The organism is Mesorhizobium sp. (genome assembly GCF_017306585.1).
Classification (GTDB): Bacteria; Pseudomonadota; Alphaproteobacteria; order Rhizobiales; family Rhizobiaceae; genus Mesorhizobium.
This window is the reverse complement of record NZ_JAFKIC010000143.1, coordinates 1-41,291: the sequence shown is the minus strand read 5'-3', so window position 1 is coordinate 41,291 and position 41,291 is coordinate 1. Positions and strand designations below refer to the sequence as shown.

Genomic DNA, 41,291 nt, shown 5'->3' with positions numbered 1-41,291 from the left:
GGCAAGCTCGGCGAATTCGGACAGGACACGCCGCTCGGTCGTGCAGGCCAGCCTGCGGAACTTGGTCCCATCTATGTCGCGCTTGCGTCCAACGATCTGAGCTTTACCAATGGCAGCGTGTTCGGGGCCAATGGCGGCACCGGCGTGGTCTAGAATTTCTCTTATCAAAGGTTAATGTCGCACGCTGCACAAGTGGGTAGCTTGCCTATGGGGGGACGCTCGGAGAAAAGCGCCCATGGATTTACACACATTCGTCGCCAGCATTGCGGCAGCGTGGCGAGTCCGCCGTAAGCGGGTACTCGCAATCAAACCGCCGCCGCCGATGCGGATCTCTGCTCCCAATGTGGCCTTGGGTCGGATTCAAAAGCCAGTCCGCCGGCGGAGTCTGTATTAGACCCGCCACCAGCATGTGAGAGCAAGGATTGGCTGCGTCGCCACGATGGATCAAGAATTATCAGCGTGCCCATTTTGGGCAGGCTGAACAACTTCGAGGGCGATTCGGATTTAGGTGCAACCTTCATCATGCCAAGCACACATACAGTTTCGCTCAGCCGCAATTACCGTTCCTAATCTGGCATGATAGGCACCTATGAAAAAGACGTACGAAAGCCAAATCTTCAGAAGCGCCAACGGCTTAGCGCATAGCCGATTTCAGGCTCAATCATGAACTGAGTAGATCTGGAATCTGAAGCGGGCTCCGGTCGGGGGATGTGGAACATAATGCGGTCGGCCGAGTTTCCGTCGTGCTCGGTTTCCCCTCAACTGAGCGCTTAAACGACAGCCCGTCTCTGCATCATCAGCGGCGGGCTGTTGTCTCTAACTGCTAGTGACTAGGGGCAGACTACCGCGCGCTTGGTCGCTTCACATCTGGAGTGCGTTAGCTTTATCTTGCTGGTATAAATAAATAGTATTTTGATAAATATTATTTCAATTCAAAAAGCAATTGGGTTCTGCTTTGCAACGTCAATATCGAGTAGACATTATGGCAGGCGCAGTTGTTGTTTCGTCCGCTCTTGTCATGGCTATCTTGCCATTCAAGGCTGCCGAAGTCCAAATCCGGCGGCCAGTGACGTTGCGGCGCGATGAACATCATTGGATCCGCGTAACGGAGGCCACGCGTGGCAAGCGTGAGTTTGGCTATGTGGCCGTCGGTCACGTCGATAACACATACTGAACGTCCTCGCATCAAAAGCTGCCGGCAGCAATACGCTTAAACCGCAGTTCCACTTGTATAGGACAGCATCAATGTAGGTGACCATACGCCCTAGATCTGTCACTAAAAATGCAAGAGTGAAACTCAGCTCGCTGCCGCACCTGGCTTGTCTATCTCTACGCGAATTCGAGTTTCAGACGCCGATAGATCAGAGGCGCATATCGCCGTCGCGGACCTGTCTCGCCGCTGTGGAACCATTGAAAATACCAGCCGTTAGGGTGCTCATCGTCAAAGCGTGAGGGCAAGTTGGAACGAGATGATGCATCGCCGGTACCGACTGGAGTGGACGGGCTGGACTATGTACTGCGCGGAGGCTTCGCGAAGTATCGATCCCATCTGATCGAAGGAAGGCCAGGGTCAGGAAAGACCACGCTCGGGCTCCAGTTCCTAGTAGAGGGCGCTCGACGCCGTGAAAAATGCCTCTACATCACGCTCTCGGAAAGCAAGCGTGAACTCCAGTCGGTGGCACACCGACACGGGCTGGCGCTCGACGGCATCGACATATTGGAGCTCGTTCCTCCCGAACTCAGTCTTGATCCTTCGCAACTGCAGACCCTGGTGCACTCATCGGACCTCGAACTTGGCGAGACGGTGCAATCGGTGTTGGGTGAGATCGCTCGCCTGAAACCTGACCGCGTTGTTTTCGACTCACTGTCTGAGATCCGGTTGTTGTCGCAGGGCTCGCTGCGTTATCGGCGGCAAGTCCTGGCGCTCAAGAGCTTCTTTCTCCTCAACAACGCAACCGTCCTCCTGCTGGATGATCTCACCGCCGAACACGATGATCTGAACCTGCATTCGATCAGCCATGGCGTAATCAGGATGGAGCAACTCGCGCCGGTTTATGGCGGTGAGCGCCGGCGCTTGCGGGTGGTGAAGATGCGGGGCGTGGAGATACGAGGCGGGTTCCACGACTTTGTCATTCGCCCTGGCGGGGTAACGGTGTTCCCCCGTCTGGTGGCCGCCGATCACGAAATGGGCGAGCACGGTGACCCCGCGCTGAGTGGCAGCCCTGTCGACACACTTCTGGGCGGCGGCCTGGCCCGGGGCACCAGTACGCTCCTAATCGGACCCTCCGGCGTGGGCAAGTCAACCATCGCCTCGACATTTTGCCATACGGCATTAAAGAGCGGCGAGGGTGCGCTCGTTCTGCTTTTCGACGAAACCAAACGAATATTCCTGACCCGCGCCAAGGGCCTGGGGATCGATCTCAATCCATTTGTCGATAATGGGCTTCTTTTGCTGGAGAAGGTCGAGCCTGCGGAGCTATCGCCTGGAGAGTTGTCCTCACGCATCCAGAGTGCGGTCGAAGGGGCTGGTGCGAGGATAGTCGTGATCGATAGTCTCACCGGCTACCTCAACGCGATGTCTGAGGAACAACATCTCATTCTTCAGATGCATGAGATCCTCACCTACCTCAATCAGAAAGGCGTCGTGACAATCCTGCTTTTGGCAAATCACGGCCTGTTGGGGCAAATGGCGGCCTCGGTGGACATGACGTATCTGTGCGATTCCGTGATGCTTTTGCGTTTCTTCGAAAACGCCGGACGATTGAGGCGCGCTATATCGGTAACCAAGAAGCGAGTAGGGCCGCACGAAGACACAATTCGCGAGTTTAGGATAACCGGGACTGGGCTCGCGGTGGGTGAACCACTCGAACAGTTCAGGGGCATTCTGACCGGCGTGCCTTCGTTTGAGGGCAAGCGAAATGAGCTTCTTCCAGATGAGTCGTCATGATGCCCCCCGGGTCTCAGGTCCTAGTGTTGGCGCCGGTCGGGCGTGACGCCAGAGTTGCGGCTTCGATCCTAAGTTCCCAGGGGATTGAACCGCAAATCTGCGTCGATCTGGCCGATGCGGTGAAGGCGATGGATGATGCTGAATGCCTCGTCATCGCGGAAGAAGCGTTGTTGAGTTCGGATCGCACGGCGCTTGCCGCATGGCTTCAAAACCAGCCACCTTGGTCTGATTTTCCCATCGTTCTGCTGACCATGCGCGGCACGGAAGTCGACGAAAGACTGAGCTTTCTCGACCACTATCTGATCGTTCTGGAGCGGCCGTTTCTGGCTTCAAGCCTTGCCAAATCCGTGCGATCCGCCTTGCGGGCACGCGCTCGCCAACTCGAGGTCAAATCGTTCATCGAGCAGACCCAGGAGATCGCCGCGCGCCAGAAGCTCTTGATCCGGGAACTTCACCATCGCGTGAAAAACACCTTGGCCAACGTCAGGGCAATGATGGGAGCGACCGCCAGGTCAAGCGGCAACATAGAGGACTTTGTGCGGGAGTTCTCGGCACGGCTGGTCTCGCTGGCCGACACGCATTCCATGCTTACCGACGACTACTGGCAAACGGCGATGCTGCACAAATTGCTTGAGCGTGAACTTCAGCATTATGACACCGTGGCGCCTTCGCGCATTATGGTGGATGGACCAGATGTTTCCCTCGTCGCCGATATAGCAATACCCATCGGCATGGCCTTCCATGAGCTCGCATCGAACTCCTCGAAATATGGAGCGCTGTCGAAGTCCGAAGGCAGGCTTGACGTGCATTGGGCGATCAGCACTTCCCCCGATGGACAAACCGTGCGCCTTGAATGGAGCGAGCGCAATGGCCCAACCGTCAAGCCGCCCAAGCGTCGCGGCTTTGGGACCACTCTGCTTGAAAGGGTTGTCGCCGTGCAATGCAACGCCAAGGTCGAGCTGGATTACCGTCCGGAAGGCTTGCGGTTCTCTATGGAATTGCCGCTTCGCGACACCAGGCTGGTGCCAGCTTACTGACGTGAATCCGGTGGGCGCCTGATGGTCTCCAGTTTCTAAGGGGGGTCGTTGGCAACCTTGCCAGGACTCTAAGCCATCCCTTCAAACCTTGCGAAAGGTCCAGGCGGTCGCCATTAAGTTTCGCGAACTCGCAGGCGATCGGCAGACCGAAGCTGTGTGCTGGCGCCACTTCATCCACTCGCTGTCCGCTGAACCGAGCCTGAACGAACTGGTTCAGGCTCGGTTTCCAGTGCCTGCGATAGAACCGCGGCAGTCCAAACCATCAGAAGGTAACCATCATGACCGACACTCTGACCGCTGCCCCGGAACCGGCCAACCCGCCACCGCAGTCTCATTCCGCACGCCGGCCCTACCTGACAGGGCTGTTCGCGGCCGGACTCATCGCGGTTGGCCTTGTTGCCGGTGCTGGCGCTACCATTCTCTCCGTTCCACGCGAGCGGGTAGTGCTGATGCAGCCCACAGCCATCACCAAGCTCGCGTCCGACAGCGACGTCGCGGTCAAAGGCAAAGTGGTTGAGATCTATGGCAACAAATTTGTTGTCGACGATGGCAGCGGCAGGGCCTTGGTCGAAACCGGCAGGGCTGGTGAAGGGGGCCAACTCGTCGCGGCCGGTGAGACCCTGACGGTTCAAGGGCACTTCGATAACGGGTTCATCCACGGCGAGTTGCTGATGCACGCCGACGGTAAGGCTGAGAGCCTGCGGCCGCCGCGGCCAGGCCCGCGTGGCCTGCTGGATCGCTTGCGCCGGCCCGACGTGGCGCCCGTCCCTCCCGGAGGGGCCGGCTGAGCCAGACCAATATCACGCGGCTCCTGCAGATCGTCGGCGTCACCTCATCTCACCGGCACCAACCATATCCGCAGGAACTCCGATGGTGCGGGCACGTTGTCCGCACCGGCATCCACACTGACCTCTCTTGAAGGAATTCCCAATGCCTCAACACGAAACTGTCACCCTTACAGGGACAATCTGTGACGTCTTCGCCCACCGCTTCGTGGTCGAAACAAGCAAAGGCCGAATCCTGGCGGACGTGACGCCAAGAGGTACCGAAACCATTGCCTTGCGCGTCGGCGCGCGGGTCACTCTGACTGGGCAAATGAAGCCGTCCGAACTCAAGGTCGAACGTTACGCCGAGGACGGTGGTCGGTCGACCACTATCGACCACAAGGGTCCACCAGACCATCATGAGGCCGATGCCGATCCGGCAGCCGCCATCAGGGAAGCCAAAGCCAAAGGCTACACTTTGATAGGCGATCCGCGCCGGAAGCCCAAGCATTTCGAACTGCTCGGCCAAGCGCAGGACGGAACTCTGCACGAACTCCACATGGAGTTCGATGGCCACCTTCGCAAGGCAAAACCGGTCGAGGCGTCGGATCCCAAATGGGCGGACCTCGCGGGCTCTACGGCGCGAGAGTAGCCGAGTTAGACTTCCAGCTTGGCCCGGCGCAACACGCCTGCCTTGCGTGGGCGTGTTGCGCTGAATGAATTGTGAGCGAAAGCGACCATAATGGACAAGAAGTCCGCCAGTCCGGCAAAGGGCATCTGGCCGCTTCAGGCCTTGAATTTTTTCATGGCCGACATGCAGGCTGGCATCGGGCCTTTTCTCGGTGTCTTCCTGCTGGCGCATGGCTGGCAGAGCGGCCCGATCGGAACGGTGATGACCATCGGTGGCGTCGCCGGCATGCTGATGACGGCGCCAGCAGGCGCGATGGTCGACGCCACCTCGCACAAACGGCTTTACGTCGTCATTCCAGGTATCTTCACGGTATTGGCGTCGGCACTGATCTTGCTTTCGCAAGAGTTCTGGCTGGTCGCCGCTTCCCAGGTGGCGACGGCAGTGGCTGGCGCCGCCATTGGCCCGGCCGTTGCTGGCATCACGCTTGGCATGGTGCGCCAGGCAGGGTTCAATCGCCAGAACGGACGCAACCAGGCCTTTAATCATGCCGGAAACCTGGTTGGCGCCGGTCTTTCCGGCATCCTTGGCTGGAAGTTCGGGTTCCCGGCCGTCTTTCTGCTCGCGGCGATATTCGGTGGGCTTTCGATTGCCTCTGTGCTGATGATCCCATCCAAGTCCATCGACGACAGGGCAGCCCGCGGCATGAAAGAGGGCACATCCGAGGGCGAAAAAGCCGGCGGATTAAGGGTTTTGCTGGAATGCAAGCCGTTGCTGATCCTTGCTGCCGCTCTTGCCTTCTTCCATCTCGGAAACGGGGCCATGCTCCCTCTCTATGGTCTGGCGGTGGTGAACAAGACCAACAGTGATCCGGCTGGCTTTGTCGCCATGACCATCGTGGTCGCGCAGGCCGTTATGATCGTTGTCTCCCTGCTCGCCATGCGCTTTGCCGAGAAGGAGGGTTATTGGCTGATCATGCTGATCTCGTTCTTGGCTTTGCCAATCAGGGGCCTGATCGCCGCCATCGTGCTGCAGCACTGGGGTGTCTACCCGGTCCAGATGCTCGACGGGATCGGCGCGGGGCTGCAGAGCGTCGCGGTGCCGGGCCTTGTTGCCCGGATTCTCAATGGGACGGGACGCGTCAATGTCGGGCAAGGGGCGGTCATTACCGTGCAAGGTCTTGGCGCGTCGCTCAGTCCCGCAATCGGTGGCTGGATAGCCCAGGAAATAGGCTACAGCCCCGCGTTCGTGATCCTCGGTGGTTTCGCCTTGGGCTCACTGGCTCTTTGGCTGGCGTTTGCCAAAATTCTTCGGCCAGCCTGCAAGGATTAACAGGACGGATCGAAAACCGCGACACAGCTTGGCAAGGTCAGGAGCCGTTTCGTCGGAACTGCGAGGGGACCCTTATAAGCGATGAGGCAAGCCTTCCGGCAAGGCTGATGAGGAGAGCTACAATCGAAATAATCACAATCCGGTCATTGCGTGCTTCTACCAGATTTTCCTTGTCGCGCAGGATGGTGGTTTCACGAGCCTTCATTTCCCCGATCTCGCCACGCAGTTCGTCCATTTCCGTCTTGCCGACATTGAGAGCAACTTGATTTGCGGCCGCTTGCAGACCCTGTTGCCGCCGAACGTCGATGACGTCCTTCATTTCTGCCAGCTTACGGGCAGAGATTGCGCGCAGCCGTTCCACGCTGTCATGCTGAGCGGTATTTTTCATGATCAAGAGATCCAGGCGCTGCAAGCCAGGTTCGATCCCGTGGAGAGCGGCTCGATAGGGCGCAAGATACGCGTCATCGCCGGTAACGATATAGCCGCGCTGACCTGTTTCCGCATCTTGAAGCAATGACAGCACCTGATCCATCGCCGCAAGCGCGCTCATCGAATGCTCGACCATCGAGTGCGCCTCCCGCGCGGCGGCGTTGAACTCGAACGTGATGAAGCAACTGATGGCAAGCGCCGCCACCATTGGCAACGAACGTAAGAGAAATGCAGGGTGAAGCAGTGCTTTGAGGCGTCCCGCCACCATGCCCAATCTTCCAGATCTCCGCCCGACCTCCCTGATTTCAGAAGCCGGTGGCTATGTAGCGCTGCCTAGTGATAGTCGGGATAAGCGGGATGCGCGATAAAAATCAGCGCCGGCGTGTAACTTGGTCCGAACGCTTGGCGCTGCGATATGTTCGACACGACAAGCTTTGCTCAGCGCGGATGCCCTTGGCAAGCTGCTCCGACGCATTACCCGTCGTGGAATTATCCAGCGTCTTGGCGATGGCGGCCAAGGTTCAGGACTGTTACTGATACTGCGAATGTGGATTACGCGCCCCAAATGACATCCGATCCGGAAAAAGCCGACGCGGTCGACCAATTGCTCGATACGCCGGACCTAGCCACAGCGCTGGAAAGCGAGCAGTTCAAGAAATTTCTCGATCAGGTGCCGATCGCCATAGCTGTGTCGGACCTGAACGCAAAAGAACGGGTCGTATATGCCAATCCGGAATTCGAGAGCCTCTCTGGCCTCAGCGCGGCTACCCTTTCCCAGAAAAATTGGGCCGCACTTTCCGGCACAGGAATTGGTCAGCAACAGGCGCTGTCCGAAGCCGTTCTGACAGAGAATGATTTTGTTGGCACGTTTCGTCTCGATCGCGGCGATGAGCCCGCGCCTGTCGTCGATGCCTATTCGAATGTGATTGTCGACGACAATGGCAAAAGCTGCTTCCGGCTCGTGGCGCTTGTCGACGTATCGTCTCACGGTGGAGCAGAGACGGAGCGGTCCGCCGAGGAGAAGATCCGCGAGAAGGATACCCTTCTGCGTGAACTGCAGCACCGCGTGAAGAACAATCTTCAGATGATCACAGCCCTTATCCGCATGGAAACCCGAAACGCGACCGAGCCGGACCAAAAGCGATTCGAACGATTGGCGGGCCGTGTCGATGCATTGGCAATTCTGTATCAGGCACTGTCGGCCGACGAGCAAAAAGACGAGGTGGACCTCGGCATCTATCTCAGCCAGATCGCGTCGGCCGTCATGGCGTCACATGCGGTCGAAGGCATTCGGCTCGACATGAAAGTGGATACCTACCCAGTGTCGATAAATGTTGCGATGCCGACAGGGCTGGTGGTGAATGAGCTACTCACAAACGCGCTGAAACATGCCTTCAAGGGACGAGATGGCGGTACGATAACGCTGCACAGCGTCGTTGATGGCGATGGCTGCCAAATTACCGTGGCGGACGACGGCGTCGGGCTACCAACGGGCGAGACATGGCCCAAGCCTGGCAAGCTCGGAGCGTTGATCGCGCGCTCGTTGACTGAAAACGCCAAGGCGCAGTTCAAGGTCGATTCGACACTGGGCGAGGGCACCAGGGTCAAAATCGTATTCAGGCGTTCGGTTGCGGTAAACGCTTAGGTCCGGCCATTCATCGATGGGGCCAACCTGGCCCGCTTCATATTTCCGTGCGATGACAGAAGAGAGTGGCGCTTGCTACTTCGGTCTAGCTTCAATGGAAAGCGTGATCCGGTTCGTGTCCGATATGCACAATTTCTGGACCCTGGTGTTGTACGTGGGACGCGCGATGGCGCAAAAGCTTTCAGCAGTTTTCATCGACCCATTAAAACTTGGATCAATCGTCCTATAACGAATGCAAGGCGCCTGGATTTTGGCTGCGGATTGGGTTCGGCCAACGAGCTTGCGCTCGGAGTCCGGCGCGCCGGATCGACGCTGAAGCGGTTCTGGGCAGCGATAATCAGCAGGACTTTTTCGTCGCTAGGTCTGGCGCCCTCCGCGATCAGCTTGAGTTCCGCGTCGTTGAACATGACCATGGTAATGGCGCCCTCGAAATTTTCCGACATACAACGTGAAGGCCTTGAACCCGTTCCAATCGGAACTGGATCATCTGGCGCAGTGAGATTTGACGGGCGGGAACTTTGTCGCAACCAACGCATTTGTCTGCATCGCAACCGGAGACTCGATATGAGCAGCACGACAGACAAGATCAAAGGCACTGCAAACGAGATTGCAGGAAAGGCTCGGCAGGCCGCCGGTCGCGCCATTGGCAACCATGAAGAACAGGCGAAGGGCGCTGTGCAGGAAGCCAAGGGCAATGCGCAAGTTGCCAAGGGCGACGTCAAGGACGCAGTGAAAAAGATCGTCGACAAAACCTGACATCCGGCCTGACTGCTGTAGCTTCAAGTCATGTCCACAAAGACGAGAGCCCGACCAAAACGCGGGCTCTCTTTTTTGAGCCGATCGATCGCAATTTGTAGCAGTGCGGTGATGGCGAAGTGGCTAACTATCGCTTCAACCGTTTTCGGCCACATTATTGGCTCGCGCTCCGGTCAAATCCTTTCGGATACGGATCGTGAGCAGCGCAGCATGCTTGCGCGAAAGCTCAACGAAGTCGGTGTTGGCTGTATTGGACAGCAGAAGCGCCTCCACTTAATACCTTGGCTCGCGAGCCTAATGGAACTCGTGCGGGTCATCCGGCATTGATGATCGAATTCAAATGGAGGGAATTGTTATGTCAATCATCGATAGCATCGCGGGGCTGTTCTCCTCGAAAGATCAGCCGCAGAGGGTTGCGCCCAAAAAGGCACCGGCCAAGAAGGCGCGGCCTGCCAAGGCCGTAGCTAAAACTGCTGCTGCTGGAAAGTCGGCGACCGTGAAGACGACCGGCGCCGCGCCCGCGATGGCGGCACATTCCAAGGACGCCGCATCGAAGAGCAAATCCGGTCAGTCAAAACCTGCCACTAAAAAGAAATCGGCTCGCTGACTTGCCGACAAGGGTTAGCAGGCGTTAGGCACTCGTCGCTTTACCGCAAGGTTTGCGAAGCTCGCGCCCATGGGCAGAAGCAGAATTTGCGACCGCTATTTGTGACAGTGACGCTGCCCGTTTGCCAAGGAAGCTGACTGGATGTCATTCTTCCGTACGGCTGTGCTCTGGTATGCAGATGGGGCAGCGTTGCCGCATTCCTTGGCTCGCAAATCCTCTCCAGCATACCAATGCTCTACTCTTTTATGACAACTCGTCCAGGATCGATCTCACCTTGGCTGCAAGGTCTTCAAGGTTAAATGGTTTGGGCAGCAACTGGGTGCCTGGATCGAGAATGCCGTTGTGAACGATGGCATTACGTGTGTACCCGGTAGTATATAGAACCTTCAGCTTCGGGTTCTTCTTGCGCAGGATATCGACGAGTTGCCGCCCGGACATCTCCGGCATGACCACGTCGGTGAACAGCAAGGACAATGGCTGTCCAGCCTCTATCAGGTGGATCGCCTCACCCGGTCCGCTGGCCTCCACGACGGTGTAGCCAAGTTCGCGCAATGCTTCGGCCGAGACGGCGCGGACACGGTCCTCGTCCTCCACCACCATGATAATTTCAGTCAGGACGCCGCCCTCGATTGACTTCGGCTGCGTCTTGTCCGCAGCTTGCTCGGCGCTGCCATAGTGCCTTGGCAGGTAGATCTTGACGGTCGTGCCGACATTCTGTTCCGAATAGATTTTAACATTTCCGCCTGACTGTCGTACGAATCCATAGACTTGGCTGAGACCGAGCCCGGTCCCTTTGCCGACGCTCTTAGTGGTGTAGAAGGGATCGAATGCTCGGGCGAGAACGTCCGGAGGCATTCCCGTGCCCGTGTCCGTGACCGCGATGAGCACGAACTGCCCCGCAGGGATGGCTGACTCGCGCGCGTATCGATCGTCGACATAGGCGTTCGACGTCTCGATAGTTAGCTTGCCGCCGGCGGGCATGGCGTCGCGCGCGTTGACCGACAGGTTGAGCAGCGCGCTTTCCAACTGGCTGGCATCTGCCTCGACCTGCCAGAGGCCGGCGCCGAAAACCGTCTCGACCTTTATCGTCTCGCCCAGCGTGCGGACTAAGAGATCAGTCATTCCGCCAACCAGGCGGTTGGCGTTGATCGGCTCGGGCTTGAGCGGTTGCTGGCGTGAGAACGCCAGCAACCGCTGTGTCAGGGCCGCGGCGCGATGGGCGCCATCCATCGCGCCTTCGACAAACCGCTCAACGTCGGTCTCGCCCTTAGACAATTTGCGTTTAAGCAGGTTTAGTCCTCCAATGATGACTGCGAGCATATTGTTGAAGTCGTGGGCTATGCCGCCTGTAAGCTGGCCCACAGCCTCCATTTTCTGCGCCTGGCGCAACTGATCCTCTGCCTTCGAACGCTCCGCAACTTCCTCGATCACTCGTTGTTCCAGCGTCGAGTTTAGCGTTTGCAGCGCGGCCTCGGCACGTCGTCTTTCCGCAAGTTCGCGTTCGGCAGCCTGGAACAGTCGAGCATTGTCGATTGCGGTAGCCGCGTGTCCGGCAACCCCCAGGAGAGCGGTTTCGTGTTCTGGCAGAAACTTGCCGGTCTCGGCGTGTCCGAAGAACAGGCCGCCCAGAACCTCGCCGGAATTCGAAACAACCGGCACCGCGAGATACGAGCGCACAGGCAGATGCCCTTCCGGCATGCCGTTGCGCGGTTTGTTGTTGCCGTAGCGCGGGTCCTTCAGGATATCGTCCGATCGCACCACGGAGGTTCCCATGAAGGTCGGTTCGAACACCGCCGTGGCGCGTGGCATGGGGTAATTTTCAAAAGCCGAACGCGAGGCACCGGAGAGGGCATAAAGCATATAGCTGGCGCCCTGGTCATCGAGAACATTGTAAAAGAACGCGCCGAATTGGGCGCCAGACAGCTGCACGCCAGCATCTGTCGTCGTCTGAACGATCTTGTCGAGATCGAACTCGGCTGCGACAGCAGCACCGGTGTCGTTCATGATCTTTAGGTTGCGCTCGGCTTTCTTGCGGCCGGAAATGTCGATCACGGTACCGATGAAACGGACGGCTTGACCGCCGGCGAAAATTGCGTGCCCGCTTGCAGCCACCCATCGCTCGATGCCGTCTTCGAGGCCGACTGTCCGGTACTCGATGTTGAAAGGTTCGGGGCCTTCCGGCGACAGCGCCTTGCGAACGGCCTGATCCGCTCGCTCCCGATCTTCTGGATGAAGGCCCGCGATAAACGATCCTTCGTAGGAGACTTCTGTGTCGGAAAAGATGCCGAACAGCGCCCGACATTGCCTGTCCCACTGCAACCGGCTGGTGGCCGGATCGTAGTCCCAGGTGCCGATTGCCGCTGCCTGGGTGGCGAGGCTCAGTCTTTCCGCTGTCTCCTTCGCGCTTTGATCCGATCTTGCTCTTTCAATATGCGCCCAGGAGCGCTCGGTGACCTCGTTGAGAAGTGCAAGCTCGTTCTGCGTCCATGCACGTGGAGCGCTGTCGTGGACGGCCATCAACGCCGTCAGGCGTCCTTCCTTGACGAGAGGCATGCAGATCGTCGCGGCAACGCCTATAGCCGCAAACGCTGCGGCTTCTCCTGGCGGCAGTTCCGCACCAGTGTCACTTAGGATCAGGGGCAGCCCTTGGCGAAGCCGGAGAACGGCAAGCTTGCCGAAGTCTTGCAGGCTATAATAGCCGACGATGCTGGACGAGCCCTGTCGGTGCCAGTCTCCACGGATGGTAAAGTGGTCCTGATCGGCCTCCATGTCGGCATAGGCACAGATGGCTACGCCAAGATGCTCCCCAAGCATCCTGGTGGTGATTTCAAGGATAGTATCGGCGTTCGTGCTTTTTGCCGTTTCCTTCCCAAGAGCATCGAGGAAGCGCAGGCGGCTTTCATTCTGGAGCAACTCCGCCTGGGCGCGCCTTCGTTCGACTGCCGTGCGGGTGCGCTCGGCCATTTCGCGAACGAACCCGATCTCTTCCTCGGACCAGTGGCGGGGCCTATCATGGTTGAGATAAAGCAGCGCCACGAAGCCGCCCCGCTCTGTGACCGGCATGTTGATGAATGACTGGGCGCTGATTGCCTTCAGCGCTTGCGCGGTGTGGCTTGTGCGCTCATCCTTGTCAGCATCCTCGCAGACGACAGTTATGCCTTGTTTGAGGTCATCGATATAGGAACCATAGTCGCGAAAATGCAGCACGCCGGCGAGGCTCTTGATGCCGGGCGCGTTCCAGTCGCGCTCGATCGATATGGTTTCGCGCGCCAGATCGATGGTTCCGTAGCCGGCGCGGCTGACATCCAGTTCGCGACCAATGATCTCAGCCGCCGCATAGGCGAGGTCGTCGGGATCTTCAATTTCCCGCACGGCCTCACCGAGGTCGGCAAGCGCCGCGCTTCGCTTTCTCGCTCGGTATGTCTCCGTGACGTCGAATCCCTCGCAGAAAATTCCCGTCACAGTGCCGCCGCCATCATAGAGCGGTGCGTAGATGAAGGTTAAAAAGCGGGTCTCTTCGGGACCGCCCGGCAGGCGTCGAAACCGAACAGGAACGCCCTGCGCCTCGAAAGGCTCGCCACTTTTGAAGACCTCGTCCAGCCTTTCGAAAAAACCTTGTCCTTCGAGGCTTGGGAAAGCTTCGCGGATCGTGTTTCCCAGCCAACCGCCGCTGTTGAACACTACCCGATGGGCGTCATTCACGAATTCAACGACGTGGTCTGGCCCGCGCATGATGATGATGAAGCCGGGCGCCTGTTCAAAGAGACCGATCTGACGTTCGGCAGCCAGGCGCTCACGTCTTTCGGCAAGAAACCTGTCTGTCGTTTCAGTGCAAACGCCTAATATGCCGCCGACCGCGTCGGCCTCTGATGTTCGGACCGGGTTATAGGAGAAAGCGAAGTGCGCTTCCTCGGGCTCGCCCCGTTTGTCGATCCGGATCTCGATGTCGTGCATGTGCACGGGCTGGCCTTGGAAGACTTGATCGAACATGGGGCCGATCGTGTTCCAGGCTTCCGCCCAAACCTGGTGGCTTGGCAAGCCGAGAGCTGTCGGGTGCTTGCGGCCGAGGATTGGGATGAAGGCGTCGTTGTAGAGCCAGATGCGTTCCGCTCCCCAGGCAACAAACATGGGCTGAGCAGAATTCAGGATCAGGTCGACAAGTGTTTTCAGTTCAACCGGCCAGGATGCAGCGGATCCAATGGGGGTCTCGCTCCATTGGAGCGACGCGATACGGCCAGCCATTTCGCCGGCACTGCGACACGCAGTCCCCGTTCTGACCTCATTGGATGCTGCCAAGATATCCCCCAAATATCGAACCGGACATAACGAGTGAACTCGATTTTGGTTGCATGGCGAAATGTCAGCGCGGTCGCTTCTGCTGACTGGATCAACCTTGCTGTCCCAACTCGGGGGCGATTTCAAAACCGCCGCGTTGTTGCTCAAGAGTTGGCAGCGCCAATCCGGGACGATCGTGTAGACCGTTCGCTGCCAGGCTGCATAAAGAAGGCGGCGTTCGCCCTGCTGTCCGCATGGGGGCGCAAATGCCATCGGCATTGGCGGCGAGATGATGCTACTGCTCGCTATTCCGGAAACCAGATCCACTTTACAAGATATCCACAAGAGGTCGAAACCTAACGAGGTTCGCTGTAGTGGAATTGCACACGGCCGTTCCAAACCCTGGTTTCATTTCACGAGATCGATGCAATGACGAGAAGCCCATTCCCCTCTAGTTCCGAAGGCACACTTGGGCTGGATCCAGCGGTGGCGATGGGCCTTGCCGTGGCGATTGTGTTCTTCCTGGCCAGCGGCATTCTTGCTTTTTTCAATCTTCAGGCGGTGCGGGACGGAAACCAGAAGATTGTCCAATCCTACGATGTCATCGTCGCTTTGGACGGCTTGCTTTCCAGCACCCAGGACGCGGAGACGGGTCAACGTGGCTTCCTTCTTAGCAACAACGACAGGTATCTAGGGCCCTACAATGCCGCGCTGACGGCGATTCCGGCCAAGCTCGACGAGATCTCCCGGCTGACCCAGGATAATCCCGCCCAGGAACGAGCCGTCGCGGCGCTCAAGGTGCATGTCGCGGCCAAACTGGCCGAACTCGCCCAGACAATCGATATTCGTCGGACGCAAGGTCTGGACGCCGCGCTTGCGGTCGTCAATTCGGATCGTGGCAAGATTGAAATGGACGCGATCCGCGCCCAACTGACGGCGATGGCCCAGGAAGAATCCTCGCTTCGCTCCCGGCGCCTGGTGGACATGAGTGCCGCTCAGCAAACCGCGCTCGTCACTGGCTTGCTTTCCGGTGTGCTTGGCATCTTGCTGACTATAGCGATCGGCTTGCTCATGCGTCGGGCAACAATGGCGGGTCGGCGCGAGGAATGGCTGCAGAAAGGACAGGTCGGCCTAGCGTCCACGATTGTCGGCGATCAATCCGTCGAGCAACTCGGAAACAGCATTCTCGAATTCTTGGCGCGCTATCTTGGCGCTGTCGCAGGCGCGCTTTTTGTGGGCAATGGCAACCTCTACCGTCGCGCAGCTACTTTTGGCGTTCCCGAGAGTGCCCCCATTCCAGAGCAGTTCAAAAACAGGGAAGGTCTTCTTGGGCAGGCCGCTGCAGAAAACCGTCCCATAAAGGTAGGGGACGTACCCGACGGATATCTGACATTTGGTTCGGCGTTAGGCCAGGACAAGCCGAGGCATTTGATCGTCGTGCCCGCAAGTGTCGATGGCCGGGTCAATGCCGTCCTTGAGTTCGGCTTCCTGCAAGCGATTGACGACAAGGCTGCGGATCTCCTGGACGAGGCGTCGGCAGCGATCGCCATCGCGGTGCGGTCAGCCAACTATCGCGGCGAACTCCAGGACCTGCTTGAGGAAACCCAGCGCCAATCGGAGGAGCTACAGACGCAGAGCGAGGAGTTGCGCGTTTCCAACGAGGAACTCGAGGAGCAAGGCCGAGCCCTAAAGGAGTCTCAGGCGCGGCTCGAGCAGCAACAGGTCGAGCTTGAGCAAACGAATTCCCAGCTTGAGGAGCAGGCGCAGCAGCTTGAAGTGCAGCGCGACGATCTTGAACGGGTCAATGCTTCCGTCAATCTCAAGGCGCGAGAACTGGAACAGGCAAGCCGATACAAATCGGATTTCCTCGCCAACATGTCCCACGAATTGCGCACGCCGTTGAATTCCTCGCTGATCCTGGCGAAGCTGCTGGCCGACAATCCGGATGACAATCTGAGCGAGGAGCAGGTCAAATACGCGCAAACCATTCAGTCTTCTGGCAACGACCTGCTCAACCTGATCAACGACATTCTCGATCTTTCCAAGATTGAAGCCGGGCACGTCGAAATCAGGGCTGAGTCGAGCCCGGTGCAGCGCCTGACCAACAATCTGCGCCATCTGTTTGAGCCGGTAGCACAGGAGAAGAAGCTAGGTTTTGCCGTCGATATCGCGCAGGACGTTCCCGAAACGATCGAGACCGATCCGCAACGGCTCGAACAGGTGCTCAAGAACCTCTTGTCCAATGCCTTCAAGTTTACTGAAACTGGCCAGGTCGCCTTTTCGATCCGGAGAACGAGTGACGGACGCATCGCCTTCTCGGTTTCGGACACCGGCATCGGCATTGCGAAAGAGCAGCAGCAAAGCGTCTTCGAAGCGTTCCATCAGGCCGACGGCACGATCAGCCGCAAATATGGTGGCACAGGTCTTGGCCTTTCCATCTCGCGACAGCTCGTACGGTTGCTCGGAGGCTCGATCGATTTGAAGAGCCAGCCGGGCGAAGGCAGCACCTTCACGATTACGCTTCCCGTTTCCTATGATCCCGCAAAGGTCGAGGCGCGCGACATCCAGGCTATGCCGTCCACCCCGCTTCGCGCGGCGGGTACCGATGCACCGCGTCCATCTGCAGTCATGCAACCCCGCAAGGTCGCGGACGACCGAGATGCGGTGCCTGACGCAAAACGCGTTCTGCTGGTCATCGAAGACGATGACACATTCGCCGCAATCCTGCGTGACCTGTCGCGCGAAATGGGCTTCCGGTCCCTGGTCGCCGGGACCGCCGAGGAGGCGTTGACGCTGGCCCGGCAATTCATGCCCAGCGCTATCGTTCTGGATGTCGGGCTGCCGGACCAGTCTGGACTGGCGGTGCTCGATCGGCTCAAGCACGACGTCGCGACGCGTCATATTCCAATCCACATCGTCTCGGCGGATGATCACGCGGAAACGGCGTTGATGCTGGGTGCCGTCGGGTTCGAGCTCAAGCCCGTGAAGCGGGAGCAACTGGTCGAAGTTCTGCAGAAGCTCGAAGCAAGGCTCTCGCAGCGCGTTCATCGAGTACTCATCGTCGAGGACGATCTTGTGCAGCGCCAGGCCGTGGCAAAGCTGCTGACCTCGCACGATGTCGAAACCGTGACCGCCGGCACCGCGGCTGAGTGTCTCAAATTGCTGAAGGAACAGACTTTCGATTGCATGGTGCTCGATCTGTCATTGCCGGACGCCTCGGGCTACTCGCTGCTGGAGACGATGAGCGACGAAACGGCCTATGCCTTTCCGCCCGTCATCGTCTACACCGGCCGGGAACTGTCCGCCGATGACGAACACCGACTGCGCCGCTACTCGAAATCGATCATCATCAAAGGCGCCAAATCGCCGGAGCGGCTGCTGGACGAGGTCAGCCTTTTCCTCCACCAGGTCGTGTCCGAACTGCCGGACGAACAGCAGAAAATGATCCGCAAGGCAAGGAACAGGGACGCCTTGCTCGAGGGCAGGCGCATTCTGGTCGTTGAGGACGATATCCGCAACGTCTATGCGCTCACCAACATCCTCGAGCCGCGCGGGGCCATCATCGAGATTGCTCGCAACGGCCGGGAAGCACTGGACGCGCTGCAGCGCTTCTCCAGCAAGGAAGGCGCGGCCGTCGACCTCGTCCTGATGGATGTGATGATGCCGATCATGGACGGTCTGGAAGCTACACGCGAAATCCGCAGAAACCCCATCTGGAAAAAACTTCCCATCATCACGCTCACGGCCAAGGCGATGCCCGACGATCAGCAAAGATGCATCGATGCCGGCGCCAACGACTATATGGCCAAGCCGCTGGACGTTGAGCGGCTGCTATCCCTCGTGCGTGTCTGGATGCCAAAGTGACGGAGAGCCTCGCTTCGGAAAAAATCGAAGACATCGAGATTCGCCTCCTGCTCGAGGCGCTTTACACGCGTTATCACTATGATTTTCGCAACTACGCGATGGCGTCGATCAAACGGCGCCTTAGACAGGCGCGCGAGCAACTGGGGTTTCCCAATTTCTCCGCCATGCAGGAGAGCCTCCTCCATGAGCCGTCGATGCTGCCGCGGCTTTTGCGGTATCTGACGGTGCAAGTCAGCGAGATGTTTCGGGATCCGCCGTATTTCCAGGCGATCCGGGACAAGGTCGTGCCTCATCTGCGAACTTATCCATCGCTCAAAGTGTGGATTGCTGGCTGCAGCGCCGGCGAGGAACTCTATTCCCTGGTGATCCTGTTTCGTGAGGAAGGGCTTGAGGACCGCACCATCTTCTACGCCACCGACATCAGCCAGGACGCGCTGCATGCCGCGGAGGCAGGCATATTTACGTTGGACCGCATTCCGCTCTTCACCGAGAACCATCGCAAATCTGGCGGCAAGTCCTCTTTGTCCGAATATTATCAGGCTGCCTATGGCAGGGCATCGTTCGACAAAAGCCTGCGTCGCAACGTGGTCTTCTCCGACCACAGCCTGGTCACCGATGCCGTGTTCGGCGAGATGCATCTGATCTCGTGTAGAAACGTCATGATCTATTTCGATCGCCTCTTGCAGGATCGGGCTCTTGGCCTGTTCGAGGAGTCGCTCGCGCGCAAAGGCTTCCTCGGTCTGGGGGCGAAGGAGAGTTTACGCTTCTCGCCTCATGCCGCTGCCTTCGCGGATTTCGTGCGCGAAGAAAAAATCTATCAGAAGCGGGCCGATTGATGGCGGTCCGGGCAGAAGCCATTGTCATGGGCGCCTCCGCCGGAGCGCTGGAGGCGCTGTCGACCATTCTGCCGGCGCTGCCGGAAGGGTTCCGGCTTCCGGTCATGGTGGTCGTGCACGTGCCGCCCGACAAGCGCAGTGTGCTGGCCGAATTGTTTCAGGCGAAATGCCGGATCCCGGTTCGGGAGGTTGAGGACAAGGAGCCGATCGCCGCTGGAACAATCTATTTTGCGCCGCCTGACTATCACCTCCTGGTCGAGACAGACAAAGGACTGTCGCTTTCCAGCGATGAGCCGGTTCTGTTTTCGCGTCCGTCGATCGATGTCCTGTTCGAAAGCGCTGCCGACGCTTATGGCGCTGCCTTGGTTGCTGTCATTCTCACCGGCGCCAACCAGGATGGTGCCAAGGGCATGCTGGCCGTTGTGGACGCCGGCGGCCGAGCAATCGTTCAAGATCCGGACGGTGCCTTCGCACCAGCGATGCCGCAAGCCGCCATTGAAATGTGTCCAGCCGCGAGACGTATGTCGCTCAGCGCAATCGCAGCCTATCTGCAAGAGGTTTGAGACCAACCATGTCCCCCTGCACCTGCCTTCTGGTTGACGACCTCGAGGAAAATCTCCTCTCTCTCGAAGCTTTGCTGCGCCGGGACAACCTCGTGGTGTTGAAAGCACGATCAGGTGATCAGGCGCTTGAGCTTCTGCTTAGGCACGATGTCGCTTTGGCGCTTGTCGATGTGCAAATGCCGGGCCTCAACGGCTTCGAATTGGCTGAACTGATGCGAGGCAACGAACGGACGCGACGCATTCCAATTATTTTCGTGACAGCCGGCAGCGCCGACGGTCAACGACGCTTTCGCGGATATGAGGCCGGGGCCGTCGACTTTATTCAAAAGCCGATCGAGCCCGATATTCTGCGCAGCAAGGCGGATGTGTTCTTCGAGCTTTATCGGCAGCGCCAGCAAATTGCGGCACAGCGCGATGAGTTGGCGGCACAGGCACAGGCCCTGGAAGAGGCTGGGCGTCGCAAGGACGAATTTCTGGTCACGCTGAGGCACGATATCACCCAGCACAAGGATGCGCGGGCACAGCAGGAGGTGCTTCTGCGCGAGATAAATCATCGCATCAAAAACCTGTTCAGCGTGACTTCCGGGATCATCTCGCTCAGTGCGCAAAGTGCCACGAGCGTTCAGCAGTTCTCGGTGGATTTGAAATCCCGCCTCCATGCGCTTGCCCGCGCCCATGACCTGACGCTGCCCGATCTAGGCACTGAGAATGCCATGGGCGCCGCGACGACGGTCGTAGCCTTGATCAAGGCGATCCTGGCTCCGCATGAACACGCGCAGGGTTCGCGGATCATGGTCAGTGGTTTTGATTTGCCACTCGCTGGCAAAGCCCTGACATCGTTGGCTCTTTTGCTTCATGAACTGGCCACCAACGCTGCAAAATACGGGGCGTTGTCGTCGCCCGATGGTCGATTGACGATCGACTTGGCACTTGTGAATGATAGCCTTCATGTCAACTGGGACGAGCGCGTCGCCTCGCCTTTGCCGCAGGCGTCAGGGCGTGAAGGTTTCGGAACCACTCTTGAAAGGGTCGCGCTGCGTGGCCTTGACGGAACCATCGACCGAGAATGGAGAAACGATGGGCTCTCTTTGCGGCTCAAGGTGCCACTGGCAAGTCTGCAGGAGCAAGGCGTCTAACCGTCACCATAGCTGGTTAACCACAAGCTGAAGCCACGGGGTTGGCGCATGACGACCTGACCTCGACCTATGGGATCTCAACGTCGACAAGATTCTACGGATTGCTATCCGGCACGATGGGAGGCTGCTGATTGAGCAGCGTCGCGACAGCGGTGACGATCTGAGCCAGCACGAATGGCTTCTGGATCATGACGCTTCCCGGGACTCCTTCAGAGTGCCAATTGCTAGCGCTATCGCCGCTCATATACACGACCGGCATCGTGGGCACGGTCTGCCGCAGATGGCGAGCCACTTCCCACCCCAGTGCCCCGTCACCGAGGCGAATGTCGGTCACCAAGGCCGAGATCGCTGAGGGGTCTTCATCAAAAAGCGCGATCGCTTCCTTGGCGTTCTTGGCGCACGCAACCTTGAACCCTTGTTCCTCCAGCCCTGCTTGAACGTCGAGCAAGATAAACGCCTCGTCCTCGACCAGCAGCACTGCGTTCTGGTTCATTGAAAATTCTCGCTCGTCGGTTGGCCTCTCACGAGCGCTAAGCCAATGCTCGCCGGACTGCGGGCAGCATGCCGTGAACATCTTTTGTTGCAAGCCCCGATTTCAGTTTCGGGAACAATTTTTGGGGGTGAATTTTGCTGACCCTGATGTGGCATCAGCACCGAGCCACGCTCATGTGCTGTACGGCCAAAGATCGATCCAGGGGAGAGGGCGCCCATCAGGCGCCCTCAGGGTCGACTAGAGATCGCGTCGCGCTCTCAAGCGCTGCTGTTCGTCCGCGGTATAGACGTCGGCATTCGGGTCGAAACCGCTCCATCCGCCGGCCTCGTATTCAGTACGTCTGCCGCCGACATCGACCGAATTGTATTGCTTGAGTATCCTGTCGGCATCCGGAACGAGATCGTCCTCGATCTTTGCGGTGACCATTGTGCCACCACGCCGCACACCCTCCGCATAGACATGGGCATCGTCCTCGGGGACGCCCGCCTTTGTCATGGCGCCAACTATCCCGCCAGCGGCACCGCCTACCACCGCGCCTCCGACTGCGCCGACAGCGGTGGCAGCAAGCCAGCCAGCTGCAACGACCGGACCGACGCCGGGGATCGCCATCAGGCCCAGTCCGGTGAGCAGACCGCCTGCACCCCCGACGACGGCGCCCACGCCAACCCCGGTGGCTGCATCCTCGCCCGCCTCGGTCTCGTCGCCCTTGTGCCAACCGGTCGCGTTGTTGGCGACGATGCTGATATCATTGCGCGGCACCCCGGTGGATACGAGTTCACCTACGGCGTCGTTGGCATCGTCGTAATTATCGAACAATCCAGTTACGGTTTTCATCTGATTTCTCCTCGGTTTCGGATCACTTTGCGCCGGCAACGACGTTGCCCTGATAATCGAGCGCGATCGGCGTGGACTTGCCATCCTTGCTGGCTGTTCCGCGCCAGATGCCCTTGTCGTCCTTGGTGAGGGCAGAGACGTCGGCATACCCTGCCTTTTCGATGGCACTCTTCGCCTGAGCCTCGGTGAAACTGTTGGCGCCGGGGACGGGGGCCGCCGGGTTACTGGTGTCGCTGGAGGTGACGGCGGGCGTGGCGGATCCGGTTGCCGGCGCGGTGGTTGCAACTTTCTGGATCATCTCCTGATGCATCTTGAGTGTCGGCAGCGTCTGGGCTGCGAAGGACTTGAGTGCGGGGTTGTCTCCGTCCTTGGCGTACGCCTCGAACAGGGTCACCGCTTCATCATGGGCTGCCTTCTGCATGTCGGTATAAGGTGCGTCGACCGGGCCTGAAGCCGACTTCAGCTTGTCGAGATCGCTTTTGTGTGGGCCATCAAGATCGGCAGGCACCTGCAGCTTTTGTTCGCCCGCGATGCTTTCAAGCTTTGCATTGGCGGCCCCATGATCCGAGATCATCTTCTGGGCAAAATTCCTGAGATCTGCGGCTTGCAGTTTGTCCTGAGCAGCCTTGCTCGCCTGGACTTCGAACAGTCCGCCGATCGCGGCCTTCGTAACAAAATCCTGCGCGGTCTCCGCGGCCAGAGCCGGCAGGGCAAAGGTCATTGCTGTGGCGAGCGAAAGCGCCGCCAAACGGATGGGTGTTGTCATGTACAGATTTCCTTTTCTGGAGGAGCTATAAAGCCCAACCTCCCGAGGCCAGCTTTGTTCCGCAACCCGATGTCGAACTGATGAGGCAAGAAGCCTGATGTTGCGCCAGCACGTTCCGAGCGACCTTGGCCATGCAAAACCGACCACTTACTGCCGAGGATGGCGACCGCATGCGACACGACAAAGCCCGGCGATCACCGTCAGCACTCTCTCAAATTCTTGATGTTGCTGCGCCGCATCAACCTCGACTGGCGTGGTCTCGGAGGAATCCAGTCACGCCAGTTGGCGGACTGCGTTCTGGACGATGATCACCCAGGTCTCGCGCGCCTTGGAACTCAATCCACTTGCGGAGATTGAGCAACCAGTAATGCCCGCCCACTGACCTCAGGAGTTTTTCATCATGGCCAAAAAGGCGTCGAACCAGGCTGGAGCGGCCGCGACGATCCACGATCAGAAATTGCAGCGCGGCGAAGGCGGCGAACTGCACCAGGCCTCATCCGGTACGAGGCCGGTGCTCACAACCGCGCAGGGCGGTCTTGTGGCGGATGACCAGAATTCGCTCAAGGTCGGTGCGCGTGGACCGACTGTGCTCGAAGATTTCCATTTTCGCGAAAAGATCTTCCATTTCGATCATGAGCGCATTCCCGAACGCGTCGTGCATGCGCGCGGCTATGGCGCCCACGGCTATTTCGAAACCTATGAATCGCTGGCCAAGTACACCCGTGCCGATATCTTCCAGCGCGCCGGCGAAAAGACCCCGGCTTTCGTGCGCTTCTCGACCGTTGCCGGAAACAAGGGCTCGGCCGACCTCGCTCGAGACGTGCGCGGCTTCGCCGTCAAACTTTATACAAAGGAAGGCAACTGGGACATCGTCGGCAACAACATGCCGGTGTTCTTCATTCAGGACGCGATCAAGTTCCCCGATCTGATCCACGCCGCGAAGGCCGAGCCGAATAGCGACTTCCCGCAGGCGCAGACCGCACATGACAATTTCTGGGACTTCATTTCGCTGACGCCTGAAAGCATGCATATGATCATGTGGGCGATGTCCGACAGGGCGATCCCGCGTTCCCTGCGCTTCATGGAAGGGTTCGGCGTCCACACGTTCCGGCTGCTCAACGCCAATGATGAATCGACATTCGTAAAATTCCTCTGGAAGCCGAAGCTCGGCCTCCAGTCTGTAGCCTGGAACGAGGCGGTCAAGATCAACGGCGCGGACCCGGACTTTCACCGTCGCGACCTCTGGGACGCGATTCATGCCGGCAATTTCCCGGAATGGGAACTGCAGTTGCAGCTGTTCGACCAGGACTTCGCAGACAGTTTTGACTTCGACATTCTCGATCCGACAAAGCTCATCCCCGAGGAGGTGTTGCGGCCAATCGCAGTCGGTCGCCTCGTGCTCGATCGCATGCCCGACAATTTCTTCGCCGAGACCGAGCAGGTCGCGTTCATGACGCAGAACGTCCCACCCGGCATCGATTTCTCCAATGACCCGCTGTTGCAAGGGCGCAATTTCTCCTATCTCGACACACAGATCAAAAGGCTGGGCAGCACCAATTTTACCCACATTCCGATCAACGCGCCCAAATGCCCGGTCCACAATTTCCAGCAGGATGGGCACATGGCCATGCGCAACCCGATCGGGCGCGCTAATTACCAGCCCAACTCATGGGATGAAGGCCCGCGTGAATCCCCAGCCAAGGGCTTCCGGTCGTTTGCCGAGGTCGAATCCGGACCAAAGGCCCGGCTACGGGCGGAAACGTTCGCCGACCATTACAGCCAGGCGCGGCAGTTCTATATCAGCCAGGACCCCGTGGAGCAGGGCCATATCGCGGCGGCCCTCACCTTCGAACTGAGCAAGGTGCAGACATCGGTCATCCGCGAGCGCATCGTGTCCCATCTTCTCAACATCGATGACGAGCTGGCCCGCAAGGTGGCCGATGCACTTGGCTTGAAAGCCATGCCGAAGCCGGCCAATGCCGCCGTGCCGACCCGCCGGGATCTCGCGGTGTCGGATGCGCTGAGCATCCTGAAGAACGGCCCGGGCCGTTTCGAAGGCCGTAAGCTGGGTATCCTGGTGACGGACGGAACCGACGCTGAGTTGCTGAATGCCTTGAAGCAAGCGCTGACAAAGGCCGGCGCCAAGTCCGAAATCATCGCGCCCAAGGTCGGCGGCGCCAAGGCCAGCGACGGCAGCTGGATTGAGGCTCAGCAGATGATCGCAGGTGCGCCGTCGGTCCTTTACGACGCGGTCGCGCTGTTGCCGGCAAAGCCTGCCATGGTCGACCTGCTAAAGGAATCCACAGCCCGCGACTTCGTCGCCGACGCGTTCGCGCACTGCAAGTTCATCGGCTTCGTCGAGGCGGCAACCCCGTTGTTGGACAAAGCAGGGATTACAAGGGATGAAGCAGTGCTTGCGCTGGCCTTGCCGAAAGACGCCGCAGGCTTCGTCGCCAGTCTCGGCGATCTGCGCTTCTGGACACGTGAGCCGAGCGTGAAACTGGAGTAGCAGAAGCATGCCTATGTTCTAGAGCTGAACCGGAAGGACATGCTCCTTGCCGTAGGCTTTGGGAACGAGCAGTTTCCATCGTGCTCGTCGGCGCCATAAGTCTGGTGCGGCTCAATTGGCTATGTCGGGACCTTCGATCGAAACGGCCGTTACAGGAGTGCGATCGTACTGGAATTGCTGCGCCCACTGCAAATCCATCAGCCAGGGCTCGCGCCGACAAATCCAGAGCTCATAGGCTGGAATGATGTCGGTTGGGGCGAAATCCAGGGAACCCAACATGATCTCCACCTCATCATCCTGCAAGGAGGCGATGCGTGAGCCGCAGTCGGGGCAAAAGCTTCGACCACGGAACTCCCGAAGATTCCCCGCGGCCTTGAAATCAGCTCGCTCCCAGATACCAAAAAAGTTGAACGCGCTTCCGCTGGCGCGGCGACAATCCTGACAATGGCAGATGCCAGCGCGGAGCGGAACGCCCTTGACCGAGAAGCGAACGGCGCCGCAGAGGCACCCGCCATGGCGGATATTGTCGTCGCTCATGTCAGGGCTCGCTTTGGCGGACTACGGTTTTCGTCGGGATTGGGAACTGGCATTTCGTCCGGCAGTAGGTCGGGATCAGGCTCTCTTACGTCTGGTGTCCAGGTTGGTGCATCTGCTGGCGGTTCTTCGTTTGGCTCAGGTTTGGGCGGCATCGCTATTCTCCGGGCTACGTTTGAAAGGCGCGTTTTCGGCGGCAGGGCGGGTATGTGCCTGTTTGACCGGCACCGACAGGGAACTCCCTCCTGATCTGGTCAAGCCACCATCATATTGCTCGCCAACGAGCGGTCCTGAGGATGGTTCCATGAAACTGAAACTGGCAGCAGCTGGCCTGCCAAGCGTAGGATGCGGGAGCAGCGGCGAGAACCGAGGTGGGTTGTATCTCGTCGGCCGGAGTAGGCCTCCACCCGGCCGAACGGTTGTGACTGTGATACAACCCAACGGGTTTCCGGTGCTTCACATCCCGCTTCTTCTCGAGGCGAAGCTCTGCAAGACCACCGGCGCCTGGAAACACACCCATCGCGTCGCGCGGTTGGGGCGGCAGCCCGACTGCCGCCGCCCTTCGGATCCCGGCACTAACCTAAAGATGCGACGGTCGGCCGGCAATCGTCACCGAAGGCATCATTCCGTCTTCGACCAGAATGTCCTTCCTCTTGGCGAACTGAACGAAAATGCCTCGCGCAGTCTCGGCGTCTATCTCGCCAGCCAATGCAGCTTTACAGGCGCGGATTGCCGCCTTCTGCTCCGGGCTGTTTCCGCACCATTCCGTGACGAACTGGTAGGCATCGACGACCGAGTTCAATTGGCGAGGGAAGCCAAGTCCAACCCACACGCGGATAGGTTTTTCGAAAGGTTGAGAAAGCATCGGGTTCCTCCTCCTTTAGCGGTCAGGCCGCCACTCCACCGGTCTGGTCTGACTTGACGCCGACCATCCAGGGCAGGGTCGTGGAGACTTCCTCGAGGATTTTTGCGGAACGGGCAAACCCGGCGAATGCATCGCGCGCAACCGTCAAGGGAAGCTGGCGGTCAAAAGCCCGCCGGCATGCGCGCTTAGCAGTCTCATAAATCACACCGCGCCTGTGCCGAGGCCATTTGTCGAGAAAGTCGAAGGCGTCCTCAAGACATGCAATTTCTTCAACGAGGCCCTCTTCGGCTCTTACGAATACAGGGTTGTCGAATTTCCGATCGTTCATCTAAACCTCCATTCTTTGAACGATTCCAGGTGGTTGTGAGATGGCCGCTCCAAAGGGAGCGACCTGCGCAAATATATGTGAACACCAATTTTCGGCGTCAAGACTTCCGGAAAGTGGTGCCTATCGCCAATCGCGATGTTTAGAGTCAACCGGCTCTGGAATTTTCGGCTGATGTCGAGACATGCTGCGCGGCGAGGAACATCAACGTCGAGGCGACGGTCCGCCGGTTCCATCCGGCGGCTTCGGCGGCGTCTATTAAGCCTGTCAGCAGCGGTTTCAAAGCGTTGCGACAGTCGGTCTCGTAAGCGAGGAACTCGCTTGCCGTATGCGTCGGTGCCGGAACTGATCCGCTCATCGTGTCCATAGACTTCTGCTACCTTTCGTAGGTCGTAAAGCGCCCGCCCCCCGGGCCGGGGAGCGGGCAGTCCGTCGACGTCCTAGAAGTCCATGCCGGCGCCGGCGGGCATGGCTGGGGCGGCTTCCTTCCTCGGCTTTTCAGCCACCATCGCCTCGGTGGTGACGAGCAGACCGGCGACTGATGCGGCATCCTGCAGTGCTGTGCGCACGACCTTGGCGGGGTCGATCACACCCTGTTTGTAAAGGTCGCCATATTCGCCGGTTTGGGCGTTCCAGCCATAAGCGAAGTCGCTCTTTTCGCGCAGCTTGCCGACGATGATCGAGCCTTCCGATCCGGCGTTTTCGGCGATCTGGCGGACAGGGGCCTCGATCGCGCGCCGGACGATGTCAACGCCGTATCTCTGGTCGGCGTTGTCGCCGGCAACAGCGTCAAGAGCCTTGGCCGCCCTGAGCAGGGCAACGCCGCCGCCGGGTAGAATGCCTTCCTCAACAGCCGCGCGCGTAGCATGCAGCGCGTCGTCGACGCGGTCCTTCTTTTCCTTGACCTCGACCTCGGTCGCTCCACCGACGCGGATCACGGCGACGCCGCCAGCGAGCTTGGCCAGCCGCTCTTGCAGCTTCTCGCGATCGTAGTCGGAGGTCGTTTCCTCGATCTGCGCCTTGATCTGCGCCACGCGGCCCTGGATCTCCTGCTTCTTACCGGCGCCGTCGACGATGGTGGTGTTCTCCTTCTCGATCGCGACCTTCTTGGCACGACCGAGCATCTGCAGGGTGACATTCTCCAGCTTGATGCCGAGATCCTCGCTAATGGCAGTGCCGCCGGTCAGCATGGCGATGTCTTCCAGCATGGCCTTGCGGCGGTCGCCGAAGCCCGGCGCCTTGACAGCGGCGACCTTCAAGCCGCCGCGCAGCTTGTTGACCACCAGCGTGGCCAGAGCCTCGCCTTCGACGTCCTCGGCGATGATCAGCAGCGGCTTGCCGGACTGGACCACGGCCTCGAGCACGGGAAGCAGCGCCTGCAGATTGCCGAGCTTTTTCTCGTGGATGAGCACATAGGGCTCGTCGAGCTCAACGCGCATCTTGTCCTGGTTGGTGATGAAGTAGGGTGAGAGATAGCCGCGATCGAACTGCATGCCTTCGACGACCTCCAGCTCGGTCTCTGCGGTCTTGGCTTCCTCGACGGTGATGACGCCTTCGTTGCCGACCTTTGCCATGGCCTCGGCCAGGAAACGGCCGATCTCGGCATCGCCGTTGGCCGAGATGGTTCCGACCTGCGCGATCTCGTCGTTTCTTGTGATCTTGCGGGCACTCGTCTTGAGTTCCGCGACGATTGCATCCACCGCCTTGTCGATGCCGCGCTTCAAGTCCATAGGGTTCATGCCGGAGGCGACGGCCTTGGCTCCTTCGCGAACGATCGCCTGGGCCAGAACCGTCGCGGTCGTGGTGCCGTCGCCGGCGAGGTCATTGGTCTTCGAAGCAACTTCGCGGACCATCTGGGCGCCCATGTTCTCGAACTTGTCTTCAAGCTCGATTTCCTTGGCGACGGTGACGCCGTCCTTGGTGATGCGCGGCGCGCCGAACGACTTGTCGATGACGACGTTGCGGCCCTTGGGGCCAAGCGTGACCTTCACCGCGTCGGCGAGGATGTTGACACCGCGCAGCATGCGCTCGCGGGCATCGGAATGGAACTTGACTTCTTTTGCAGCCATTGGATCACTCCTTTTAGGCAGTTTTTCGTTGACTGGTTTGCGGTTCTAAGCCCCGGTCAGGCGGCTTTCTTCAGTGCCGCGGCATTCTCGATCACACCCATCACGTCGCTTTCCTTCATGATGAGCAGGTCCTCGCCGTTGAGCTTGATCTCGGTGCCGGACCACTTGCCGAACAGGATGCGGTCGCCGACCTTCACGTCGAGCGGCACGAGCTTGCCGCTCTCATCGCGGGCGCCGGTGCCTATGGCGATGACTTCGCCTTCCTGCGGCTTTTCCTTGGCGGTGTCGGGAATGATGATGCCGCCGGCGGTCTTCTCCTCGGCTTCGATGCGGCGGACCAGGATACGGTCATGCAATGGACGGAACGTCATATCGTTCTCCTTCAGGACAAACAGATTTTTGAGGTTCCTCCGCTCCGGACCGGATGGACCGGGGCGGGGCTCGCGCGACCCTTTCGGCGCCGCGCACATGTCGAGCTAATTTCGCGAATTTCAACTTTCAAGAGATTGCCGAAAAATTTTTAGCACTCGCCCATGGCAACTGCTAGCAACATGAAAACATACGATTAATCGGGGCGGGGAGGCGATTTCGTGACTTGATTTCGAAGCCGATAGGAACAAAATTATGCGCGCCGGCGCGCCGCCGGCGCGGACCAAACCGGATCCCGACAAACGAGCTTATGGGACCGAGGACAACCATGGACAGACAGACAGACGCTCTCGCCGATCATCCCTTTCCTCGCTCCCCATATATCCGACCCGGCACCGGATCGGCTGCTTACGCCAGGCCATTTCTTAAAACGTCCCGAGGACGTGATTGCGGATGACGCGCTCGACCTTCAGGAAAAGTGTTCAATCTTGTCGTCTTGGACTTCTGAGACCCTTACTCTCGAATCCATGCCTCCCTTGAGCCATCCGCCACGCGCTAAGACGGTATGCTTCGACCAGTTCATGGACGCTTTGTGTGAGCTTGATACCGCAGCCACGCCAAGGTCGGCTGACGGCGGCCGGTACCTGATTGACCAGCTGGACACATGATCACGCCAAGAGGAGAAAGGCATATGGTAAGCAGGGAATTTCGCCTGCAGATGGTTGGCTACGGCCTGACGACCGCTGAAATCCACTATCATCTCCCCGACCACCCGAGCCTACTGCAACTCTATGTCTGGCAGGATTACGACCTCGCGCCGGACTTTCCCGAACTGAAGGGGTTCCTGGGCTATTGGCAGCGGGAGTTGGAGGGCGCCTTGCATTCTGTCCGCGTCGCTCACCATCGGCTCATCAGGCCGTCGGAATGGCGGGCCGTCGAGGGCATTATTGCGATTCATTGAAGCTGGTGACGGGCCGGGCCTTGACGTTCTGGTCCCGAATTCCCGGACCGATTTCGCTGTGCCGGGGAGACTGGCAAAGCCAAGGAGCGCCGATGCCTTGGCCCTCTTCGTATCTACGTTGCTCAATGGAGGACGCAAGAATAAGCCGGTGCTAATCGCAGATGCCGGGACGACGTGGCGGTTTCCAAGATGTCTCGGTTTGGCTCAGAAAACAAAGGCTCGTTTGCTCCGCAATTATGCGTTTAGAGAGCAGGAACGCTAGGCGATATAGCTGCTGATTTCGACGCTTGAATGATACACGTCATCTAACGTCATTCGGGAAAGCTCTCTCGAAGTTTGATCAGGCTGCGCCGAAGCCAGGTTCGCATTGTGTTGAGCGGCACGTTGTGACGCTTTGCAAGCTCAGCGTATGACATACCCTGCTGATATGCGCCCCTTATGGCTGCGGCCTTTTCTTCGCTCAGATTGTCGATGCATCGCTCGAGAAGGGCGGTCTGGTCGCGTTCAATCAGCAATTCCTCGGCCCATGGCGTCGTGTCGGCAATATCACCCGCTGCCGAAAGGTCGAAAGCAGCAGGGCGGCGCGCTCTTATAATGTCGATCGAATGATTGCGAGCAACCGCCACAAGCCAGGAGATCGGGCTGAGTCCTGAGACCGCATATCGATCAGCCTTGGTCCATATCTTTGCGTAAACTTCCTGTAAGGCCTCCTCGGCTTCCCCTCTGTCACCTAAGATTCGCAGGCATACACCGAAGAGTTTCGCGCATGTATGCTTGTAGAGAAGGTCGAATGCGGCTCGATCGCGCACGCCTGTTTGCAATATGAGATTTGTTATGTCGTTTCGAGTCAGCATCACGTACCCCTGTTCCAGAGCGGACCCTGTCCTTCAACCAATTGGATCTATGCGCCTTCGGCGGGATGGCATGGGGCATGGCGATCAGCCAAACGCTTCGGTTGAACAATATCTCCCTTGCGCGCCCGGCTGCGCCCCCAGCAACCATCGCTCGGAGCAACCGATGCTGGGAGCTGTTTCACGGAGGAGCGCCAGCGCTGATCAATCTTCTCCAGCGCGCGCTCGTCGAAGTCCGACAGCTGTTCCCAGTACCTGCCATGGTCGACAAAATAGCCGAGCTCATCTTCGAGTGTCGCGGCCTTCTCGATCGAAATCGGATCGATTGCGCATTCAAGCATCGCCCTAAGCGCTTTGATCCGAACCGAAGTAAGACGCTCGATAAACCCCAGGGTGACCCGTGGTATGGCCAGACGACTTTCAGGAAGATTTGAAAGATTGAGGCAGACTGTTCCGCAACGCAACGCTTTGGAGAACAGCCTTCCAGACTTCGCCTCCAAGTCCCTCAATGTCACATCGTCGCGCAGCGGGTCGGCTGTTCCAACGCCATAGAAATGGGTCGGCGCGTTCTTGGGATAGACCATATCGCAACCCAGGAACGCTATCAGATCGGGCTTGAGCGCCTTTAGAGCCCAGTAGGCAGCGGCGAAGGCCATTGTGCCACCCGCATAGACGAACCCACCGAACGCGTTCTGGGCAGGGACGAAGGCATTCGACTTGATGATCGACGCTATTCGCGGACGCTGGTCGCTCGGTAGGCGGTCGTCAGGAAAATCGTCGGGGTGGATCAGATAGTCCCAGTCGGGCCGCACGCGCCAGGCGTTGTTTATGACGACAATCGACGAAAACGCCGTTCGAGACCAATCCCTGCATCTAACCGCGTCCGGGGCGCTGCCGACGATCAACACGATATTTGGCATGTACAGGTCCCTGTCCTGTTTGCGTTCCCGGATCAGCGCGCACCAGCTGGTGTCGAACTACATCTCTTGCGCATCAGATATGCCCGCCTCACGATGAACTATCGTCGGAGCACAGGATTCTGACCATTTCTGTTGCGTTACGGCTGGCGGGTCGAAATGGATCACAGCTCATCGAAAAACGGATACGCTGAATAAAGAGCGATCGGAAAGTCAGAAGCGGATGAGACCAGTGATCCAAAAGACGGCCTGGTGCGTAACGGAATCGACAAACTCAAAACGCTGCCTTTGCCAGCCTGGAGCAGGATAGAGCGTATAGCAGAACGATGGTGGAATTCGATCCAGCCCGGCTAATCAGCCTTGTCGCGGCAAGCCAGGATCGCGAGGCGTTTGCGGAACTGTTTGATCATTATGCGCCACGCATCAAGACGATGATGATGCGGCGTGGTGCAACTCGTGATCGTGCTGAAGATCTGGCGCAGGAAACATTGATCAGACTCTGGCGCAAGGCCGCACAATATGATCCCGAGCGAGCGACTGTTTCGGCTTGGGTTTATGCGATCGCCCGTAACATCAGCGTCGATGAGATTCGCCGCGAAGGTCGCGCCACTGCATGGGCCGAGATAGATGGCATGCTGGACGAGCAAGACGATTGTGAGCCTGAGAGGCAGCTGCTCGTTGCCGAGCGTGAGGCCTATGCCAGATCGTCGATAATAGCGTTGCCGGATGAGCAGTTGCGCGTCATTCGCCTCTCATTCTTCGATGGCCTTGCACACGCCGAAATCGCAAATCTCCTCGGCATCCCGCTGGGCACGGTCAAGTCGCGGATCAGGCTTGCCCTGCAAAGATTGAGAGACAGAGTTGGTGAGCTGAAATGACTGAGGCCATTGTCCATCATCCGACCGACGAGACCCTCGCGGCCTTTGCTTCTGGCACGCTTGACCAAGCGCGCGGACTTGTCGTTTTGATGCATCTGTCTTTGTGCGCTGCCTGCAGTCGGAAGGTCGGTCGGTTCGAGGCGATAGGTGGCGAGCTTCTTGAGCAGGCAGCATCGGTATCAATGGAGCCAGGCGCGCTGCGAAATGTTTTGCGGTTGATTGAAGACAACCCCTCGGCCCCCGAGACGCGACTAAATGAACCGCTCGACCACTATCAGCTCGGGCCATGGCGTTGGGTCGGGCCGGGTGTGCGCCAACGTTCGGTGTCGGTGCCTGAAGTCTCAAACATCAAGGTGTTTATGCTGAAGGCGGCGCCAGGAACCAGGCTGCCGCATCATCGGCATGACGGCTATGAATGGACATGCGTGCTCGAAGGGGCGTTCGAGCACCAGTTCGGCCGCTACGGCCCTGGCGACTTCGACGAGGCCGACGAGACTATGGAACACAAGCCGACCGTATGTGCTGGCGACCCCTGCGTCTGCATTGTGGCTCTTGAGGGCAATATCGTGCTTCAAAGCCGGCTTGGCCGCATCCTACAGCCGCTGTTCAGGCTTTAGGCGGCGCTCTTGGAACGCCGCTCAAACTCGAAATCCCCGCGAAAACGACCTTGAGGGTCGCCGGCATAGTTTAAGAAGCAGTGTCGCTGCAGTGCGTCTTTGCAGTTGCGCGGAAAAGCCTTGGATGCATTTTGTGCGCAACGGCGCCTTTGCGCCTCATATCGACTTGAGCCTGGCTTCAAACCAGTCATGGCTGCTCAAGACATGCTATACAATAAAACGCTGGTCCGACCAGTGGATTGACGCCTGCCCGAAGCTCTGCCATCAAAGTGCAGCTGTCGGCAGAAGGCCCAAGCGAACCGTTTTCGAGGGCCTTGTCTCGACTTACTCCTCTGGCGGAGAGGGTGCGGTTATGATGGTGAGCTTCGGCCGGACATATCAAGGGCTGGCGCATGGTCTGGATTGCCCGTGCCACAGTCCACTTGCACTCAACCTTTTCGATTCCGTCAACAAAGGCTTGTCTCGCCGTTCTGTACTGCGAGGAGTAGCAGCCGCGCTCGCGGCCCCGGCACTGGGGCTGGTGACACCTTCCTTCGCGCAGACGGCATTCAGGCCGATGCTTTTCAAAAATGTCCGTGTCTTCGACGGCAATGCCAGCCAGCTCATAGAAGGGAAGTCGGTGCTCGTTGAGGGCACTTCGATCAAGGCATTGCCCGGCGCCAATGAGACGGTCACCGACGCCGACGTCATCGACTGCGCGGGCCGGACGCTGATGCCTGGGCTGATCGACGCCCACTGGCATATGCTGCTTGCCAGTATTTCGCAGTTGGTAGCGTTCACCGCTGACGTGCCCTACGTGCACCTTCTTGCCGCGCAGGAGGCCGAGCGTACGATCCTGCGCGGCTTCACGACAATCCGCGATGTCGGCGGGCCGGCATTCGCGGTGAAACGGGCCATCGATGAAGGCCGTATACCGGGGCCTCGAATCTACCCCTCAGGCGCGATGATCTCCCAGACGTCCGGCCATGGCGATTTCCGCCAGCGTTCGGATATCCCGCGCACTTCGCAAAACGACCTCGGGGCCGCCGAGGCGGCGGGCATATCGGCGATTGCCGATGGCGAACCCGAAGTGTTGCGGCGCGTTCGAGAGCAACTTCTCCTTGGCGCCAGTCAGATCAAGATAATGGCGGGAGGCGGCCTCTCTTCGGAATTCGATCCGCTCGACAGCGTCCAGTATTCGGAAGGCGAGATCAAGGCAGCGGTGGGAGCGGCAGCGGATTGGGGTACCTATGTGGCCGCCCACGTCTACGTTCCGAAAGGCATTCAGCGCGCGCTTTCCTGCGGCGTACAGTCCATCGAACACGGCCAACTTGCCGACGAGGATACCGTCAAGCAGATGGCCGACCATGACGCATGGTGGAGCATACAGCCGTTCCTGGCCGATGAGGATTCCAACACGCATGGCTCCGCGCAGGTCCAGGCGCAGCGCCAGTTGATTGCCGAGGGCACCATTCGATCGTTCGAACTCGGCCCGAAACACAAGGTCAAGATGGTGTGGGGGACCGATATCTTGTTCTCGCCGAGAGGAACGGCGTCACAGGGGCGGCAACTTGCAAAGATCGTACGGTGGTTCGATGCGGCAGAGGTGTTGCGAATGGCCACCAGCCGCAGCGGCGAACTGATGGCGCTGTCCGGCCCGCGAAATCCCTATCCGGGTAAGCTCGGCGTCATAGAAGCCGGCGCGCTCGCGGACATTCTGGTGGTCGACGGCAATCCCCTGACCAACATCGATCTCCTGGCCGATCCCGACAAGAACATGAAGCTGATCATGAAAGACGGACGCATTTACAAGAACACGGTGGCAAGCTGAGGGAACGATCATGAGGGCAATCCTGGCGGCATGTGTGGCTTCGGCGTGCGTTCTTCTTGCTCCGCAAGCTATGGCAGCCGACGCACTGAACGCACAGGCGGACACGGCCGGGAATGACAAAAACTGGGCGTTCCAGGTCACGCCTTATCTCTGGGCGGCCGGTATTAATGGCGACATATCACCTTTCAGGCGCGGCCCCACCATCGGCATCGACAAGTCGTTCTCGGACGTCATGGATGATCTGAATTTCGGCACTTTCGTCAACGTATGGGGCAGATATGATCGCTTCGTCTTCTCAGGCGATCTGATGTACGTCGATACAACCGACGAAAAGACGTCTGGTCCGCTTCCGCCGTTGCCGCCGCCGCTACCACCAATTGCCAGCGTCAATGCCAGCGTCGACACCAAGGAATTCATGTCGACGCTGCAGGCGGGCTATCGCATCTATGACAGCCCGTCGTTCACGCTGGATGCCTTGGGCGGTGTGCGACTCTGGCATATTTCAAACCGGGTTACGGTTGAGGCCGCGGGTCTGACCGGCAGTTATAAGGAAAGCTTCGGATGGGCTGATCCGGTTATTGGCGCCCGGGCTTTCCTTCGGCTAACCGACGAGTTTTCAGTTCAGGCCCAAGCCGACGTCGGCGGATTCGGTGCAGGCTCAAAAAGCACGTGGCAGGTGCTGGCGACGGTCAACTATATTGTCACCGACAAAATTTCCATTTCAGCCGGCTATAAAGTGCTCAATGTGGACTACGAGTCCGGCGGCCACGTCTTCGATTCTCGTCTGTCCGGGCCGGTGCTCGGCATGACGTGGCGGTTCTGAGCGCGTGCCGAACTACCCCACGAGCCGCGCGATGGTAACCGAACTGCCCCACCAACTCATCGCAGCGGCTGACGAAGACGTCTCCAACATGAGTGTGCATCATGAGTTCACCCACGGGCGAGATTCCTAAATGGTCCCTTGCCGTGCCGATAGGGTCCGCAGTGCTGACGGGACTCATTTTCGCGCATGTCATTCCTGAAACGCCAGCGGTTCTGATCATCGCGGTGCTGGCGCTTGGCGCTTGCGTATTCTCGGCCGTTCATCACGCGGAAATGCTGGCGTTGAAGGTCGGCGAACCTCTTGGCTCGATCATCCTGGCCGCGGCAGTGACTGTCATCGAGGTGGGATTGATTGTTTCGATAATGCTGTCCGGGGCGGCGGGCAGCGAGATGGTCGCGCGTGACACGGTGTTCTCAGCCATTATGATCGTGCTCAACGGGGTGATCGGTCTTTCCCTCGTGCTGGGAGCCCGCAGGCATCGGGAGCAGGCGTTCCAGGTGAATGCGACATCGGCAGCACTTGGCGTGCTCGGCACCTTGGCGACAATCGTCTTTGTCTTGCCGGTGTTCGTCCAGGCAGGCGGCAGCATGCAGTTCTCGACCTTGCAGATCACGGTCGTCGGCATCGTCTGCCTTGTGCTCTATGGATATTTCGTCTTCGTCCAGACGATCAAACATCGCGACTACTTCATGGAGGTAAGTGCCGCCGGATCCGAAGTGGATGAAGCGCCGCACCATATTCCCTCCTCGAAGGAAACGCTGGGGGCGGCAGTGCTGCTGCCGTTTTCGCTGCTGCTGGTGATTTTGCTGTCAAAGGTCCTGTCGCACCCGCTGGATGACGCGATCTCCGCGGCCGGTTTGCCGCAGGCGGTCGTCGGCGTCGTAATCGCGACCATCGTGCTCCTTCCAGAGGGCATCGCCTCTATCCGTGCCGCACGCCTCAACCGCCTGCAGAACAGCGTCAACCTGGTCATCGGGTCGGCGCTGGCGAGCATCGGCATGACGATCCCGGTGGTCGCCGCCTTGGCGGTGGCGACAGCGCGACCCTTGACGTTGGGGCTGCCGGCAACCTCAATGGTCCTCTTGCTACTCACCTTGTTTGTCAGCACGCTTACGCTCGGCACGGGCCGCACGACAAGCCTTCAGGGTGTGGTCCATCTCGGCATCTTCGCTATGTTCCTGCTGATCTCTGCAATTCCCTGAGCCCTTGATCTAACCGCCCCTGCCGGCCTCTTCAGAGACCTTGACAGCGAGATGTGCGTCGAGCGCAGTGAGGCCCGTTGCGACCAGTCCTTCAGGCCCAGCACTGCGCTCCAGGTCTCAACCTAGTCCAGCGGTGGGTAGACATGGCTATGACCGACCGGTGTGGTTGTCGCCGGCCATGTCAAGACCGAACACCAACCCGGTCACGACGGGGCGACTATGGGCTCGAGTAAAGGCAGCAATCCTGTCGACACCGCTCGAAAGCCGCCGGTCCGCTATCGGCCCCAACACTGCCAGTCAGCTCTGCGCCTCGATGCTGACATTCAGGCGCAGATGAACTTTGCCCGACAGCGGACGTTTATTCGGCGCTGTGCTGGTGGGCTCACATCAGCCTTTCGCCATCGGCAAAGATGGAAGCTCAAGCTCCCGCAAGAACGGGTTGTGCTTCGCAGTAGCACTGCGCACCTCTTTCTCGATGTCGACCAAGTCTTGATTTGCAGCCATCAGATCAATCTAGTCGTCACCCGCATCCGAACGGGCGGCTCTGCCGCTAGCTTCGTGAAACGCCGCTCCCGAAAGGTCGAGCGGCGTTTCTGCTTTGCGTCTCGTCTACTTGTGCCTAAAACTGTGGCGGGGGACGAACAATGGCCGATATTCCTTATCGCTTCATACTAGCTGTCGCGGCGATTATCGTTGTCGGAGCGGCAAGGATCGATGGAAGATGGTGGCTTCGCGGCCTGTTCTACCGAATGGTAGATCCCGAAGCCAAGGATATGCGGGCGGCTCCGTTCGGACTGCTGGTGCTCGCCATTCTTCTAACGATTGCGATGTCAGTACTGGCCTTTTCGGCGTGGTTTTTTAACGGCGCCGAGATTCAGGATGTCGGCGCGTTCCTCGACGGCACACTGACACCGATCTTCACCTTCATCACGGTGATCGGCCTGCTCCTGACAATCGTGATCCAGCAGTTTGAGCTGCGCCTTACACGCGACGAATTCGCGAGGTCGGCGAACGCGCTCGAAACGCAAATCCAGTCGACCGATCGACAGAATTTCGAATCGACGTTTTTCCAGATGCTGAATCTCCACAACTCGATCGTGAACGCGATGGATTTGCGGAACAAAGAAGGTGGCCAAACAAGCACTGGGAGAGACTGCTTCAAGACCTTCTTTGTCTATTTCGAACGCATGTATCACAACAACATGGAGCCAAACGACGGCGATAAAATCTCCTCAGCCTACAAGGAGTTCATGGACAGCTACAAGCAGGATATCGGCCACTACTTCCGCTATCTCTACAACGTCGTGCGGTTCGTCGACGAAAGCCCCGTTGTCGACAAGCAGCGGTACATGCGGCTGCTGCGCGCTCAGCTCTCCGACTACGAGCTACTTTTAATGTTCTACAGTTGCCAGACGCCGATAGGAAAAAGGTTCGGCCAGTATGTCGTCCGGTACGCGTTGCTCGACAACGTTCCGCGCGACAAGCTGCTGGTCATCTTCCATGAAAACCTGCTTCCTGCAGCGGCGGCACTCGATAAGGACGACTTCACCTCGGAAGGGACCTAGGAGCTTGAATTCCGTGCCGGATTGTGCTGTAGGTGCCGTGCTTGCGGATAGATTCTGCTGTTGTTGTTTCGGCGATAGTTGATATCAATGCGCGGGGTTCTGCCCGCACATTCCTTACGGACTGTATACCCATGTCCGATGCTCTGGCATACGAGTATCCGCAAGCCATTCCATGTCAGAACTCAGCGAACTAAAGAGCGCCACGACCCTTCCTCAGCTTGCCCGCCTTCTTAAACTCAAGGGCGAAACGGTATCATATGCCCTTTATTGGTACCGGCGTGCCAATCCCTATGATTACTTCGAAATTCCAAAGAAGAATGGTGGTCGCCGTCTCATTGCAGCACCAAACTCGCGGCTGAAGCTCGTCCAAACGAGATTGGCCGGTCTCCTTGGGCGGATTGAAGCGGAGCTCGAAGGCAAGCGCACTACAAAGGCCAGGGTGGTATCCCATGGCTTCAAGACCGGCTTCTCGATCGTGACCAACGCCGCGCACCATCGCAACCGGCGCTGGGTCTTCAACGCCGACCTGCAGGACTTTTTCCCAAGAATCAATTTCGGGCGGGTCTACGGGTTCTTCATCAAGGACCGGAACTTCCAGCTCGATCCGAAGATCGCGACCATCATCGCGCAAATCGCCTGCCACAATAACATGCTGCCGCAGGGCAGCCCGTGCTCGCCGGTCATATCCAATCTGATCACCCACATCCTCGACATTCAGCTGAATAAGATGGCCAGCAAGCATCACTGCACCTACACGCGGTATGCAGATGACCTGACGTTCTCAACCAACGAGAAGGAGTTTCCGGAAGCGGTGGCGCGCCTTGTCAGAGGCAGCCGTGACAAATGGACTGCCGGTGATGGAATCCTGCGGCTCGTCTACCGCGCCGGATTCACGGTCAATCACGAGAAATCCCGCATGCAAAAGCGGGATTCGCGGCAGGACACGACAGGTCTGATCGTCAATCAAAAACTCAACGTCAGGCACGAGTACTACAAGCAGTCGCGCGCTATGTGCAGGCATCTGTTTCAGCATGGCTGGGCACACACCGGCACAAAGAGGGGCGAGCGCCCCATCAGCAACGACAGCCTCGATGGTATGCTGAGCTTCATCTACCAAATACGGCGCATCAAGAACGATGCCTTCTTCACTGATGACCAGCCCGGATTCTCAAAGCTGTTCGGATACTTCCTGGACTACCAATCGTTTTATGGGATCGTCCGGCCGCGCATCATCTGCGAGGGAAAGACCGACAACATTTATCTGCGCGCGGCGATGAAGAGCCTTCATCTGAAGTTCCCGCGGCTTGTGGACGCCACGCCGAAGTTCTCCCTTTTGGTGGACTTCTTCCACTACAACTCTCGCACGGCCCGCTTCCAAGACCTATCGGGCGGCGGCGACGAAATGAACAAGCTGCTCAGTTCCTACCGCCAGCGGATGAAGCCTTTCAAACATGGGGCGTCACAGCCGGTCATTATGGTGGTGGACAACGACAGCGGCTCGACGAAAATCTTCAACCACCTGACTAACATTCTCGGGAAACCAATCGACGGGTCGGACCCATTCTATTACGTCTACGAGAACCTTTACGTAGTGCCCGTTCCCAAGGTGGCGGGTGCCTCAACGGCTATCGAAGACCTGTTTGATAGCTCCGTGCTGGCTGAAAAGATCGGGGTTCGGGAATTTAACCGCAGCAACAAGAAGTTCGACCAGACCAAATTTTACGGGAAAAACGAATTCGCTACGGAAATTATCGCACCTAAGCGCGCTTCAATCGACTTTTCGCGATTTGAGCCACTTCTAAAGGCTTGCTGCGATGTGATCGATCACTATCAAGTGCTGTTAAAGGCGGCGCCTATACCAACGCCTGTGCAGCTAGCGGCATTGCCCTGATCCAACGGCTAGACTGGCTATGACCGATCGCGTCCCAGCGATATTGATTGGCGAGGCACCCTTTATGCTTTAGGGTATAAGGGTGAATAACCCCGTTGAACGCTCTAGACTAGGGCAAAAAGCGGAAAGGCATAGACGTAAGCGCCACGCCGCTCCCCTCGTGCGGCGCATGAGGTTAATGTGGCAAGAGTCC

The 41,291-nt window shown here is 58.6% G+C and carries 36 protein-coding genes and 1 pseudogene; 21 read left to right on the top strand and 16 right to left on the bottom strand.

Going from position 1 to position 41,291, the window contains the following annotated elements; all coding sequences use genetic code 11:
* Positions 1 to 922 precede the first annotated feature (922 nt).
* Entirely contained in the window at positions 923 to 1,156 is a 234-nt protein-coding gene (locus tag J0I79_RS15440; protein ID WP_292860111.1) for a hypothetical protein, read from the bottom strand.
* A gap of 303 nt (positions 1,157 to 1,459) precedes the next feature.
* Here J0I79_RS15440 and J0I79_RS15435 point away from each other — a divergent pair, with 303 nt between their 5' ends.
* The 5 genes from J0I79_RS15435 to J0I79_RS15415 all read left to right on the top strand — a co-directional run bounded on the left by J0I79_RS15435 (position 1,460) and on the right by J0I79_RS15415 (position 6,708).
* A complete protein-coding gene (locus tag J0I79_RS15435) occupies positions 1,460 to 2,947 on the top strand; it encodes an ATPase domain-containing protein (protein WP_292860109.1) in 1,488 nt (495 codons plus the stop codon).
* A complete protein-coding gene (locus tag J0I79_RS15430; RefSeq protein ID WP_292860107.1) occupies positions 2,944 to 3,984 on the top strand; it encodes a sensor histidine kinase in 1,041 nt (346 codons plus the stop codon). The genes J0I79_RS15435 and J0I79_RS15430 overlap by 4 nt, the downstream gene beginning before the upstream one ends.
* A 278-nt stretch (positions 3,985 to 4,262) precedes the next feature.
* On the top strand, positions 4,263 to 4,772 hold the full coding sequence (locus tag J0I79_RS15425) for a hypothetical protein (RefSeq protein ID WP_292860105.1): 510 nt from the start codon (positions 4,263 to 4,265) through the stop codon (positions 4,770 to 4,772).
* 127 nt (positions 4,773 to 4,899) lie between these two features.
* Positions 4,900 to 5,400 (top strand): hypothetical protein, encoded by a 501-nt coding sequence (locus J0I79_RS15420; protein WP_292860103.1) that lies wholly within the window; start codon positions 4,900 to 4,902, stop codon positions 5,398 to 5,400.
* A gap of 90 nt (positions 5,401 to 5,490) precedes the next feature.
* Positions 5,491 to 6,708, top strand: a complete 1,218-nt coding sequence (locus J0I79_RS15415; RefSeq protein ID WP_292860100.1) for an MFS transporter — start codon at positions 5,491 to 5,493, stop codon at positions 6,706 to 6,708.
* A gap of 37 nt (positions 6,709 to 6,745) precedes the next feature.
* Here the strand turns inward: J0I79_RS15415 and J0I79_RS15410 are convergent, their stop codons facing one another.
* Complete coding sequence (locus J0I79_RS15410; protein ID WP_292860097.1) at positions 6,746 to 7,405, bottom strand: CHASE3 domain-containing protein; 660 nt, start codon at positions 7,403 to 7,405, stop codon at positions 6,746 to 6,748.
* Positions 7,406 to 7,702: 297 nt separating this feature from the next.
* Here J0I79_RS15410 and J0I79_RS15405 point away from each other — a divergent pair, with 297 nt between their 5' ends.
* On the top strand, positions 7,703 to 8,782 hold the full coding sequence (locus J0I79_RS15405) for a histidine kinase dimerization/phosphoacceptor domain -containing protein (protein ID WP_292860094.1): 1,080 nt from the start codon (positions 7,703 to 7,705) through the stop codon (positions 8,780 to 8,782).
* 191 nt (positions 8,783 to 8,973) lie between these two features.
* Here the strand turns inward: J0I79_RS15405 and J0I79_RS15400 are convergent, their stop codons facing one another.
* Entirely contained in the window at positions 8,974 to 9,225 is a 252-nt protein-coding gene (locus J0I79_RS15400; RefSeq protein ID WP_292860091.1) for a hypothetical protein, read from the bottom strand.
* Positions 9,226 to 9,346: 121 nt separating this feature from the next.
* Here J0I79_RS15400 and J0I79_RS15395 point away from each other — a divergent pair, with 121 nt between their 5' ends.
* Both J0I79_RS15395 and J0I79_RS15390 read left to right on the top strand, forming a co-directional pair.
* Positions 9,347 to 9,538 (top strand): CsbD family protein, encoded by a 192-nt coding sequence (locus J0I79_RS15395; RefSeq protein ID WP_292860088.1) that lies wholly within the window; start codon positions 9,347 to 9,349, stop codon positions 9,536 to 9,538.
* Positions 9,539 to 9,893: 355 nt separating this feature from the next.
* Positions 9,894 to 10,145 (top strand): hypothetical protein, encoded by a 252-nt coding sequence (locus J0I79_RS15390; protein ID WP_292860085.1) that lies wholly within the window; start codon positions 9,894 to 9,896, stop codon positions 10,143 to 10,145.
* Positions 10,146 to 10,388: 243 nt separating this feature from the next.
* Here J0I79_RS15390 and J0I79_RS15385 read toward each other — a convergent pair whose 3' ends face one another.
* Both J0I79_RS15385 and J0I79_RS15380 read right to left on the bottom strand, forming a co-directional pair.
* The gene (locus tag J0I79_RS15385) at positions 10,389 to 13,598 is read right to left on the bottom strand and encodes a GAF domain-containing protein (RefSeq protein WP_292860121.1); all 3,210 of its coding nucleotides are present in this window, start codon (positions 13,596 to 13,598) and stop codon (positions 10,389 to 10,391) included.
* Positions 13,599 to 13,619: 21 nt separating this feature from the next.
* Positions 13,620 to 13,877, bottom strand: a pseudogene (locus tag J0I79_RS15380) (hybrid sensor histidine kinase/response regulator); the annotation flags it as partial.
* A gap of 1,035 nt (positions 13,878 to 14,912) precedes the next feature.
* Between J0I79_RS15380 and J0I79_RS15375 the strand changes: the two are divergent.
* Genes J0I79_RS15375 through J0I79_RS15360 form a run of 4 tightly spaced genes read left to right on the top strand, consistent with a single transcriptional unit; the run spans position 14,913 to position 20,819 of the window.
* Positions 14,913 to 18,284: a response regulator gene (locus J0I79_RS15375; protein ID WP_292860119.1), complete on the top strand. Its 3,372-nt coding sequence runs from the start codon at positions 14,913 to 14,915 to the stop codon at positions 18,282 to 18,284.
* Entirely contained in the window at positions 18,281 to 19,120 is an 840-nt protein-coding gene (locus J0I79_RS15370) for a CheR family methyltransferase (RefSeq protein WP_292860082.1), read from the top strand. The genes J0I79_RS15375 and J0I79_RS15370 overlap by 4 nt, the downstream gene beginning before the upstream one ends.
* 26 nt (positions 19,121 to 19,146) lie before the next feature.
* A complete protein-coding gene (locus J0I79_RS15365; protein WP_292860079.1) occupies positions 19,147 to 19,683 on the top strand; it encodes a chemotaxis protein CheB in 537 nt (178 codons plus the stop codon).
* An 8-nt stretch (positions 19,684 to 19,691) separates the two neighbouring features.
* A complete protein-coding gene (locus J0I79_RS15360; protein WP_292860076.1) occupies positions 19,692 to 20,819 on the top strand; it encodes a response regulator in 1,128 nt (375 codons plus the stop codon).
* 94 nt (positions 20,820 to 20,913) lie between these two features.
* On the opposite strand, the gene J0I79_RS15355 is transcribed toward J0I79_RS15360, so the two are convergent.
* From J0I79_RS15355 to J0I79_RS15345, 3 genes are all read right to left on the bottom strand, one after another.
* Positions 20,914 to 21,312, bottom strand: a complete 399-nt coding sequence (locus J0I79_RS15355) for a response regulator (protein WP_292860074.1) — start codon at positions 21,310 to 21,312, stop codon at positions 20,914 to 20,916.
* A gap of 237 nt (positions 21,313 to 21,549) precedes the next feature.
* Entirely contained in the window at positions 21,550 to 22,146 is a 597-nt protein-coding gene (locus J0I79_RS15350; protein ID WP_292860071.1) for a hypothetical protein, read from the bottom strand.
* A gap of 22 nt (positions 22,147 to 22,168) precedes the next feature.
* Positions 22,169 to 22,912, bottom strand: coding sequence for a DUF4142 domain-containing protein (locus tag J0I79_RS15345; protein WP_292860068.1), 744 nt, complete (start codon positions 22,910 to 22,912; stop codon positions 22,169 to 22,171).
* Between the two features lie 400 nt (positions 22,913 to 23,312).
* On the opposite strand from J0I79_RS15345, the gene J0I79_RS15340 reads away from it, so the two are divergent.
* Entirely contained in the window at positions 23,313 to 25,421 is a 2,109-nt protein-coding gene (locus tag J0I79_RS15340; protein WP_292860065.1) for a catalase, read from the top strand.
* Between the two features lie 111 nt (positions 25,422 to 25,532).
* On the opposite strand, the gene J0I79_RS15335 is transcribed toward J0I79_RS15340, so the two are convergent.
* The 6 genes from J0I79_RS15335 to groES form a co-directional block, all read right to left on the bottom strand.
* A complete protein-coding gene (locus J0I79_RS15335) occupies positions 25,533 to 25,958 on the bottom strand; it encodes a GFA family protein (protein WP_292860062.1) in 426 nt (141 codons plus the stop codon).
* 577 nt (positions 25,959 to 26,535) lie between these two features.
* Positions 26,536 to 26,820 (bottom strand): DUF982 domain-containing protein, encoded by a 285-nt coding sequence (locus J0I79_RS15330; protein ID WP_292860059.1) that lies wholly within the window; start codon positions 26,818 to 26,820, stop codon positions 26,536 to 26,538.
* Positions 26,821 to 26,842: 22 nt separating this feature from the next.
* On the bottom strand, positions 26,843 to 27,148 hold the full coding sequence (locus tag J0I79_RS15325) for a DUF982 domain-containing protein (protein WP_292860056.1): 306 nt from the start codon (positions 27,146 to 27,148) through the stop codon (positions 26,843 to 26,845).
* 145 nt (positions 27,149 to 27,293) lie between these two features.
* Positions 27,294 to 27,512, bottom strand: coding sequence for a hypothetical protein (locus J0I79_RS15320; RefSeq protein ID WP_292860053.1), 219 nt, complete (start codon positions 27,510 to 27,512; stop codon positions 27,294 to 27,296).
* A gap of 73 nt (positions 27,513 to 27,585) precedes the next feature.
* Positions 27,586 to 29,214, bottom strand: a complete 1,629-nt coding sequence (groL, locus tag J0I79_RS15315) for a chaperonin GroEL (RefSeq protein WP_292860050.1) — start codon at positions 29,212 to 29,214, stop codon at positions 27,586 to 27,588.
* A gap of 56 nt (positions 29,215 to 29,270) precedes the next feature.
* The gene (gene groES, locus J0I79_RS15310) at positions 29,271 to 29,585 is read right to left on the bottom strand and encodes a co-chaperone GroES (RefSeq protein ID WP_292860047.1); all 315 of its coding nucleotides are present in this window, start codon (positions 29,583 to 29,585) and stop codon (positions 29,271 to 29,273) included.
* A 689-nt stretch (positions 29,586 to 30,274) separates the two neighbouring features.
* On the opposite strand from groES, the gene J0I79_RS15305 reads away from it, so the two are divergent.
* Positions 30,275 to 30,544, top strand: coding sequence for a protein usg (locus J0I79_RS15305; RefSeq protein WP_292860044.1), 270 nt, complete (start codon positions 30,275 to 30,277; stop codon positions 30,542 to 30,544).
* A gap of 311 nt (positions 30,545 to 30,855) precedes the next feature.
* Here the strand turns inward: J0I79_RS15305 and J0I79_RS15300 are convergent, their stop codons facing one another.
* The gene (locus J0I79_RS15300; protein ID WP_292860117.1) at positions 30,856 to 31,395 is read right to left on the bottom strand and encodes a sigma-70 family RNA polymerase sigma factor; all 540 of its coding nucleotides are present in this window, start codon (positions 31,393 to 31,395) and stop codon (positions 30,856 to 30,858) included.
* 50 nt (positions 31,396 to 31,445) lie between these two features.
* Positions 31,446 to 32,315, bottom strand: a complete 870-nt coding sequence (locus tag J0I79_RS15295) for a hypothetical protein (protein ID WP_292860041.1) — start codon at positions 32,313 to 32,315, stop codon at positions 31,446 to 31,448.
* A gap of 323 nt (positions 32,316 to 32,638) precedes the next feature.
* Here J0I79_RS15295 and J0I79_RS15290 point away from each other — a divergent pair, with 323 nt between their 5' ends.
* The 7 genes from J0I79_RS15290 to J0I79_RS15260 all read left to right on the top strand — a co-directional run bounded on the left by J0I79_RS15290 (position 32,639) and on the right by J0I79_RS15260 (position 41,098).
* The gene (locus tag J0I79_RS15290; RefSeq protein ID WP_292860038.1) at positions 32,639 to 33,190 is read left to right on the top strand and encodes a sigma-70 family RNA polymerase sigma factor; all 552 of its coding nucleotides are present in this window, start codon (positions 32,639 to 32,641) and stop codon (positions 33,188 to 33,190) included.
* A complete protein-coding gene (locus J0I79_RS15285; protein ID WP_292860035.1) occupies positions 33,187 to 33,807 on the top strand; it encodes a ChrR family anti-sigma-E factor in 621 nt (206 codons plus the stop codon). The genes J0I79_RS15290 and J0I79_RS15285 overlap by 4 nt, the downstream gene beginning before the upstream one ends.
* 124 nt (positions 33,808 to 33,931) lie before the next feature.
* Positions 33,932 to 35,617 (top strand): amidohydrolase family protein, encoded by a 1,686-nt coding sequence (locus J0I79_RS15280; protein WP_292860033.1) that lies wholly within the window; start codon positions 33,932 to 33,934, stop codon positions 35,615 to 35,617.
* A gap of 70 nt (positions 35,618 to 35,687) precedes the next feature.
* A complete protein-coding gene (locus J0I79_RS15275; RefSeq protein ID WP_292860115.1) occupies positions 35,688 to 36,440 on the top strand; it encodes a hypothetical protein in 753 nt (250 codons plus the stop codon).
* A 101-nt stretch (positions 36,441 to 36,541) separates the two neighbouring features.
* Positions 36,542 to 37,642, top strand: a complete 1,101-nt coding sequence (locus tag J0I79_RS15270) for an ionic transporter y4hA (RefSeq protein WP_292860113.1) — start codon at positions 36,542 to 36,544, stop codon at positions 37,640 to 37,642.
* Positions 37,643 to 38,286: 644 nt separating this feature from the next.
* On the top strand, positions 38,287 to 39,207 hold the full coding sequence (locus J0I79_RS15265) for a putative phage abortive infection protein (protein ID WP_292860030.1): 921 nt from the start codon (positions 38,287 to 38,289) through the stop codon (positions 39,205 to 39,207).
* A 172-nt stretch (positions 39,208 to 39,379) separates the two neighbouring features.
* Positions 39,380 to 41,098, top strand: a complete 1,719-nt coding sequence (locus tag J0I79_RS15260; protein ID WP_292860027.1) for a retron Ec67 family RNA-directed DNA polymerase/endonuclease — start codon at positions 39,380 to 39,382, stop codon at positions 41,096 to 41,098.
* Positions 41,099 to 41,291 lie beyond the last annotated feature (193 nt).

Bases quoted from the DNA above. Each gene is read 5' to 3' on its own strand.
- J0I79_RS15430 (WP_292860107.1), top strand. From the start codon at position 2,944: ATGATGCCCCCCGGGTCTCAGGTCCTAGTGTTGGCGCCGGTCGGGCGT.
- J0I79_RS15425 (WP_292860105.1), top strand. From the start codon at position 4,263: ATGACCGACACTCTGACCGCTGCCCCGGAACCGGCCAACCCGCCACCG.
- J0I79_RS15415 (WP_292860100.1), top strand. From the start codon at position 5,491: ATGGACAAGAAGTCCGCCAGTCCGGCAAAGGGCATCTGGCCGCTTCAG.
- J0I79_RS15410 (WP_292860097.1), bottom strand. From the start codon at position 7,405: ATGGTGGCGGGACGCCTCAAAGCACTGCTTCACCCTGCATTTCTCTTA.
- J0I79_RS15405 (WP_292860094.1), top strand. From the start codon at position 7,703: ATGACATCCGATCCGGAAAAAGCCGACGCGGTCGACCAATTGCTCGAT.
- J0I79_RS15400 (WP_292860091.1), bottom strand. From the start codon at position 9,225: ATGTCGGAAAATTTCGAGGGCGCCATTACCATGGTCATGTTCAACGAC.
- J0I79_RS15395 (WP_292860088.1), top strand. From the start codon at position 9,347: ATGAGCAGCACGACAGACAAGATCAAAGGCACTGCAAACGAGATTGCA.
- J0I79_RS15390 (WP_292860085.1), top strand. From the start codon at position 9,894: ATGTCAATCATCGATAGCATCGCGGGGCTGTTCTCCTCGAAAGATCAG.
- J0I79_RS15375 (WP_292860119.1), top strand. From the start codon at position 14,913: ATGGGCCTTGCCGTGGCGATTGTGTTCTTCCTGGCCAGCGGCATTCTT.
- J0I79_RS15365 (WP_292860079.1), top strand. From the start codon at position 19,147: ATGGGCGCCTCCGCCGGAGCGCTGGAGGCGCTGTCGACCATTCTGCCG.
- J0I79_RS15360 (WP_292860076.1), top strand. From the start codon at position 19,692: ATGTCCCCCTGCACCTGCCTTCTGGTTGACGACCTCGAGGAAAATCTC.
- J0I79_RS15355 (WP_292860074.1), bottom strand. From the start codon at position 21,312: ATGAACCAGAACGCAGTGCTGCTGGTCGAGGACGAGGCGTTTATCTTG.
- J0I79_RS15350 (WP_292860071.1), bottom strand. From the start codon at position 22,146: ATGAAAACCGTAACTGGATTGTTCGATAATTACGACGATGCCAACGAC.
- J0I79_RS15345 (WP_292860068.1), bottom strand. From the start codon at position 22,912: ATGACAACACCCATCCGTTTGGCGGCGCTTTCGCTCGCCACAGCAATG.
- J0I79_RS15340 (WP_292860065.1), top strand. From the start codon at position 23,313: ATGGCCAAAAAGGCGTCGAACCAGGCTGGAGCGGCCGCGACGATCCAC.
- J0I79_RS15335 (WP_292860062.1), bottom strand. From the start codon at position 25,958: ATGAGCGACGACAATATCCGCCATGGCGGGTGCCTCTGCGGCGCCGTT.
- J0I79_RS15330 (WP_292860059.1), bottom strand. From the start codon at position 26,820: ATGCTTTCTCAACCTTTCGAAAAACCTATCCGCGTGTGGGTTGGACTT.
- J0I79_RS15325 (WP_292860056.1), bottom strand. From the start codon at position 27,148: ATGAACGATCGGAAATTCGACAACCCTGTATTCGTAAGAGCCGAAGAG.
- J0I79_RS15320 (WP_292860053.1), bottom strand. From the start codon at position 27,512: ATGGACACGATGAGCGGATCAGTTCCGGCACCGACGCATACGGCAAGC.
- groL (WP_292860050.1), bottom strand. From the start codon at position 29,214: ATGGCTGCAAAAGAAGTCAAGTTCCATTCCGATGCCCGCGAGCGCATG.
- groES (WP_292860047.1), bottom strand. From the start codon at position 29,585: ATGACGTTCCGTCCATTGCATGACCGTATCCTGGTCCGCCGCATCGAA.
- J0I79_RS15305 (WP_292860044.1), top strand. From the start codon at position 30,275: ATGGTAAGCAGGGAATTTCGCCTGCAGATGGTTGGCTACGGCCTGACG.
- J0I79_RS15295 (WP_292860041.1), bottom strand. From the start codon at position 32,315: ATGCCAAATATCGTGTTGATCGTCGGCAGCGCCCCGGACGCGGTTAGA.
- J0I79_RS15290 (WP_292860038.1), top strand. From the start codon at position 32,639: ATGGTGGAATTCGATCCAGCCCGGCTAATCAGCCTTGTCGCGGCAAGC.
- J0I79_RS15285 (WP_292860035.1), top strand. From the start codon at position 33,187: ATGACTGAGGCCATTGTCCATCATCCGACCGACGAGACCCTCGCGGCC.
- J0I79_RS15280 (WP_292860033.1), top strand. From the start codon at position 33,932: ATGCATTTTGTGCGCAACGGCGCCTTTGCGCCTCATATCGACTTGAGC.
- J0I79_RS15275 (WP_292860115.1), top strand. From the start codon at position 35,688: ATGGCAGCCGACGCACTGAACGCACAGGCGGACACGGCCGGGAATGAC.
- J0I79_RS15270 (WP_292860113.1), top strand. From the start codon at position 36,542: ATGAGTTCACCCACGGGCGAGATTCCTAAATGGTCCCTTGCCGTGCCG.
- J0I79_RS15265 (WP_292860030.1), top strand. From the start codon at position 38,287: ATGGCCGATATTCCTTATCGCTTCATACTAGCTGTCGCGGCGATTATC.
- J0I79_RS15260 (WP_292860027.1), top strand. From the start codon at position 39,380: ATGTCAGAACTCAGCGAACTAAAGAGCGCCACGACCCTTCCTCAGCTT.